Below are 54,700 nucleotides of genomic sequence, written 5' to 3'. Positions count from 1 at the left end.
CGCTCTAGTTGGGCGAGCAGCAAGGGAATGTCGTCTACTCGTTCAGTTGTAATGCTCACAGGTTGGTTCATTGCCCAACTTTAGCCCAATCTTACGACCTCGCTCAAAAATGGGCGAACCGGGAGTGAAAAGTTTAAGATGGCAGGATTGGCAGGACTCGCACTTTGGCTTTCGCAGCATCAATTGTCACAAGCGCACCCTCCTCAAGCTGCTGCTGAAATTGCTGCAACGCTGATAAGACGATCGTAGAAATTCTGGACGGAAGAGGATCTTGAGTCCTAACCTGAATTACACTTGGCGCATCCGCTTGAGTTGCAGCCAATAACGTTCCAAAATCCAAATCGTGAGTAAATACAATGTATTGACGAGCTTTCGCCCATGCTAAAATAACTTGATCAATTTCACCTGGATGACCCACAGTTGACCAGTGAACCGCTTCAATTCCATTCTGTTCAAAAACATCAACCCAATCAGGCGATAGATTCATATCAATCAAGATCCTCATGCAGTTTCCAGCGGAACTTCCATTTCTTCTACCCGCCACGCCGCATACATCAAAGCCTCATAAATGTCCGCTTCTTCCAAATACGGATAAGCTCTAAGAATTTCAGGAATTGAGCGCCCAGAAGCCACTAATCCAACTACCGTGCCGACTGTAACACGCATTCCTCGAATACAAGGCTTTCCACCCATGACTTGGGGATTAAATGTAATTCGCTTTAAAGATTGCATAATGAAGTGCGATCGAGTTCTATTCCTTGCATCGTAGTCTATGTGAACAAATCATCCACTCACTTCCTTTCTCAAAAACATCCGTCTCGGTCGTCCCAAAAACCAATCCCAACTCGGCTGAATTTCCTCTAACCGATACCCCAACTTAAAATAAAGCCGTTTCGCTGCTTCATTCGTTTCCAAGACGTGCAGATAAATATTGCGATAACCCCATTCCTGCACATACGGTTCACACGCCAGTAACAATTGCTGCGCGACTCCCTGCCGTCTCACATCTTCTCGCACCGCCAGATTCGATAAATACACATACTGATTATTTTTCGGTTGCCAAGGGTTCGAGGTACGTAACCCAATTTCAACCGTTCCGACAATTCGTTCAGAACGATCGCTCGTATCGATCGCAACCAAGCAAACATAATTCGGGGCTGGAAATCTCGTCCGACTCCGCAAATCTTCGTGAATCCCGACTCGAATAATCGGAGCCAGCCACGGCAAAAACGCCGGATACAGCGGAAAACTATCGACTAAAATTCCCGCAATTTCGTACAAATCCGAAGGCTGCACTTCCCGAATTCGATATCGAGTAGGACTCGAAAAATCTGTCTGACGCGAAGAAACGCTCACAAGCACCGATTAACCCAACATTCACATCCTAAATCAGCTTGTCTGAAACTGTCGCAGAAAATGAAGATGAGACACTGACTTTAGGGCGATCGACTTCAGCTTTTGAAATCGCCAATCTGTCGATCGAATCGTGGATGGCACTCCTTCAATGATTCGAGCCTCGTTTGCGGTTGCACCAAAAATAACAGTCAGACTTGCTCCAACCATCAGAACTAGACTCGCTCGTTTTTTCATCTCACACCAAAATTTAGTTAACGAGCATCATATCCTGAAGCGATCGCATAAAAAAGAACCCGCCTCGGAATGAAGCGGGTCTTATCGGAATCTTGAATTATTTACCAATTCTCGGCGGTTCGCGAAATGCGATCGCAAAAAACAGAACGCCGATCGCCAAAGCCAAAATCAGAATATATGCTACAGCTTCCATGATGGTGTCCCAAAATAAAGAGTTGGATTGGGTCTAGACCCTTGCCTAGACCCATAAAAGCCATTTACGCCTCGGTTCTTTGAAGCGTGGATTTGTCACCCACCTTCGCAAAGCGTCCCCATTCGACTTGTTCTTCTGACAGATCCGGGTCAACCCCAGCGAACACATCCCGGAAGATAGTTCTCGAACCGTGCCAGATATGACCAAAGAAGAACAACAGCGCAAACACTGCGTGACCGAACGTGAACCATCCACGTGGGCTGGTGCGGAATACACCATCCGAATTTAGAGTTTCACGATCGAATTCAAACGGTTCGCCCAATTGAGCCGCACGCGCATAGCGTTTGACCAATGCCGGATCGCTGATCACTTGACCATCTAACTTACCGCCGTAGAAGCTTGCCGTAACACCAGCTTGTTCAAAGCTGTATTTCGATTCAGCTTTACGGAACGGAATGTCAGCCCGAATCACGCCATCGCTATCTTGCAGAACCACTGGGAAGTTCTCGAAGAAGTTCGGCAAGCGACGGACAAACAATTCGCGACCTTCGCCATCCTTGAACACCGGATGACCGAGCCAAGTTTGAGCGATTCCATCACCCTTGTTCATCTGACCAGTACGGAACAAACCACCTTTTGCGGGGCTGTTGCCGACGTAATCATAGAACGCCAGTTTGTCAGGAATTTGGTTATACGCTTGTGACAGGCTTGCACCATCAGCCACCGCATTTTGCACTCGTCGATCGATTTCTTGACGGAAGTAGCTGCTATCCCACTGATAGCGGGTCGGTCCGAAAAGCTCGATCGGGGTGGTTGCGTTGCCGTACCACATGGTTCCTGCAACGATAAACGCCGCAAAGAACACGGCTGCAATACTGCTCGACAACACGGTTTCGATGTTCCCCATTCTCAGCGCACGATAGAGACGCTCAGGCGGACGAACACTGAGGTGGAACAAGCCCGCAATAATGCCGACAATTCCTGCTGCAATGTGGTGCGCGACGACTCCACCCGGATTGAATGGGTTAAATCCAGCCGGACCCCATTCTGGTGCAACAGGCTGAACGTGCCCTGTCACCCCATAGGCATCCGACACCCACATTCCCGGACCAAACAATCCAGTCAAGTGGAATGCACCAAATCCGAAACAAAGTAAACCAGACAAGAACAAGTGAATTCCAAACATTTTCGGCAAGTCGAGTGCAGGTTCTCCTGTACGCGGATCGCGGAAAAGTTCCAAATCCCAATAAACCCAATGCCAGCAAGCTGCTAAGAACAGCAAGCCCGATAAAACGATGTGGGCAGCCGCAACGCCCTCAAACGACCAGAAGCCCGGATCGGTCACGGTTTCACCCGTAACGCTCCAACCACCCCAGGAAGAAGTGACTCCGAGCCGCGCCATAAACGGCAGCACGAACATCCCTTGTCTCCACATGGGGTTTAAAACTGGATCGCTTGGATCAAAAATCGCAAGCTCATAAAGCGCCATTGATCCCGCCCAACCTGCGACGAGTGCGGTGTGCATCAGGTGGGTGGCGATCAACCGTCCCGGATCATTCACTAGGACTGTGTGTACGCGGTACCAGGGTAGTCCCATTTGACTACTCTCCTCCTCTAAATTACGTCTACTGCAACGCTTCTTTCAGCCTTTTGTTAAAGTGCCTAATACTGGTAACTTTACCAGACAAGGCATCCCGTAACCCCGCCGTTTCAACGATCCCGCCGCTGTTTAGAACGTTGAATCGTGACTGTGACAAGGGATTCATAAAAAATGAAAGTGTATAAAGAAGTGTAACCAGTGTTAGAAGCGATTGCAAGCGAATCGCGATCGTCTGAAATTCCGCCTCTTACTTACGTTTCACTTCTTAACGATTCTTAATTGTCTGACAAAATGAGGTACAACTAAAGAAAGGACTTTTATCACTCAATTCACTTCCGTGAGGCATGGACTATGCAACCCGCAGACACTGATCTCCAATCTGTTGAACCCCTTGAAGAAGTAGTCGTACAAGCGCCCAAACCCGCGTTCCAGTCTGCCTCGATCAATTTTGTGAAAGAAGGCAAAGAAGTGGTCGCGGCACAAGGGGCAAATTTGCGGATTAAAGCGATCGAGAATCAAGTCGATCTCTACACATTTGGCGGCAAATTAATGAATTGCGGCGGCTCTGGTCAGTGCGGCACTTGCATTGTAGAAGTCACGGAAGGCATGGAAAATCTTTCGCCCCGTACCGCCTTTGAAGAGCGGAAACTGAAGAAAAAACCTGCTTCCTATCGCCTCGCCTGTCAAGCATTAGTGAACGGCCCAGTCAGCGTTAAGACCAAACCTTAGTGGTATTCTAAAAGGGTTGATGCCGAGTTTAGAAGGGGACTGGCTCTATGCAAGTTAATGATTTGGGATTTATTGCGTCGATTTTGTTTGTGCTTGTGCCAAGCGTGTTTCTGCTGATTCTCTATATCCAAACTGCCAGCCGCCAAACCAAAGACGAGTAGTAAAACTTTACAATTTCGTTCAGAAAACGCTGAGGATTTTTGTCTTCGGCGTTTTTTGCTTGAGAAGCTATTGCTCAGGTTCCGAATGCGTGTCCTCCTGTTCAAGCATGTTTCTTAAAAACTCCTGAAGCCGCATTCGATGGATATAAGGCCATCCTCCCGTCGCTTCAATATCTCTTAACAGCGCATAAAGAGCTTGGCGATTGGTTGGAAGTGACTCTTGAAACAATCCTTCGCGGATTTCGCGATGCAGAATTTCGAGCACTCTCAACAACGCTAAAAGTGCCATTCCATCGCCTGTGGATTGTTGTGCGATCGCCCTTATGGATCGAGCCAACTCCTCTAGCTCTGGCGATTTCAGCGTAATTTCATCGGTTGCGCTCTTCGTATAGTCTCTCAGCATTGCATCATCATCCATACCACCGCTCCTCATACGCCCCAAAGCTTTAATACCGTATCGCGTTTTGGCAAACTCAACCGTTGCCGAACCTACTGTAAAAGAGTTCTCTAACCTCGATTCTTAAAATGTTTACTAATATCTGTAAAATGCTATGAGAGGTTCGATCAGAACCAAACCAGAATTTATAGAAACTCGACGAGATCTGTACAGCAGTGACAAAACACCCTGACAGAATTTTTACATTACTTTGAGGTTGACCATGAGGTATCGCGCATTCTTTGTGACACTGCTGGCGTTCTGCCTGAGTGTTTTAACTGCTTGTAGTGAACCCGCGCAGAGTGCGGAAGGACTCACGTATGAGCAGATTCGTGGGACAGGTTTAGCCAATAGCTGCCCCCAAATTGAGGAAACATCTCGCGGCTCGATCGCGATCGAAAACGGCAAAACCTATTCGATCACTGGATTGTGCCTCCAGCCGACCACTTACTTCGTGAAAGAAGAATCCGCGAACAAGCGTCGGGAAGCTGAATTCGTCCCCGCTAAAGTGATGACCCGCTACACATCGTCGATCGATGCGGTTTCGGGAACTTTGACGGCGAACAGCGATGGTAGCTTGACCTTCAAAGAAGAAGACGGTCTTGACTTCCAAGCAATCACCGTTCAATTACCAGGTGGCGAACGAGTTCCGTTCTTATTCACGATTAAAGGATTGGAGGCAACCACCGCTCCCGGTTCGACCAGCATCAACACTTCGACCGACTTCATCGGACAATTCCGCGTTCCGTCTTATCGGACTTCTAACTTCCTCGATCCGAAAGGTCGCGGTTTGACCACCGGGTATGATAATGCGGTTGCACTTCCAGCTTCGGCAGATTCAGAAGAACTGAAGAAAGAAAACGTCAAGCGATTCCAGCTTGATAAAGGAACGATCTCGCTGCAAGTCGCGAAGATTGACAGCACATCGGGTGAAATCGCAGGCACGTTTGAAAGTGAACAGCCTTCCGAAACCGATATGGGATCTCGTGAGGCAAGCGACGTGAAGATTCGCGGCTTGTTCTATGCGCGAGTTGCACCGAACGCTTAGTTTGAATTGAGCGATCGTAAAATCGATCAGTTCTCGAAATATTCACGATTTGGGGCGACATGCCCCTTTTTTATTGGAAAAAACTTTTTATTAAAATTCTTTGAAATCAGTCCTAAAAGTGACCGAAATCACCGCGAGTCAACGTTCCGTGGAAATGCAGTTGAATGCTTTCAGTACAGGAAATAAGTTTAATTTGTCACTAAGAAGTGAGCAGAAATTCTGTCTTTTGTTCTCCGAAGTCCGATCGCTTTCTGAGTGTGATTTCTACCATCACAGTTCTGTTCAGAAGCAGTCTAAAAATCGGGTTTGACATCTTCTTAAGCACTTACTGAACTTCGTCATGCCTAACCTTGTTTCCAGCGATTTAAAAAGCGAAACGTTGCAACTTCTCCGCGAATATCAAAAGTCGGGATCGGCTTCTGTCCGAAACCAACTGGTTGAATTGAATATCGGATTGGTGAGAAAAGAAGCTCATCACTGGGTGAATCAGTGTACGGAAAATTACGATGATCTGCTTCAGGTGGGATCGATCGGATTGATTCGTGCGATCGAGCGTTTTGATATGTCGAAAGGTCACGCTTTTAGCTCGTTTGCGATTCCGTATATCAGGGGCGAAATTCAACACTACCTCCGCGATAAAAGCCCGTCGGTACGAATTCCACGTCGTTGGCAAGCCCTTCAACGTCAAGCGGTTTGGATTATTCGGGAGTTTCAAGAGAAGAACCGCAGAGCACCGAGTGATGCAGAAATTGCAGCGGCGTTAGAAATCTCGATCGAGGAATGGCAAGAAATTCGGCTCTCGGCTCAGAATCGAGCGCTTCTCAGCTTGGATGCTCCGGTTGGCGACGAAGATGGAACTGCGTTTTTGGGTGATTTGGTTCCTGATTCTCGGTATCGCAGCTTTCAACTGGCACAGGAAGATCAGATTCGACTTCAGCAAGCTTTAGTGCAATTGGAACACCGAACTCGTGAAGTTTTGGAATTTGTCTTTCTATATGATCTGACTCAGAAAGAGACTGCTGAACGCCTAGGAATTAGTGCGGTTACAGTTTCTCGGCAAGTGAAAAAAGGACTGCAAAAACTTCAAGCGATCATGACCTGTAGCGAAGCTTGATCTGAAACGGCTCCGAAAATCCACCCAAAAATTTTCTCAGAGCGTCAAATCGATTTAACCGGGGCACACTAACCCTAGATCGTTCTCTGTTGTGGGTCATTTCAAACTTGGACTGTGAACAGCGATCGAGGCGAAGTCAAGAGTCGAATTTTTGGGAGTGATCATGAGCAAGCGGTTCACGAAGCGAATTTCGCAGAGTACAAAAGTGGTCTGTGCAGGGGCGTTAATGCTTTGGATGAGTGGCTGTACAGTCGGTGAAGAAACGGTTGTGACTGAAGCCAACCCTTCTCCAGCGGCAACCTCGTCAACCCCTGCTCAATCTTTCGCAAAACCGACGGTTCCTGCTAAAGACGCAACGAAAAAGGCTTCAGGCAATCGAATTGCGGGTTTGCTGCAATCGACCAATCCAGACGAACGAGCACGACAAGTTCAACGGGGAATCAGCGCTGGAAAAGATCCGTTCTCTAGTGTTCCCCCTCTCGTTTCGTTCAAGGTTCCGATCGTGCAGCCTGAAGGACAATCATCCTCACCTGCTCCACAAGCAAGACCTGAGACTCCAGAGCAACCCGTTCAACCGAGAACCACTCCAAAACCAGAACCGAAGTCACCAATTAAATCATTGCCACCGTTGCCCGATCCGACTTTAGCGAAAGCGGTTCAAGTCACAGGCGTGATCGTAGTGGGCGGTGTTCCTCAAGCGATCGTACAAGCTCCGAATGAATCTACTAGCCGCTATGTGCAAGTTGGACAACGGATTTCTAACGGACAAGTTTTGGTGAAGCGAATTGAGATGAATAGTGGGTCTGACCCGATCGTAATTCTGGAACAGAATGGAGTCGAAGTGGCTCGTGCGGTTGGTAGTCCAGCGGCTCCTTCTACTGCACCGGGCGCACCTCCCGCACCAACCGCAATGATGCCAAGTCTCAATTTCTTCGGCTAAGACTCGTCACAATTTGCAACAGCCTTCAGACAACTTCGGGAGACAGGCGCTAGAGTTGAAACACTATCCTTTAGCGCGGTTTCCCGAAGTTGCGTTGTTATGACTGCCAGTGTTTCTGAATTTGATACTTTTTTGAATTCTTTGTTGCCGATTCCTCAAGCTTCTCAGGATACGGAGTTGCTCCAGCAGATTGGCTTTATTCCGGGAGTGCGGGAAATGCTGACGGTGAGGCAGGTTCATGCACTCGAACACGCAACCGTTTGGATTCTGAGTGGATTGCCCGATCGTAGAATTGCGCCGCCTGAGTGGAAAGATAACAGCGGTTTGGGTGGACTCTCGACAGAACAAGGCTTCTATTTGTATGGGCAAGCGAATACGGCTGAAGTAAAACGGGCTGTGAATCAGGCTTTAGAACGGATTACGACTGGGGAATGGAATTTGGCAGTGCATCCGCGCTGTGGCACGAACCTGTCAGTCGGAATGTTGCTGACTGCCTCGATCGCGTTTGGAATTCATTTGATTTTGCCGCGGAACCCGATCGAACAATTGGTTGGATTGGGAGTTGCCGCAACCACGGCTTCTCAACTCGCACCCGAATTAGGACGATTCGTACAGCAGTATGTAACGACTTCGATTCCGTTTAATCTCAGAGTGCGAGACGTATCGATCGTTCAAGATTCTTGGGGTCGTCCCGCACATTTCGTTCAAACTGAATGGATCGATTAGCTTCCCACAATCATTCCAGCGAGTAAAAGAAATCCAATCCAAACGTTTTGCTTGAAGCTGAAAGCGTAGAAAGGAATTGGAATCGTAGGTTGAGCTAATTTATAAGATTGCCATGCCCAAACGATCGTACTTAACCCCAAAGCGCCCCAATACCAAATATTTAACTGCATGACGATTCCGAGTTTTGCCAGAATCAGAACCGTCCCGACATAGAAAGCAGCGATCGCATAAGGCGCATATCGTCCGAAGAATAATGCGCTCGATTTTACGCCGATCCGTTTATCATCTTCGCGATCTGACATGGCATAAACGGTGTCAAATCCTAATGTCCAGAGCAATGTTGCACCCCAGAGGAGCCACATTGCTTGAGGCAGACAAGAAGCATTTGAGGTCGTGTTACAACTGACGGCACTCCAACTAATTAGAACGGCGAACCCCCAAGCGATCGACAAAACTAATTGTGGTACAGGAAAAACTCGTTTCGCAGCGGGATATAGCAAAATTACTGGAACGGCTGCCACACAGAGCCAGAATGTGAGCGGATTCAAAAATAGCGCTAATCCTGCCGCACAGAGGAGCGAAACAATGCCAACCACGATTCCGACTTTGACAGAAAGCGCTCTCGATGCCAAAGGACGATCGCGGGTTCGTTCCACATGCGGGTCAATATTGCGATCCCATAAATCATTTGCTACACAACCCGCCGCACTCGTCGCTAACGTGCCTAAAATAATGATGACTACCAATAACCAAGGCGGCGTTCCTCCTGATGCCAGGAACACAGCCCACAGCGCTGGAATCATTAAAATGAGTCGTCCTTCGGGTTTATGCCAGCGCAACAATCGCGCAATGATGAGCCATGTCGGTTCTGAAGAGGGGTTCGGCTGAGTCCACATACACATTCGATCGCAAGTCTATAAGAAGAACTTAGCGCGGTTCTTGACCAAAAATCCGCTGAATTGCTCAGGAATTGCGGTAGAACCTTAGTTTAGAAACACTCTTGTTCGCTGTTCCCTCGCACTCGTCCATCTCTTCGATCGCAGTACGTCATGGTAAAGTCTCTTTCAAAACCGCCTGAAGAAAGCTCGGTTATGCTTCCCCCTGTTCCCACTGATCGCGATCGTATTCTTGCCGCGATCGATGTGGGAACGAATTCGATTCACATGGTAATCGCCCGAATTCAGCCGCACATTCCCGCATTTACGATCGTGGGACGCGAAAAGGCAACAGTCCGATTAGGCGATTTTTGTAAGAAAACGGGCGAATTGTCCGCTGAAGCGATGGATCGAGCGATGGTTGCTTTGAGGCGCTGTCAGGAAGTCGCGAAAAGTGTGAACGCGGAACAAACGATCGCAGTGGCGACCAGTGCGGTTCGTGAAGCTCCGAATGGACAGGCATTTTTGCAGCGGATCGAAGATGAACTGGGGCTGTGGGTGAATTTGATCTCTGGAGCCGAGGAAGCGCGTCGGATTTATCTCGGTGTGCTGTCGGGGATGAATTTTAACAATCAGCCGCACGTGATCGTCGATATTGGCGGCGGCTCGACGGAATTGATTTTAGGAGATGGACATGAGCCGCGAACTCTGAGCAGTACGAAAGTGGGAGCGGTTCGATTGACGGCTGAACAAGTCACGACTGATCCAATTAGCTCGATCGAGTTTGGCGGACTTCAGGCTTATATTCGCGGCATGATGGAGAGATCGATCGATGAACTTCAGACCCATTTGCAACCAGGAGAACAGCCGCGACTGGTGGGAACATCGGGAACGATCGAAACTTTGGTGGCGCTGAATGCTCGTGAAAAATTGGGAACGGTTCCAGTCCCGCTGAATGGCTGTGAACTGTCGCTGAAGGATCTAAAAGAATGGGTGAATCGTCTGCGGAGAATGAATTTAGCAGAGCGATTAGCGGTTCCGGGATTGTCAGAGCGACGAGCAGAAATTATTCTGGCGGGTGCGCTGATTTTGCAGGAAGTGATGACGCAATTGAAAGCGGAATCGATCGTCATCTGTGAACGATCGCTGCGTGAAGGCGTGATCGTCGATTGGATGGTTTCGCATGGATTGATCGAAGATCGATTGCGGTATCAAGGATCAGTGCGGGAACGCAATGTGATCAAAACGGCTCAAAAGTATCAAGTGAACTTAGAGCATAGTCAGCGAGTGGCAGAATTCGCGCTCAGTTTGTTTGACCAAACTCAAGGTAAATTACACGCTTGGGGAGATGAAGAGCGGATACTACTTTGGGCAGCAGCGATTTTGCATAACTCTGGGCATCATGTCGGACATTCTTCACATCACAAGCATTCTTACTATCTGATTCGACATGCGGAACTGCTTGGATTTACCGAGATGGAAATTGAAACGATCGCGAATCTAGCTCGCTATCATCGGAAAAATGCACCGAAGAAACGGCATGATACCTATCGGAATTTGACCAGCAAGCGGCATCGTCGAGTCGTGGAAGAACTTCATCCATTGTTACGGTTAGCCGTTGCGCTTGATCGTCGTCAAATCGGGGCAATTCAATCGATCGACTGTCAGTTCAGTTTGGAACCGAAAGAGATGCGATTGTTGATTCATCCCAAGCATCCAAATGATCCTTGTGAGTTAGAGCTTTGGAGTTTAGAAGTGAAAAAGGAGAGCTTTGAAGCGGGATATGGGGTAAAACTTACACCCGTTTTGGTTTGAGAAAGGTTTGCAAGTTTGTAGACTTTGCTCTGATAGATCAGGTCGATGATTAGTTCAGCCGAGCAATCAGCCATAACGCTAATCGCTCTAAACCAACCAATACAGCAGTAATTACAACTGCTAATGCAAATAAAATCAGATTATTATCATCGCCTGCTCTGAGGGCAAAGCTGAGTGAAGTGGCAACTGCGGGCGGGTGCATGATATCTAACACGATCATTAATACGATCGTGGCAATCATCGCACTGCCAGCCGCAACGTATCCTGCCCCAAACACCGTAAAGGTTAACCAGCCCAGGATGGCTGCCATCATTTGGGCGGACACTAAAGTTCGGACGGAATTCGTACCGTGTTGCGGATCAAGATAGATCAGAAAGGCACTCGCCGCGAGAGAAGCAAACAGTAACCGTTGCCGACTCAGAGCTTCCACTAGAGCCAGGACGCAGAGTACAACAAGCGTGGGAGCCGTTGCCAGTAAGAGTTCTCCTTTGAGTCCCAATCTGCGTCGAAGCGATCGATTCGCACCCTCGATCGGCTTTAAGCTTTTACGGTCCTGGCTCATTACATCCTCGGTTGTGGGGTTTGCTCTGCCATCCGACTTTGTTCGACTTGTTGAATCTCACGCTCAAGAAAGTAGTTCAACAAGGTTCGTAAAAGAACAAGCGCACCCAGATTTACAATGTCTTGGCGAGTTGGAGCGATTACCGTTCGCAGAATATCACTGGCAACAGTAAACTCTAATCCCAGTGCCAGCACTCGACCGAGTTGTAATCGGATCGACTCAGTGGAATCGATGTGATGTCTGCGGGAAAATAACTGTCGAGCATAATTAAGAATGCCGCGAACCACAGCCACACCAATGACGATCGCGGCTGCAATTTCCGCCGCTGCTGCTAAATAATCAACGATGACTTTCAGCCAGGTTTCCAGAGGCGTATTTTCCTGTACTGAGCCTTGTCCAGCACTCAGACTCAGCAAGAGCACCAACCCTAAAATCAGCGACAATGGTAAGAGCAGGTTCGCGATCGAGTCTGGAGCGGACTTTCTTTTTTCCCAGTTCATTGTGTTTTACCCGTCCACACGCTTCACAGTAGAAGGTGAGAAAACGGATTGCTTCTTTCTGTCGATTGATTAATTCGCCAGATCGCCACCTTTTGCGATCGCAAAAATTTGAGAAGCTCTAGGCGACACGACAAAGCGCCAGTGCCACGGTTCATTGCTCACTCCTTGCCAGTTATTTTTGGGGAATGATTGCTCAAACCCGTAGCGATAGGCATTCGCATTCAACCATTGATAGGCTTTGGTTTGTTCAAAACTGTATTTCAAATCCGCATCGGGCTGTTGTTGATCGGCAATATCGATCGCATATCCGGTGTGATGTTCACTGTGTCCAGGTGGCGCACTTAATCGTGCGGCTGCTTCTGCACTTCCACGCCGTTCAGTTTGTCGATCGAACAATTCTTTTTGATCTGCGATTGTCCGAAACCCTGAAATTGGCATTAACAGAACACCCTGAAATTGTGCGGCTGCGACCATTTGCTGAAAGGCGTTTGCTGCTTCAATATCTAGAGATTCAGCACGCTCATAAGAGCCACGCACATACTTCCCGATCGAGACTAATCGACTCGGATCATCTTCTTGATAGGGCAAGTGTCCATACAAAGTCTTTGCTACTGGAGATGATTTTGCGATCGGGGTAGCGGATGGACTGGGAGACGCGATCGGGGAAACCGAGGGAGAGGCAGAAATTGTAGGCAGCGGTTTCGGAGTGGTGAGCGTTGGAGTAGAAGAGGGAGAGGTCGAGACAGGCACTCCTGTAGACGATTGAGTGACAGAACTCTCTGGAAATTGCATTGCCCAGCCTAATCCAATCACGATCGTGGCAGTGACGATCGCGATTGCAATACTGCGGAGTTGAGCAGAACTAACTCTGATTTTCATGCACGGCTCCGATCGACATCAATCTATCTTAATCAACTGTGCTGCAATCCAACCGTCTGCACCGGATTTGGGGAAGTAGACCTTGTACCAGGTGAAGCCGCCAGAATCTTGCGCCGAATCTAGTACTCGAACGCGATCGCCTGGGTACGCCATGTGAACGGTTGCGAATTTTGTGCCCGGTCCATTGCGAATATTTTTGCTGCCAGCTTCACCGATTAAGATTGCATTGGTATCGTCGGTTTGAGTGGGTTGCGGCTTCTGGGGTTGAGGTGGATCGGGTTGAGCGATCGGATCAAGTTTGAGCAATTGAGAAGCAACCCAACCTGTCGCACCCGATTTCGCAAATCGCACGTTGTACCAGCGATAGCCACCGGAATCGAGAGCGCTGTCGGAAATCTGAACGCGATCGCCCGATCGAGCCGTATAAGTGACCGGATAGTTCGTGCCTGCACCCGATCGAACATTGGTTGAACTATCTTTGTCGATGACAGCCGCATTGCTATCTCCGTTTTGATTGCCGTCTGAAGCAGATGGAACTTGAGGCTGTACTGGTGCAGGAGTTGGATCGCTGGGTGGAGTCTGATTGGATTGAGTGGTTGGTGGAGTCGATGGACTATCTTTGGTTTGTGTGGTTGGGGGATTTGGAGAAGGAGAACTGGTAGGTGTAGGATTTGAGGCGATCGAGCTTCCGAAGGTTTGCGATCGCAACATGAACGCACCACCTAAGATACTTAATCCGATAATGCAGCCAATCATCACTGAGCGTTTCCATTCTCCAGAAGATGCTGCCGCAACGGAGACAGGTTGAGGAGGTAACGTCGATGGGGGCGCGACTGCCTGAGTGTGAATGTCTGAAGCAGTTTGTGGAATTGGAGGAGAAGTGATCTCTGGCGCGAAAGATGGAGGAATGGTTTCTGCGATCGCGGGAACTTGTAGAGCCGACAACATTTCTGCCGCAGTGCTAAATCTTAGATGAGCGCTCATCTGTACTGCTTTATTGAGAATTGCAGCAAATCCTGGGCTGATTGATGGTGCGTAGTGTTGCCAGCTTAGTTCTCCGCTCATTGGATTGGTGTCAAGCTGCTGTGGAATTCTGCCTGTAAGTAAGTAAATTGCAGTCATTCCTAAGCTGTAGATGTCACTGGAAAAGAGCGGACGACCTGCTAACTGTTCCGCAGGCATATATCCAGGTGTTCCAACGACGATCGAGTTTGTACTATTGCCTTGACTATTGACGATCGTACTCATCGATTCTTTCACAGCACCAAAGTCAATCAAGACAGGCTGACCATCTCGCCGCCGTAGAATCACATTGTCAGGCTTGATATCGCGGTGAACAATTTGCTGACGATGCACATACGCGATCGTGGGTAACAGGTGCATCAGAATTGATCTAACAGTTGCTTCGGATTGGACACCTTCGTTCTGAACTTTCTGAGTGAGCGTATCTCCTTCAACCCATTCTTCAACTAAATAGAATTGCTCATCTTCGGAGAAGTACGCATACAGCTTTGGAATTTGCTCATGACTTTCACCCAAGCGTTCCAAGATTGCGGCTTCGCGTTGAAAGCGGTCTTTGACGATTTGGTGAATTTGGGGATTCTCGTGAATCGGTTTGAGTTGTTTTACGACACAGCGACGATTCGAGGGAAGATGCGTATCTTCGACCAAAAAGGTTTTACCAAAGCCTCCGTCGCCTAAGAGACCAAGAACTTTGTAACGATGGTTGAGCAGGCTGGAGGGCGTTTGGTGAATCATCTCAGTGAATCAAGAGCAGGAGAATAGATGGTGTAGGGGGATCTACACAGTTCGATGCACTCATTTCTGAATCGATCGATAAATTTGAGACACGATCGATGTCTCCATTGTCCTCATGCTTGATTCGATTTCTGCAACTCTTCAGCTTTTCTCAACGATCGGAGAGTATTTCTTGCCAAGGAAGTTCGATTGTAAAAGTTGCACCTCGATCGCGTCCTAAGCTCTTCGCTTCGATCGTGCCACCGTGCAATTCCACCAGATAACGCACGATCGTTAAACCTAATCCCAATCCGCCATAGTTTCGAGTGCTCGACGAATCCGATTGACGGAATCGCTCGAAAATATAAGGCAAGACAGTGGTATCAATGCCTGCACCCGTATCACTGACTTGAAGACGGAGTGCGTGTTCGGTTCGATCTAACTGCACTGTTACCTTTCCACCTGCGGGCGTGAACTTGATTGCATTCGAGAGCAAATTCCATACAATCTGCTGTAGTCGAGCGGGATCACCTTGGAAGGCACGAAGATCTGGATCAATCGATCGCTGAATCTGAATACCTTTCGCTTGAGCCGTTGGTTTTATTGCCGCGATCGCACTTTCAATCAGAAGTGGGAGATCAACAAGTCCTGGTTTGAGTTGAATCGCACCATTGAGCAATTTCGCCATATCGATCAGATCATTCACAAGCTGCAACTGTCTTCGGGCACTGCGCTCGATCGTTGCGATCGCTTCAAGTGATTGCTCTTGGCTAAACTCGCGAGTTTGCAGCAAGCGACACCAGCCTAGAATTGGATTCAGCGGAGTTCGCAGTTCATGAGAAAGCGTCATTAACAGTTCATCTTTAGTTCGATTCGCTTTTTCGGCTTCAGTTCTTGCAGCATGCTCAAATTCTAAAGCGCGAAGACGTTCTAAAGCTAATTGTTTTTGATCTTCAATATCAGTTGCAGTTCCGTACCACTTTAGCACCTGACCGTCATCATCTCGAATCGGCATCGCTTTGATTAAGAACCAGCGATATTCTCCAGTTGTCGATCGCATTCGAGCTTCTGCTTGATAAAACGATTGTTGCTGCTGTGCGGTTTTCCACGCCTCTAGTAAAGCACCAACATCATCTGGGTGCAGTGTCTCTATCCATCCGGCTCCTTGAGCTTGTTCCAATGTTAATCCAGTGTAGTTTGACCAGCGTTGGTTGATATCGTTCAAGTTGCCATCAGTATCGGCTGTCCAAATGAGTTGAGGAATACACTCAGCTAAACAGCGATAGCGATCTTCAGAGTGGCGTAATTGCTCTTCGATACGTTTGCGATCGGTAATATCTTCAGTCGATCCTAACAGTTGCCAAAGTTGTCCATCTTCCGTTGTGCGAAACACCAGATCTCGGCAAAGAAACCATTGCCATTGTCCCGCCGCGTTTCGCAATCGGCACTCATATTCATGCACCGTACCAGGTTGTGAGACTGTGAACTTCGCGTAATGTTGGGGTAATCCTGCAAGATCGTCTGGGTGCATTAGATAGTTGAACAACTCTGATCCGAAGCTTTGAATCGTTGCAGGTGAATAGCCCAGAATATCTTCAACTCGCTGATTGATATAGACATTGCGACGCTCCAACACATCATACACATAGAGCATTCCAGGAACCGTATCGGCAATTTGTTGAATAAACTGTTGTGAATCTCGGAGTTGAGCCTCTGCCTGTCGCTGCTCTGTGATTTCAATGCCCATTCCACCGAGCAATCGTTTCCCATCTCTCATTGGCAGCGGAAACTTGACCACAAGCCACGATCGAGATTCTCCACTCACATCGGGAGCCGTTTCGATCACACGAATCGTTTCGCCTGTTTGCAACACTTGACGATCGTGCTCGTAAATTTCAGTCGCGATATCATTGGGCAGATAGTCAAAATCGGTTTTATTGAGCGGCAATTGATCAAACAATCGTTCACCGATCGCATTCATATACACTACGCGCCCGTCATCGTCTTTGATGAATGCAAGGGCTGGACTGTTATCCATAAAGGCTTCAAATTCAGCTTGGCTTTGAGCTAGATTCTGCTGTGTCCATTTCTGATGTGTAATGTCGATCGCGATTCCGACCATACGATGAGGCTGTCCGTCTGAGTTGCGATAGACATTACCTTTGAGCCGAATCCAGCGAGGTGCGTGATCAAGATCAGGGGCAGACTGCTGCAACCGAATTTCGAGATCGTAGTCGGTTGAACTTTGAATCACTTGGTGAATCTCTGCATTGATGCGATCGCGATCTTCTGAATGCACAGCTTCCAGGAATCGATCGTAGGACATCACCGCATTGAGGGGCACTCCGAACAAGACTTTGCAGCGATTTGACCAAACAAATTGTCGAGCTTCGAGATCATAGTCCCACAGTCCTAAATCTGCTCCTTCTAGTGCTAATCGCAATCGTTCTTCTCGATCGCGTAAGGCTTGATTTTCTGCTGCGAGTAAGCCCAGAGCCGATTGAACTTTGAAGGGAGGCGTTGAAGGTTTTGTAGCAGTTCCGTTTTGCGAAATTCGAGATTGATTGGGTCTGTCCGCTTGGGGAACTTCGGTTAATGTCGTTAGGACTGCATAAGGTTGGTTACTGTCACCTTGGAACAAAGGTTGGGAATTGAGTAGAAGCCATACTAAAGCTCCAGTGGGTTGATAAAAGCCCATAATTACATCGCGACAGGGCTTTCCGGTGGTGAGAGCGACCATTGCGGGATGCTCATGCCCAGGAAAAGGGGAGCCATCCTCGCGCACAACTCGCCAGTTTGGATTTGTCGATCGCCATCCCGTCATTTCTGCTGCGCTCATTCCCATCATGCGTTCGGCATTGGCATTACAGGCTGCGATCTGTCCGTCTGCAAGTTGTAGCACCATTCCTACAGCGGATACGGCTCCACTCTCGATCGAGTGAGGGTCAGCCAAATTGCTCTTTGGTGAACTATTTATCGAGGAATGACCATTGAGAGAGGGATGGATATGCTCAGACATAGCAGAAACAACCGAGGAAAGAACTGACCAGTTAACATCAGCAAACCGATTAACGGTTGAATAGAGAGGATGGGGTGAGCGATGAGGGATGAGCCTCGCACTCTAAAATTCAACTGAACCAAGACGAAAATAACTATAAGTTAGAGCTAGAGCTAGACTCCGAATAGTATTTGTCGAGCAATTCTTTTCCTTGTTCTCCCATTTGTGACAGGCGTTGTTTGATTAACTGCTCTGCCATTGCAGAGGGTTTAACCCGCTGATTTTCCCAACGGTTAATCGTTTGAAATGACACTCCAAGCTGTGCGGCGAGTTTTTCCTGAGAAATTCCCAATCGCTGTCGAAGGTCGATGATTAGCGCGGAAAGGTGCTCTTTTGCCACAAGAAGAATCACAAGAGGATTAAGAATACTTAACAAAATAGCTCAGGTGTTATAACACTCAGGTCTACCGATCGAGGGAGATCGTTTCAACCGAGCGAGGGATTTACTGATCAGGCGATAAATTTGATGTAATTAATATATATAGCAATCCTAAGTGAGTTGTGAAGTAGGGATAGTTGCGAAGAAGTGGGGAGTGGGGTGTTGCTCCCGTTTTGACTCCCTACTCCCTACCCCCCACTCTTTCTAATGTTTACGACTCAAATAGGATCGCTATAGCAGTACCTACTTTAGTTAGGACACCTCTAGAAAGCCCCCAGCTTAGGTCTGCTGTGTATACATAAGTCTCTTGCACTTCGTTGTTGTTAGAGCGCGAATCTAAAAGTATTCCTTGGGTGAAGGAATGATCCTGCACCAGGTCGCTACAATGGGATCTGTCTTCATTCCCACTCGATATTTTGAGCGCTAATTCTTCTCCCAAAATCGTTCTCGTAGACGGTCATTCATTGGCATTCCGCGCCTATTTTGCCTTTGCGAAAGGTCGCGATGGAGGCTTACGCACATCAACCGGAATTCCAACTAGCGTGTCCTATGGCTTCCTCAAGGCGTTACTCGAAACCGTGGAAGCTGAGAAACCGGATTATTTAGCGATCGCGTTTGATCTTGGTGGTGCAACCTATCGCCACGAAGCCGATGAAACGTACAAAGCAGGTCGCCCGGAAACGCCCGAAGATTTTATGCCGGATCTAGAGAATCTTCAGGAATTGTTAAAGGCGATGAATTTACCGATCGTCATTGCTCAGGGTTATGAAGCCGATGATGTGATTGGAACAATGGCGCGGAAAGCACTTCAGGAAGGGTTTACCGTTCGGATTTTGAGTGGCGATCGCGATTTGTTCCAACTCGTTGATCCGGATGGCAAAGTCAAAGTGCTCTACATGAGTACAACTTATGGAAAAGGTGCGCCACCTCCTAAAGAATTTGGAGTTGAGGAAGTTAAACAAAAGCTCGGAGTTCTTCCGTCTCAGGTGGTAGATTTCAAAGCGCTGTGCGGGGATGCCTCAGATAATATTCCAGGTGTGAAAGGAATTGGGGAAAAAACAGCGGTTCAATTGTTAAGCACGTATGGATCGCTGGAAAAGGTTTATGAATCGATCGACGAAATCAAAGGCGCGGTCAAAAAGAAATTAGAAGCAGGAATCGAAGATGCACGTCATTCACAATGGATGGCACAAATTCATTTAGATGTTCCGTTAGAAATTGATCCGCAAGCTTGTAAACTTCAGGGGTTTGACGAAGCTGCTGTTAAACCCGTGATTGAGCGATTGGAATTTCGATCGTTCTACAACAAGATCGAGAAGTGGAAAGCACAACTCAGCGGTGAAACGGAACTATCCGAAACTGAAGGGACGAAACAAGCGGCAAAACAAGCTCCGATCATTCCTCAATATTCTGATGATCTGTGGTTCTTTAGTGCGGAAGAAACCGAGAAAGCAGAAAAGTTCGAGCCAGTCTCGATCGCGCCTCACATTATTGATACCCAAGCCAAACTTGATGCTCTTGTAAAACAACTCAAAACCCATCAGAGCGAAAAAACTCCGGTTGCTTGGGACACAGAAACGAGCGATCTTGATCCAATCAAAGCTGACTTAGTTGGAATTGGTTGCTGTTGGGGTTCTGGATCGGATTCGTTAGCTTACATTCCGATCGGTCATACATCTGGCACGAACTTAGATAAAGCGATCGTACTTGAAGCGCTGCGTCCCATTCTCGAAGATGTCAACTATCCAAAATCATTCCAAAACGCAAAGTTCGATCGCTTAGTTTTCCGCTTCCAAGGTGTTGAAATTGCAGGCGTAGTGTTCGATACGATGTTAGCCAGCTATGTGCTCAATCCCGAAGCAAGTCATAAATTGAGCGATTTAAGCTATCGCTATCTTGGAATTCAAGCACAAGACTATACAGACTTAGTTCCGAAAGGAAAGCACATTGGTGAAGTAGACATTCCTGCGGTTGCGAACTACTGCGGCATGGATGTGTATGGAGTCTTTAACTTAGTGCCAAAAATGCGATCGGAACTCGAAGAACTTCCGAAGCTTCATGAATTGCTAATCGAGATTGAACAGCCGCTTGAACCTGTGTTGGCAGAGATGGAAGCAACTGGCGTGAGAATCGATCGACATTATCTGCAAGAGTTCTCTAAGAACTTGAAAGAAGATCTCGATCGAATTGAAATCGAAGCTTACGAAGCCGCAGGTGAAAAGTTCAGTCTCGGTTCTCCAAAGCAACTCAGCGAATTACTCTTTGATAAGTTGGCATTAGATAAGAAGAAATCTCGCAAGATCAAAACGGGCTATTCAACGGATGCAGCAACCTTAGAGAAACTGCAAGGTGATCATCCAGTCGTCGATAAGATCGTTGAACATCGTACTCTGACAAAGCTCAAATCAACGTATGTCGATGCGCTACCGACTCTGATCAATCCAAAGACCGATCGCGTTCACACCGACTTCAACCAAGCCGTAACTTCCACAGGTCGGCTCTCTTCCTCAAGTCCGAACTTACAAAACATTCCCATTCGGACTGCATTTAGTCGCCAAATCCGCAAAGCCTTCATTCCGAAAGAAGGTTGGCTGATGGTTGCAGCAGATTATTCTCAAATCGAACTACGAATCTTAGCTCATCTAAGCCAAGAGCCTGTTCTACTCGAAACTTACCGCAATAACGAAGATGTTCACGCGCTTACTGCTCGATTGCTACTAGAAAAAGAAGAGGTTACTTCCGAAGAACGACGATTGGGCAAGATCATTAACTTTGGTGTGATCTATGGGATGGGAGCACAGCGATTTGCTCGTGAATCAGGAGTACCAACCGCTCAAGCTCGAACCTTTATCGATCGATTTAACGATCGATACTCCCGTGTCTTCGACTATCTTCAACAAATGCAGCGAGAAGCGATCGCAAATGGATATGTGGAAACAATCAAAGGACGACGACGCTATTTCAACTTCTTAACCGATTCGGTGAAAAAACTGCGCGGAACTGATCCAGACGAGATTCAACTCGATAAGCTAAAGTTGCGCGATCAGTTCGAGGCGCAAGCCCTCCGAGCCGCCGCAAACGCTCCCATTCAAGGTTCGAGTGCTGACATCATTAAAATTGCCATGTCACAGCTACACGAAGTCTTGAAAGCTTACCCGGCTCATCTCTTGCTACAGGTGCATGATGAATTAGTGTTTGAAGTCGAACCGGATGCTTGGGAAGAATTGCAGCCCAAGATCAAGCGAGTGATGGAAAATGCTGTCTCGCTGAGTGTGCCGCTGATGGTCGATATTCACGCTGGAAACAACTGGATGGACACAAAATAATGGAACTCACCAATACTCTCCCCAAAACAATGACAGTCGAAGATCTGCCTCGAATGAAATGGTCGATCGAGGAATATCATGAGTTGATCAAATATGGTCTCCTGAATGATAAAAAGGTTGAGCTACTTTGTGGGGAGATTATTGAGATGGTTCCAGAAGGCGAAGATCACGTCGAGCAGAATGAAGATGGATATAAGTACATCGACAGACTGTTAGGCGATCGAGCGAGAGTCAGAAAGGCAGCACCCATCACTTTGCCAAATGGAAGCGAACCAGAGCCAGATATCGCAATCTGTCAGCCTTTGGGTCGAGAATATCGGCAACATCATCCTTATCCAGAGAACATCCTTTGGCTGATTGAGTATTCAAACTCTACGCTAAAAAAAGACTTAGAGATTAAGTCAAAAATCTACGCAGAAGTTGGAATTCAAGAGTATTGGATTGTTAAGATTCAGACGAATGAACTGATTGTGATGAGGAATCCAGAGAATGGTGAGTACCAGACTGAGTTGCTATTTAGAGACGGAGTGATTTGTCCGATCGCGTTTCCATCTGTAGAAGTTGAGGTCCTAAAAGTGATCAGTCCTTGAAGAGGGCAGAAACAGATCGTCACCTACCGTATTAACTGCGACCGATGCCTAAAATCGTCTTCCACAGACCCGCGATCGCTTCATGCGGTAAAACACGTGGAATCGCCGCCAGAACATGATTTGCCGGATTACCCGGAATCACGATCGATCGACGCTTTTCCAAGGCATCTAGCGTGTCACTCACTACGGTCGTTACGGTTGTATCGACGAAAGGCACTGCATCTACTAGCACCATTGGGAAGCCTGCTTGCTGAAAAAATGCTTGTCCTGTCGCTCCCGGACAGACTGCTAAAACGTGAACATTGTACTTTTGATTCTCTGCCCAAATTGCTTCACTGAAACTGAGAACAAATGCTTTCGTCGCGGCATAGATCGAAAAGTAAGGCATCGTTTGGAATGCGGCAACTGAGCAGAGATTAATAATGCTGCCAGAACGACGCTGCCGCATGGGTTGGAGAAACCGATGCGTCAGGTCTACGAGTGCCAGGATGTTGAGTTGAATGATTTTGAGTTGAAACTCACGATCGCTTTCCGCAAAGTCGCCGTAATCGCCAATTCCAGCATTATTAATCAGTAAATCAATCGTGATACCCTGCTGTTGAACTTGCTCAAATACGATCGCTCCTGCGGTCGGTTCAGTTAAATCTTGCACAATAATATCGACTTGAATTCGGTGTTGCGTTTTTAGAGCGTGAGCGAGTTGCTGAAGTTTGTCTTGCGATCGCGCGACTAACACCAAGTTATACCCCCGCACAGCGAGTTCTTCGGCGAAGGCAGCCCCAATTCCTGCTGATGCTCCTGTAATCAATGCGGTTGGCATAGGTTTAACCGAAAGCAGAGTACTCTAGCTAGGTTAAAGAAATCGATTGGGGAACGTAAGATGCCTCAGATAGATTCTGGCAAACTGAATCGACACGATACTTTCGATAGGCGTTGCGCTTTACTGAACTTGCTTATGCTGAAATTAACACATAGGTTCAGTAGCGAATGGAGCCATCATGAATCGACAAGAATTACTCGATCGATATCGCGCAGGGGAACGAGATTTTAGCGTGGCAGATTTGCGAGAGGAATCGCTCGAAGGCATTGACTTACGAGAAAGCGTCTTGCATGGTGCAATCCTAGATGGGGCAAATCTGCGGGGGGCGAACTTGAGTGGGGCTGATTTAAGTGGAGCAGCACTCAACTACACCGATTTGACGGGCGCAGATTTGTCTGGTGCAGACCTCCGAGATGCCATGCTAAATCATGCCATTTTAGAAGGCGCAAATTTAGAAGCGGCAATTCTCGAAGAAGCGGATTTAGAAGATGCTGATTTGAGCGAAGCCAACCTACGGGATGCTAATTTGCAAGCGGCAGATCTAAGTCGCTCTGAGCTAGATGCTGTTGATTTCCGAGATGCAAATTTGAGCGAAGCGGAACTCGATGATACGGACTTGAGCGGCGCGAATCTGACGAATGCTGACCTGACCGATACGTTGCTGAAGGGCGCGAATTTGGAAGGAACGATTCTTCCTGAAAAGCATCAGTAATGAGACGATCGCCCGTGATATTTGCGATCGCGGGCGTATAAAAAATCGTCTTCCGATCGCAAATTCTAAACCGCAAGATACTGATGAACGAGCGTGTCTGTTAACTGAGTTGTTTCGCCATTTGCCACGATCGCTCCTTTTTCCATAATGAAGAACTTCTGAGCAAGCTGCCGAGCGAAATCAATCTTTTGTTCAACAACAACGACAGTAATTCCCTTTTCGCGATTAATCCGCTTCAGGGTATCTTCAATTTCCTGCACGATCGACGGTTGAATTCCCTCGGTCGGTTCATCGAGCAGCATGATTTTAGGATTGCTCATCAGACCACGAGCGATCGCAAGTTGCTGCTGTTGTCCACCGCTTAACAGTCCACCTTGCCGATTGAGGTGCTGTTTCAACATTGGGAAAAACTCAAAGATCTCATCGGGAATTTTTCGCCGCTTCTTTTTCGCTGCCGATAGTCCAAGCTTGAGATTGTCGAGGACAGATAGATAGGGAATGATTTCTCGACCTTGAGGAATGTATGAGATACCGTAACGGGCGCGTTTGAAGGTGGGGATTTTAGTAATCTCGTCGGCATCGAACACAATGTTGCCGGACAGGACTTTGTTGAGTCCGATCACGCTTCTGAGCAAAGTAGTTTTGCCGACACCATTTCGACCTAAGATGCAGGCAATTTCACCTTGCTCGATCGACATATTGACTCCAAACAGAACTGGAGTTTGATCATACGAAACAGTGACATCTGTAAGTTCAAGCAGCTTTGTCGATTTGTTCACGACCTAAATACACCTCAATAACTTGACGGTTTGACTGAATTTCCTGAACTGATCCTTCGGCTAACTTCTCGCCTTGGTGTAGTACCACAATGCGTTGAGCAATTTGTTTGACAAATTCCATGTCGTGTTCGATGACAACGACTGAATGCGATCGAGCGATCGATTGAATAATTTCGCCTGTCTCAAACGTTTCGTCAGCGGTCATCCCTGCGGTTGGCTCGTCTAGAAGAACAACCGTTGGATCTTGAGCAATTACCATACCAATCTCAACCCATTGCTTCTGTCCGTGGGAGAGCGAAGAAACTTTGGCGTAAGCTTTATCGAGCAGTCCAATTCGATCGAGAACCTGCTCGATTTTGTCTCGTTTTGCGCGAGTTAACTTCGATCGGATTGATGCAAAAACTCCGTGTGATCCTTTGAGCGCGAGTAACAGATTCTCGAACACAGAGAGTTCATTGTAGACGTTGGGATTTTGGAATTTGCGACCGATGCCCATTCGAGCAATGTCATACGGACTGGAATTGGTGATGTCGCGTCCGTGATAGTAGACGTGTCCGGCTGCGACTGGAGATTTACCTACGATCGCATCAAGTAAAGTACTTTTCCCGGCTCCGTTCGGTCCAATAATCGTTACGATCTCTTGATCTCCGACTTCTAAATCAATGCCTTTGAGTGCTTTGAAGCCAGAAAATACGACTTTGAGATCTCTGACCGACAGAACGGATTCATCAGAGTTCATTGTTTTAACGACGTGCATAACATGAATTCCTGAGCTTTAACTACCGTTTGCTGCGAATGCTCTGAAGCAATCTGACTAAAGGACTGTACCAATCGAGCAAGTTCACTCGCACAAATCCAGCCGTGGTCGATCCTCTCGGAATCGGCATTCGATTGATTTCAGTAAAGCGGAATTTCTTCGGCAGCAAACTCATCAAACCGTTGGGCAGAAATAGCACGACAGTCAAAAGAATGATGCCAACAATTAATTGCCAATCTTGAGTAATGCGATCGACTGAATTCTGCAATTGTCCGAGTAAAATTGCCGCGATCACAGGTCCAAACAGTGTTCCTCGACCGCCAACCGCGACCCAGATTACAATCTGTGTGCCAAAAGCAACGGCAAGATAGACCGGAGAAATAAACCGATTCAGTGGCACAAATAAGCCGCCTGCGATGCCTGCAATTCCGGCTGATAATGTCCAGATAAAGATCTTGTAGTTTGCGACATCGTAGCCCAGATAGGAAATTCGCTGCTCGTTCTCTTTAATCGATCGTAGAATCAAGCCAAAGTTCGATCGCGTTAACCACCAACTCCCAGCAAGCACCAGTGCTGTGAATCCGAGAATGATGTAGTACAAACCAAGCTGAGGAACAACAATTCCAAAAAAGCTCAACTTCGAGACATCAGTAATTCCGTTCGTTCCACCTGTAAACGCTTGTTGACTCACAAAGAACGTCGTTAGGGCTGAAGAAATCGCCAGTGTAATAATCGTGATGTACACGCCACTCACTTTAGAGCGGAAAATAAACCAGCCGATGATATAAGCAAATCCCGCCGGAAGTGCGACCATCGCGATCGCAGCAATTGGAAAAATCTGCAAGGGTGCAATAAACCAGGGAAGTTCCTTGAGTCCATTCCACACCATAAAATCGGGCAAAGCGACCCCGTAAGTGTTTGCAGAGGCGGCTAAGTTCAGCTTGAGATAGTACGCCATTGCATACCCGCCCAGCGTGAAGAACACTCCGTGAGCAAAACTTAGAATTCCAGTAAATCCCCAAACGAGATCTAACGAAACCGCCAGAGTTCCAAATAGTAGCAACTTTGCCATCAAGTTCGTTTGAAAGCTACCTGCTACGAATGGAAAAATACACAGAACCAGCAGCAAAATTGCGCTAATCGCAACCAGCCGCTTTGGAACATTTGTTGCTTGTCGAATCCGCCCAATTACCTCCGTCATAGCTATTAGCTCCGCTTCTGAATCGTGAATAAACCTTCTGGGCGATAACGAATCAAGACAATCACCGCTGCCAATACAATTACTCTCGCAGTCGGATCATTGAGAAAATAAGCGATCGCTGCATTCGATTGCCCAATCAAAAACGCGCCCGCCAACACACCCACCAGCTTATCGACTCCTCCAGTTACAACGGTCATCCAGGCATCTACAAGATAGTCTTGTCCCATCGGTGGAGCGACACTCTTGAGCGAAGAGATCACAGTTCCCGCGATTCCTGCTAGACCACACCCATACGCAAAAGTTGCCATGTCCACGAGACTGGTATTCACTCCCAAACATTTCGCCATATCGCGGTTTTGGGTCACAGCCCGCACTTCTCGCCCCAAAGCTGTGCCATAGAGCAGATAGCCCGTCAACGCCAACAATGCCAGCGCCATGAAGATGATGAAGAGCCGATAGATTGAGATCTGAACGACCTGATCACCTCCTTGGAATAGCGTCCAGTTGCCTCGAATGTAAGAAGGTGCTCTCACGTACTTTAACTGAGCCGTAAAAATCAGCTTAACCACACCTTGAAGAACAATACTCAGTCCCCAAGTTGCTAAAAGCGTCTCCAGTGGTCGCCCATAAAGACGACGAATAATCGTCAGTTCTACGATCGCACCAATGAATGCAGTGAACAAAAACGAGAACGGAATTGTTAGCAGCAAATCCATCTTAAAGACGCTTTGCAGCACAAACGTGGTGTAAGCACCCAGCATGATAAATTCGCCATGTGCGAGATTGATAATCCGCATCACACCGAATGTAATCGCTAACCCCAAACCTGTAAGCAGTAGAATACCAACAATTCCTAAACCATTGAGGAGTTGATTGGTAAATGCGATCGTAGAAAATCCCTCTGCGGGAGAAGACTGTGCCAAATAGAAGATCGAAGCCAGTGTGTGAACTATCAAAGCGTTTCTGCCCTCCAAATGTAAGAACTGAGATGCTTCAGACTGATCTACAGCCTGAAGCACCACGACGACCTAGATTTTTAGCAACTCAACTGGAAGATCTTTCTTGGTTTCAACGATCGGATTTCCACGCTTGTCGGGAGTTGCATGAACACAAGTCCGACCTTTGTAGAGCGCCTGACTCCAAGGAATCGGCTTCACGGCTGCTTCAGTTGAAAAGACGATTTCCGCTTGTCCATCCGCTTTCCATTTGCCAATCCGAGAATAGAGGAACGTATGATAGTTCTCTGGATCAACCTTCACCGTTCCTTGAGGCGCTTTAAACACCTGTCCACGTGTGGCTTCTCTCAAGTTCGCTGTCGTCAATTCTTTTCCTTCTTTGAGGCACTTTTCCATCGCTTGCGCCATAAAGAAAGTCTGGAAATAAGCCGCTTCCATCACTCCGTTTGTCACTCGATCGGGACCAAATTTCGCTTTGAACTGTTCCACAAACGCTTTATTTTCTGCCGTATCCACCGTTTGGAAGTAGTTGAAGCTGGTGTAGTGTCCTTCAGCAAATTCTGGACCCATTGCCTGAATCTCTTCTTCGGTCGTCGGATACGCCATGATCGGAATATCTTTGGAAGTGATCCCGGAGTCTTTCAACTGCTTGTAAAACGCGGGAATACTATCACCGACAAGATTGCTGAGAATAAAATTGGGTTTTGCCTGCTTGATCTTGTTGATGATAGTAATGAATTCAGTTGTGCCCAGTGCAGCATACTCATCACCAACCACTTCGCCGCCTGCTTTCACCAATTCTGCTTTCGCAATCCGGTTACTTTCTTTCGGATAGATGTAGTCAGAACCAATGAAGAAACCGCGCTTACCAAAAGTCTTGGCACAGAACGGAATCGAATCAGTAATCTGCTGGTTCGGAGCAGCTCCCGTGTAGAACACATTGGAACTACATTCGTTTCCTTCATAGTAAACCGGATAGTACAGGAGTTTATCTTTCTCCTCAAACACAGGCAACACCGATTTACGGCTTGCAGAGGTGTAGCATCCTAGCACACAGGCAACTTTATCTTCATCAATCAATCGCTTTGCCATTTGGTTGTACAAATCCCAGTTAGAGTCGGGATTCACGACAACCATATCGATCTTTTTGCCATTGATCCCTTGCTTGCCCGACCAAGGACCTTTACCTTCATTGATTTGTTCAACCGCGAGGAATGTTGCATCTTGCAGCGACTTTTCAACGATCGCGATCGTACCTGTCGTGGAGTAAAGCACTCCGACTTTGATTCCATCACCAGAGGGAGAAGAAACCCCTACGGCACTACCAGCGCTTGTGGTAGCTGTTTCAGTCCCCCCATTCGAGCAAGCAGCAACAATACTACTGCCAACCGCTAAAGAGCCATACTGAATAAATCGACGGCGACTAATCCCACCTACAATTCGGGGCGACTTCATAACTTGAAATTCTCCTTGGAGCAATATTACAATCTCAAAAAATGATCCATTTAATGTCCGATCATCCAGGGACGACTACCAGAATGGTGCTGGACTTGGGGCGCTTTCGGCTCTCGATCGCGCTTGACTAACTGTGGCTCTCGAATCTCTTGCTTCAATCGCAGCGAACCAGAAAGCATCGGCAACGGTGTAAAAATTCGCTTTCCTGGCTCATTGCATTCTGGACAAGATGCAGCGTTGCTAGATTCAGACATCGATCGCCAAACATCAAAGACACCGCAATCATCACACTTGAACTCGTAGAGAGGCATAGGCGTACTAGGTAGGAAGAATGTTTTGATCAAAGATTGCCGTTGGAATCGCCAAGGTACAGCAAGCATTTGGAACATCAACAATGCCGCTAACTCTTCCTTCCACGGGCGCACAGCTTAAGAGTAGATAAGCTTGCTCTCCGGTCAGTCCGAACTTCTTGAGATATTCGATCGCATTCAAACAAGCTCGACGATAGGCAATATGCACATCCATAAAGTACTGTTTGCCTGTGAACTCATCGACGGAAATCCCTTCAAACACAAGGTACTCAGAGTAATGAGGTTCAACGGGACCTGGTTTGAAGATCGGATTGACCATGCCATATTTCTCCACGCCACCTTTGATGATGTCCACATGGAGATCAATAAAGCCGGACATCTCGATCGCGCCGCAGAATGAAATTTCACCATCTCCCTGTGAAAAGTGAATGTCCCCCATTGAGAGCTTCGCACCTTCCACATACACAGGGAAATAGATGCGCGTTCCTCTCGACAAATTCTTGATGTCACAGTTGCCGCCGTGTTCGCGTGGGGGAACAGTTCGAGCCGCTTCCGCTGCAACGCGATCGTACTCTGACTTATCCAACTTGCCCAAGATTGCATTCGTCGGATTAGGCAATGCTGCCAGCACCGGAACCCCATCCATGTTGATTCCAGCCCCATACGTTCGTCGATCGGGCTGACTGTTCATCAGTTCCGTTTCGCGCTTGTTCCACTTTGCTAAAAGCTCATGCGAAGGAGCGCAACCGATCAAACCTGGATGAGTAATCCCAGCAAATTTGACCCCAGGAATGTGACGCGAGGAAGTATAAATCCCTTGGAAATCCCAAATTGCTTTAGCAGCGGATGGGAAATGATCGGTTAAGAATCCTCCTCCGTTTTTCTTGTCGAAGATGCCTGTAAAGCCCCATTCATCCCCTTGCAGAGCACCAATATCAACCAGGTCAACCACTAAAATATCGCCTGGTTCCGCTCCATTGACCCAGATTGGTCCACTCAGCACGTGAACCACACTGAGATCGACATCTCGAATGTCATCAGGACTATCATTGTTCTTGATTTGTCCATCTGTCCAATCTTTGCACTCAATCCGAAAGACATCACCTGGATTTACCGATGCCACTGCTGGAATGTCTGGATGCCAGCGGTTATGTCCAGGGAGTTCTTGCTGATCCATTGGCTTCGTCAGATCAACTTTGAATAGAGTTTTGGGCATTAACCTCTCCTTCGTCTTGAAAGATATACTGCTATGCGAAAAAGACCTGAATGAATCAGGTAGTGAGTTTGCAGACGTGTGTTGCGAACCCGCCTTGTAGATTGAGTTGATAGATAACTTGAAGTGACTAACAAACAGTCAAGATCACACAGTAAAGCTTTGAATTGAGAAACCAAATGTCGATCGCTGTTACTGTTTGATTGCTCATCATTCTAGAGATAGAGCTAATAGCGTGTTGTACCTAACGATACCATTCAATTAAATGATTAACTATCAACTGATAAATGGTTAAGTATTTAACCAAATCGAAGAAAGAGCGATGTAGATTCTTCGCATCTTTCTTTGAAAGATTTCGTGGTCAAACATCCGCGAAACTCTTACGGTAAAAGAGTTTCCCGCTGGAGCACATGAAAAAAGGCGAAAGTCGATCGATACATCGATTAGTAGATGAAGAGCAACTTTCGCTGTCACTACACCTGCACTACGAAACGATTGCTCCTACCCTTTCGTAGTGCAAGACTTGATAGATAAAACTGAACAATGATTAGAGGCTAGTAGAAACTGGAACGGTTGCAGGTTGAGGCTTTTCAACCGAAACAGTGGGTGCTTTTTGAGTCGGCAAACCCTCGATCGGACATTCTGGAGTTCCAACTGTTGAGCGAGTTAAGGACTCTACCTTCTCCTTCGCTTTCTTCGGATCTAAGATCCATTCGCGGTAGAACTCATACGGACATTCCGCCATACCATCAGAGCCATCACCAGAGTTCAGCATTCCAGTGTAGCCACGGTGGAGCAGCTTGAAGATATGGTTCTGAGATTGAGCATTCTTGCGGAAGTCGCGAATTGCAAACTTAGACAAGGCTGCGTATTGAATGCCGTTTTCTTCTTCGCCACATTCACCTAAAGTTCGACCATCAAATCCAACCACTGCGGAATGTCCAAAGTAGCTATAAACGCCATCAAATCCAGCCGCATTTGCAACGGCAACATAGACATTGTTCATCCACGCCATTGCTTTAGACACCAGGATTTGCTGATCTTTAGCAGGATACATATATCCTTGGCAACGAATGATCAACTCTGCACCGCGCATCACACAGTCGCGCCAAATCTCAGGATAGTTGCCGTCATCACAGATGATCAAGCTAATTTTCAAGCCTTTCGGACCCTCTGAAACGTAGGTGCAGTTACCCGGATACCAACCTTCGATCGGTGTCCAAGGCATGATTTTGCGATACTTTTGCACAATCTCACCCTGATCATTCATCAAGATCAGCGTGTTGTAAGGCACTTTGTTGGGGTGGTCTTCATGCCTTTCGCCTGTGAGTGAAAACACGCCCCAGACCTTGTTTCTGATGCAAGCTTCGGCAAAAATTGCAGTTTCTTCGCCTGGAATCACTGCCGCAGTTTCCATCATTTCCTTGGAATCATACATAATTCCATGAGTGGAATACTCTGGAAAGATTACCAAATCCATCCCTGGTAGCCCAAGCTTCATGCCATCAATCATTGAAGCAATTTTCTTGCAGTTTTCAATGACTTCCGCTTTAGTGTGCAAGCGCGGCATTTTATAGTTAACAACTGCAACTCCAACAGAATCATCACTCGAAGAAATATCACCGTGATAAGACATTCTGAACCTCTAATTGCATTCAAAGGAGTACTAGATCGCCACAAATCTGAAAGACTAGCAAGTAATCTTTCCATGACCACATCACTTTTGAACTTTCGTAATTTTGACGATCGCTGTTCGTTGGTCAGAGCGATTCAACTTCGTGCCACCAATCCATAGATTTCTAGATGGCTCTTGGTGGTATGGAATGCATCATAAAGAATGCAACTCTTGAATTTTGTATCTAGTTTTACACTTAATAGTTAATCTCTTAACTATCTTCTGATATGACAGATTTCCCTGACTTATCAAGGGTTTCAGTCAGAAGAAGAACATTTCGCGCCCGTTGTATTCTTCAATTCGGCGATCGAGCTTCAAGAATCTTCAAGCATTTTTGAGCCAGTTGGATCATCTTTTGTCGCTCTGCACCATCTAACGTTTCGATCAATTCAGAAAATTGATAGTTACCTTGAGGAGCAATCCATTGCAGAAATTCTTGTCCTTTTGGAGTCAGTCTCACTTTTAATGCTCGTCGATCGGCTGGATTGTGATCCCGCTCGACATACGATTCCTGTTCTAATCCATCAAGCAGTCCGGTCATTGCTGCTCGTGACACTCCACAGTGTTTTGCTAACGAAGATGGACTTGCACAGAGTTCAGGGCTTTCATTCAAATACATCAAAACTGAGAGCTTTGTTTGTGAAAGTCCTAGTTTTGCAGATTGTTCGTCGGTGAGTCGCAGAACAAGACGAGCAATTTGATTGATCGTAGAGAGCATCGAAAATGTCGTTGCATTGGAATGATGCAAGATGTCGTTCGTGACTTCTGTAACTAATTGACCGAGCGTTTCAATCTTTTCTCGATGAGGAGAGGATTGGATCAGAGAATCAGTTTGTGAACCCGATCGAAGATCCGTTTCCGCTTGCTGATAGTCCGATAATTGCGATCGCAGTTTTTGACTCACTTCCAACATTTGCATAAAAGTCGAAAATGCTCTAAGTGCTGTGACAACAACAAGCAGAAGCTTTTCAGAAGTTAATTCGGTTTTCAGCTTGTAATCATCGATTCCATAGTTCAGCGCGACATCGGTTTCAGGAGCTTGTCCTGGCTGTCCCGTTCGCAGAATAATTCTTGCAGGTCGATTGCCTAATTCTTCGCGCACATAGTTTACTAACTGCAATCCCGCATCTTCCGTTTCCATTACCACATCTAAAAAGATGATCGCGATATCAGAGTGCGATCGCAAAATTTGCTTCGCTTCCTCAGCCGAATACGCACTAATAAAGCTGAGAGACTTATTCTCAAAGGTGACATCACTCAGAACAAGCTTCGTCACTTCATGCACTTCCCTATCATCATCAACAATCAAAATCTTCCAACTCTGCTCAGGTTGAGAAGATTCTATTTCTTCGGCAAACTGAATTTCTTCGTCTGCTTGAGCAAAAATTAGATCATCGTTGTCCGGGGCGTGATGAACATTCGGTGACATGGCAAACAAGGGTTATTCAAGAGTAGCTAGGTTTCGCGATCGCACAAAAGGCGACTCAGGGCTTTGGAAGTTCGATGATGAATTTTGTTCCTTGACAAAGCTGACTCTCGCATCGAATCGAGCCATTTAGCTTTTGAGTCACTAGATTGTAAACGATGTGCAATCCCAAACCGCTACCTCCTCGACCACGTTTCGTTGTGAAAAAAGGTTCAAAGATTTTTCCTAAGTTTTCAGGAGCAATCCCTTGACCGTCATCAGCATACTCAAAAACAATCTGATTCTCAACTGATTCAAAGCGTAATACGATACATCCTCGATCGCCGGATTGATAGGCGTGAAGCAGAGAATTCATCACAAAATTCGTTACAATCTGCGAGAACGCGCCTGGATAGCTATTTAGCATCAGATCAGAATCGCCTAAAACCTCGATCGTATGCGGTGTTGTTTTTAGCACCGGACTAAGCTGTAGCAAAACTTCTTCAAGATACGCCTTAAGGTTAAATACCCGTTTCGATTCGCTCGATTGATCGACAGCAACTTGCTTAAAGCTTTGAATCAACTGAGCAGCACGATTGAGATTGTTTAAAGTCATTTGACTACTCTGCTGCGCCAGATCGAGAAATTTTTCTAAGTCCGATCGCTTAATGGTATTTCGCTTAAACCCATCGGAAAACGCAGTCGTTTTCTCAACTAATAATGAAGCCGCAGTAACTCCAATTCCGATCGGCGTATTCACCTCATGAGCAATCCCCGCAACCAGTCCGCCCAAAGCTGCCAGTTTTTCAGTTTGAATCAGTTGAGCTTCTGCCTGTTTCAGATTTCGCAGTGTTTGTTCAAGCTGTTGCGCTTTTTCTTGTAGTTGAATTTCTGCAAGTTGGCGTTCTTCGACTTCTTGTTGAAGGAGTAAATTCTGTTTATCGAGTTCTTCTTGAGCTAACTGCCGACTTTCCTGAGTCAGAATCAACCACCAAGCACTGATTCCAATTACAACTAGGAGCACAGCGGAGACTTCGATTAATGTTGCGGTAAGTCGCTCTATAGTTTGTCGATCGATAGCAGGTTCGCTCAACACTTGTTGATAATAGACAACGCCTAAAATGATGCCTAACAGTGTTGACAGAGAAAAGAACAAAGCGAGATACTTCAGCAACCTCACTTTTGTCTGCGGTGACAATTTACCCTGCAAAAAGCTTTTATCTGTCAATTTATCTAGATTTGAATCAAGAATTTCAGTTGTTTTACAAGCATCGTGACAGTGCATATCCAGGCTACAACACAATGAGCAAATCGAGTCTGCATAGACTGGACAAAATGCCATATCTTGCGGCTCATATTCCTGCTCACAAATGCAGCAATCGATCGTATGAGTGCAATCAGAATAAGCATCTTCACGCGCAATGTAATATTTTCCCTGAGTTAAAAGCGCGATCGCGGGAACTAATACGATCGCTAATCCAAGCGCAATAAACGACGCAAACGCTTTGGCAACTGCTCCAAACAATCCAACAAATGCGATCATCGAAACAATCGAAGCAATCAACACTGAGCCACACCCAACCGGATTGAAGTTGTAGAGATGTGCCCGTTTAAACTCAATGTAAGACGGACTCAAACCCAGTGGCTTATTGATCACCAAGTCCGCGACTAATGCTCCCACCCAAGCGATCGCAACATTAGAATAAAGTCCCAGTACCGCTTCCAGTGTCGAAAAGACACCCAACTCCATTAATAACAGTGCGATTCCCACATTAAATACCAGCCAAACTACTCGCCCCGGATGACTATGAGTTAATCGAGAAAAAAAGTTCGACCAAGCCAACGATCCCGCATAAGCATTCGTGACATTGATTTTGACTTGAGAGAGAATCACGAAAAATACTGTCACTGCTAAAGCGATCGACGAACTCGAAAAAACTGATTCAAACCCAACAGAATACATCTGAGTCGGTTGTTTTGCGGCAATAAAACTGATGCCATGCTCGATCGCTAACGCCGCTAAAAATGATCCTCCTAACTGCTTCGCACATCCAAAAAAGATCCAACCCGGACCCGCCAACACCACTGCTAACCACCATTTCCCGCGATTTGTTTCTTGCTGATCCGGCAAAAATCGCAGATAGTCTACTTGCTCCCCAATCTGCACAATCAAAGAAAACGAAACCGTCGCCGCAGTTCCAAATAGCAATGGATCAAACGCAGAGCCACTGCTTGACTGTCCCCCAAATTGCACCCAATTCGACAGTGCATCCGGTTGCTTGTACAGAATGCAAACGTAAGGTAGAAAAAGCAACGTCAGCCAAATCGGTTGCGTCCAAAGATGCAATTGATTGATCAATGTCACCCCAAAAAACACGAGCGGGATGATTGCTAGAGAACAGACGATATAGCCGATCGCTAACGGCAACTGAAAATATAGCTCTAGCGCCTGCGCCATAATCACCGCTTCAAGCGCAAAAAAGATAAACGTAAACGAAGCATAGATTAAGGATGTAATCGTTGAGCCGATATATCCAAACCCTGCACCTCGCGTCAGCAAATCCATATCAATATTGTATTTGGCGGCATAATACGCGATCGGTAATCCGGTCAGAAAAATGATCAGTCCGACCGTCAAAATTGCCCAAAACGAATTTGCAAAACCATAGTTAATTGCAAGAGATCCCCCGATCGCTTCCAGTGCCAAAAATGACAGTCCCCCGGTCGCTGTATTCGTGACCAACCACTCTGACCATTTTCTAAAAGATTTTGGGGCAAATCTCAGGGCATAATCTTCGATCGTTTCTGCTGCAACCCAAGAATTGTAGTCACGTCGAACCTTAACGATCTTAAAATTTGACTGAATTGGCATAAACTAACGTTCTCAATTCAGATAGAACAAAGGTGCTGATTAGATGGAGAAACCAGCATCAGTTTAATTTGTATGGGCGGAGGGAGAATCGAACTCCCATACCTTTCGGTGCCACATTTTGAGTGTGGTGCGTCTACCAGTTTCGCCATCCGCCCGGATGTGTTTCTACTATACAGCATCGATCGCATTTCAATCAAGCATTAAATATTTTCCACGGAAGATCGAATCGGCAAATGATGGCACGATCGACGAAAGTTGCCCCCGATCGCCATGTTGCCTAAATACTCACTCATCATCCCGATCTACAACGAAGAAGCCACGATCGCGGCATTATACGATCGTGTTCGCACCGTCATCGATCAATTGGATGCACCGACTGAGGTGATTTTGATTAATGATGGCAGTCGAGATCGATCGCTTCAATTAATGCGCGAATTGCACCAGCACGATTCACGAGTGTGCTACCTCAGTTTGGCGAGAAATTTTGGGCATCAAGTCGCCGTGACCGCTGGATTGAACTATGTGCGGGGTCGAGTCGTGATTGTGATGGATGCAGATTTGCAAGATCCACCTGAACTGATTCCAGAAATGATTGAGCGATGGCGACAAGGCTATCAAGTGGTGTATGCCCAACGGATTCAGCGACGAGAAGAAGGCTGGTTTAAGCGAGTCACCGCTTATCTGTTCTATCGATTGCTCAAACAATTGGCAGATGTAGAGATTCCTACCGATACCGGGGATTTTTGCTTGATGGATCGGCAAGTCGTCGATGTTTTGAATGCAATGCCAGAGCGGAATCGGTATATTCGGGGACTACGATCGTGGGTGGGATTTCGGCAAACGGCGGTGAAGTTCGATCGCGATCCTCGATTTGCAGGCGAGGTAAAGTATACCTTCGGCAAGTCATTGGGATTGGCGATTAGTGGATTAGTGTCATTCTCGAAAGTTCCCTTGCGGATTTCGACTTATGTGGGTTTGTTTGCAGCGCTGGTTGCAATTGTGATGATGATTTTAGTGTTTTACTGGCGGATTGCTTATCCTGGATCGCCGTTGACAGGACTTACGACGATCGTGGTTGCTATCTTCTTTCTCGGTGCAGTACAACTCTTAAGTATTGGCATTTTAGGAGAGTACATTGGGCGAATCTACGAGGAAGTGAAAAATCGCCCGCTGTATACGGTTTCTGAGGTTGCAGGGTTTGAACGAGAACCAGGCATCACGATCGACGAAGACCGGACGCGATCGCGCTTTGGGTAAGGTACGATGACAACATCTGTATTGCTCCGACTTATGACGACAGAACAGCGACTTGATCAACTTGAAGACGAATTTGAAACGGTCAAACAAATTTTGGCTTCTGCGGCTCGATATGCGGAATCTGCAAATGAAAAACTCGATCGATTCATTGAGGAATCTCGCGCCTATCAAGCTCGCACGGATATCCGTATGGAACAAGTCGAACGCCAAATGCAACAAACTGAAGCTCGAATGCAACAGACTGAAGCTCGAATGCAACAGACTGAAGCTCGAATGCAACGAATCGAGGAACGGATGTTGGTGTTCGACGAGCGATTTGCTCAATTTATTGATCGTATCGAAGAGATCGAAGCGCAAGCCGCGATCGACCGAGCGAATTTTCAGGATCGAATGCAAGAATTGGCGGAGCAGGCAGAGCGCGATCGTAATCAAGCCAATCTTGATCGTGCAGAATTTAGAACGACTGTAGAAGGCATTCTGAATGCTTTAACTCAGCGATTTAATGGAAATGGCAATACTTAGACGAGTTGCAGCAGTTGTCGATCGAGATCATCCAAGACAGGTGCATCCGGAGTAAATTTCCGGGCAAAGTGAGCCGAAGATGCTTGGAACTTAGGTAAATCTGAGCGATCGAGAATCTTCGGGTGTGGTCCTCCAGCAGACCAGTCATGGTAACGCCAATCATTAGAATCAAGCTTCAAATGGGGAGCATTGCCGATGATTGTTTGGAAGTAAGATTCGTCTGCAAACATCACCCAGCGATAGTGTTCTGCCAGTTCAGGCTGCGTGTGATGGAAGTCGATAATGTAATCGATCGATCGTTGATTGGCACAAAACCAAGATTTACCTGCATAACAACGAAAGTCCGAAGTGAATGGCACAAAAGGCTTCATCAGCTTTTCCGGTTTTAATCGCAATTTTTGCCAGTTGAGCTTGAGTGGGTCTGCAATCCATTTCGGCATGGGAATCCAGCGAGTGTAGTAACGCGCATACATTTCACGATGCCAATCGGTTTTGAAGTTTGGCGGATCAATTAGATCGGTTTCCATGTGAAAGTCTGCCTGACTCGCTTTTAGATCAGCAATCACTTGAGCAGCAGGTTTGATCGGATAGTCTGAACCGCTGATTAGGATTGTCCATTCCGGTCGATCGAGCCTTTTCTGCATTTGCTCCATTGCTTTGATCACCGCTTCATTTGCTGAGAATTCACCCCAACGGGTTTGAACGTGCGGTGTTACGAAAGTCATGTTTTCGGGAAATAGCTCGATCGACATCGGACACTGTGAGAAATCGTGATGTGACACGATCGGAGGATGATCAAAGATGCGATTTAAGCGATCGACCAACCGCTGGATCTGTTTTGGGTTGGAATGGGTTAGCAAAATAAATCCAACAGTTGGAGACATAAGCAGCTACAAGTTTGCGATCTCGACAGGCTCGATCTTATCCGCTGGCTCGTATCCAAACACCTGCGAATAGAAATAAAATTCCCCGTCTAAAGCGCGTTTAATGTTCTCTGCTTTACGAAATCCATGTTGCTCCCCCTGAAATAAGACATACGCCACAGGGAGTCCTTTCTGTTTTAAAGCTTCGACCATCATTTCAGCCTGATTCGGTGGAACGATTCTATCTTCGTCGCCCTGGAAGAAAATAACGGGACAAGATAAGCGATCGACTGCACTAATCGGTGCTCGTTCTTCATACAAGTCGGCTCGTTCTGGATAAGGTCCGATTAATCCATCTAAGTAGCGCGATTCAAACTTATGAGTGTCTTCTGCTAGAGCTTTCAGACTGCTCACGCCATAGTAGCTTGCACCTGCTTTGAAGGTATCTCTAAAAGTTAATGCACACAGTGTAGTGTATCCACCTGCACTACCGCCCGCTATTACTAATCGATCGCCATCGGCTTTCCCTTGCTCTGCCAGGTACTTTGCACCATTCGCACAGTCATCCACATCAACAATGCCCCAAGTTCCTTTTAGTCGCTCTCGGTAAGCTCGTCCATATCCTGTACTGCCGCCATAGTTCACATCCAACACAGCAAACCCTCGACTCGTCCAGTACTGAATCCCTAAGTTAAAAGATGCAGAAGTTGAAGCGGTTGGACCTCCGTGACTTTTCACTAACATCGGAGGGCGTTCGCCTTCGGGTGCTGTATAGTCTTTGTTCTTCGGAGCATAGTAGAGCGCGTGAGCGGTGAGATTGTTCTCAGTCGGAAACTCGATCGCTTCTGGAACGGAGAGATAGCCTGGATCAATTTTCAATTCGCTGGCTCGTCGCAGGACTTCAAATTGCTGAGTGTTCAGATCGTATTTAACGATCACAGTTGGCTCCATTGATGATCCACCCACAAACACGGCATGATCTGAACAAACTTGCAATCCAGCAATGCTTGTATAAGGTGTTTCAATCGGTGATAGTTCGAGACTCTCTAAATCTAAGCTGGCAAATCGACTTAAGCCATTTTCGGTATAGCTACAAATGATTTTGTTTCCTGCAAATCCATAAGTAGACATCCCAAATACCCAAAGAGGTAAACCAAATTCTGCGGCTTTCTCACACAGAGATTCGATTGTTCCGCTGCTCGGATTCCAGCGATAGAAATTCCACCATCCAGTACGATCGCTAATAAAAATCAAGCTTCCATCTGGCGACCATTCCGGCTGAAAGATTGACTCTTCTAGACCACCTGCAATCCTTTCCGGTGTTCCCAATGTTCCATCAGCATTAATCTTTGCTGTCCATAGCTCGGTTCCATCCCAAGGCATATTCGGGTGATTCCAGCAAATCCAACTGAGTCGAGAACTATCCGGACTCAGACGCGGAAAAGCATAAAAATCAGCACCAGACACAAGAACAGTCTGGCTTTGATCAGAAAGGGAAATCGTAGCGATCGTATTCTCAACCGTTTCGCCATGTTCTTCCCGCACACAAATTAAGCGATTCCGAGTTTGGTCTAAAACAGCATCCGCATATCTGAAAGATGCTTCAGGAGTCAGTGCGATCGGGTCTTCTCCGATTCTCTGTTGATATAGCCTTTGATCCGCAAAATTCGAGAAATAAACCGTTTCCGCATCAATCATAAATGCCCCTCCCCCGTATTCATGCACCCGTGTTCGCGCATTAAACGGCATCGGTGTCACATCTAGGGTTTGCCCATTCGTAGAGCGCTGCACAACCACATTCCGCCCTCCCTCAGTAGGACGAGATTCTGTCCAATAAATTGTTTTGTCATCTAACTTAATCTGTCCCAGCCCGATCGTGCCTGCCACAATTAAATCCGAGCTAATCGGCGACTTCCAAGTTCCATACGATCCAACAACCATAGCTTTCTCCAGTTCACCTCATTTAAGCTATCGCAATTGTACAAATCTGCTCACTTTAGAGATTCGTGCTACAGTAAAACAAGAGAGGTGTTTAGCTCGGTTGGTTTGTTTTTTCTGACAGTGGCTCGTTCGTTTTCATCGAAACTAGCAAGTATGTTTGGCTTAAAGCAGGCACACTCCGATACGATTGCCTCGTTCATTTCTGGTTCTGGAGAATTCTTTCAATGTCGATTTATGTAGGTAACCTGTCCTATGAGGTTACACGTGAAGATTTAACCGAAATCTTTGCAGAATACGGATCTGTCAAGCGCGTTCAGCTTCCGGTTGATCGTGAAACGGGACGGATGCGTGGGTTCGGATTTGTGGAAATGGAAACCGATGCCGAAGAAGACAAAGCGATCGAAGCTTTGGACGGCGCGGAATGGATGGGACGCGATATGCGTGTCAACAAAGCGAAGCCTCGTGAAGAATCGCGCGGCGGCGGTGGCGGTGGTCGCAGTGGCGGCGGTCGCAGCGGTGGTTTTTCACAACGCTACTAATTTGATTCGCTAGAATTGATTCCCTCGTGGTGTGTACTGCGGGGGAATTTCTTTTTGATGTGAGAAAGATGAGAGCGAGAATCGATCAGGATATTTTGTATTTGCACCATGAGGATGTGCCGCCGTTTAAGAAGGGCGGATCGGTGGTGCGAAATAGTTATTTTTGGGCGTTGAAGTCGATCGCGGGTCGAGCAAAGCGCGATCGAGATTGGGAATATGAACCAGAGGTGTGGTTTGCGTTGCAGCGAATGTTGCTGTCGTTTGCAGAATCCGGATATTTGGGATTGTCGGAGACGATCTTAGAATTTTCCGAGGATGCAATGATACCGGACGAACTGCGATCGATTTCGACGCGGATTTAAATGAGTGATGAACCTCGATCGAATTTGAGGATTTTGGTGTGTTCGTTCATCCGCTATTCCACCCGGAGGTAAACCGTCCGGGCTAATCGAAGAAACCCCACTGAAGTGGGCTGAAATTACGGTCTGAGGGGGCTTCAGCCTCCTTTCCCTCATTAGCCCGGACGGTTTACCTCCGGGCGGACTCAATGGCAGCGACAGATGTAGAATTTCGCGTTAATAACCATTACCCCCGACCTTTCCCGCCTGATTGCTCCGGACAATACCGCACAATCTCAACCGTCTGTGGCAACACCCCAACCATCAGCGCAAACGCCTCACTCGGCAATCGTGCCACCAAATCCGAGCCAAAATAATTCTCAAACTGATTCAAAATCATCTGCGCTCGTTGGAACGGCAGAGCATTATCAGTAATTTGCTGAGTTAGTCGAATCCACTGGCGACGAATCAAATACGCCTTCTGTCGTTCCTCGTCCGCCTTTGGATGAACGAGCGACAAATCCCCTACAGGCAGAACACCCTTGCAATCTCGATCGAGCAAATTCCCAACCGCTGCTCCCGGACCTGCAAACTCAGCATGAAATTGCTTATAAATAATGAGTCCATTGCGTCTACGGCTATTGACCATCAGCAATTGCCCGTGGCTCAGTTCAGCCAAAATATCAGACACGTCCTTAACAGAATTCACTGGGAGATTGTGCCATTACACTCTAGTGGCTTTTGGGCGATCTGTCATGGGTGATGGACAGTTCTCAAGCAGGATAATGAATCGTTTTAGAGCGATTATTTTCGTCCCTGACTGGCAAGATTAATTCGATCCCCAAGCTGCCGTAATGTCTGCGCCATACTGGAATCTTTCTCTTTTAACTGCCCGATTTTCTCGCAGCTATACATAACAGTGGTGTGATCCTTTCCACCAAACACATCTCCAATTTTTGGCAGACTTAATTCGGTATGATGCCGCATCAGATACATTCCCACTTGCCGAGCAACGCTAATTTCCCGACGGCGAGAATTTCCTTTGAGATCGTCGATCGACACTCCGAATGCTTCGGAAACGGCATTGATCACAACCTCTGGAGAGGCTTCGACTTTTTCGACAGGCGGATTCAGCATCGGGGCAATGTTTTCCACCGTCATCGACAATCCGGAGATCGAAATATACGCAACTGCACGAATCAGCGCTCCTTCTAATTCCCGAATGTTCGAGGTATAGCTGGACGCAATGTACTCGATCACTTCCCGTGGCAGGCGCATATTTTCGTATTCGGCTTTTTTCTGCAAGATCGCCATTCGGGTTTCGAGATCGGGCGGTTGGATGTCTGCGATCAAGCCCATCGAAAATCGGGAGCAAAGCCGCTCTTGCAGCTTCGGAATTTGATTGGGCGGACGGTCAGAGGCAAGTACTACCTGCTTTCCAGCCTCATGCAAGGTGTTGAAAGTATGGAAAAATTCTTCTTGAGTATATTCTTTACCTTCAATGAACTGAATGTCATCAACTAATAACACGTCAGCGGCTCGATATCGATCGTGAAAACTTTGTAAGTCGTCTTTGCGAATCGCGGTGATTAAATCGTTCGTAAATTTCTCAGTCGAGACGTAAATGATTTTGGCATCTGCGGAAATTTCGAGGCGATAATGCCCGATCGCTTGCATCAGATGAGTTTTTCCCAATCCAACGCCGCCACATAAAAAGAGTGGATTGAACTCGCGACCTGGAGATTCCGCGACTGCCAGCGATGCCGCGTGTGCCATCCGATTGTTTGGACCGACGACCAGGCGCGAGAAAACATATTTTGAATTGAGATCAGTTGAATTGGGCGATCGAGGCGGCTGAATCGGTAACTCTGGGAGCGTGGGCGTTTCTGCCACAAACGGAAAAAACAACTCTGCATCGTCACTTTCGGCACTGGGCACGAAGCGAAATTGCACTTCGACAGGTCGCCCAACAATGTCGTGTACGGCATCCTGTACGGTTTTCATGTAGTGCTTCTGAATCCAATTTTGGGCGAACGGATTCGCCGTTCGGAGGATCAAGCAGGTATCCGTTAATTCTTCTGGAACGGCACTTTTTACCCAAGTGTCGAACGTGGGCGGACTGAATTTGAGTTTTAGGATCTCAAGCACATCCGACCACATCGCATCGATCGAGCTATCTACCGCCATATTTCCGCTCCGAACCCCAGACCAAAGCATAAGATAATTTACTCTACTTCAAGATGTCGAGAGGCGATCGAATGAACTTTTTCGATCGTCAATTCAATACATAGAGCGGCATGAATCGCGCTAGGATAAAAAAATCTTTACTTAGCAACCAGCTACTTTTTTGTGGTGAATATTTCCTCTACCAGAGTCGATCTTGCTGAACTTTACCCGTTTGAATTGGATGAATTTCAATTGCAAGCGATCGCTGCACTGGAAGCAGGAAAATCTGTCGTGGTCTGCGCTCCTACAGGTTCAGGTAAAACGCTGATCGGAGAATACGCGATCCATCGAGCGCTGGCTGCCAATCGTCGAGTTTTCTACACGACACCACTCAAAGCGCTGTCCAATCAGAAGTTGCGCGATTTTCGGGATCAGTTCGGAGCCGAAAACGTGGGGCTACTCACTGGAGACGTTTCGATTAACCGGGATGCCCCGATTTTGGTGATGACGACCGAGATTTTCCGAAATATGCTCTACGGAACGCCGATCGGGGAAGTGGGCACGTCTTTGATCGGGGTCGAAGCGGTGGTGCTGGATGAATGTCACTACATGAACGATCGACAACGCGGCACAGTTTGGGAAGAGTCGATCATTTACTGCCCTTCAGAAGTTCAACTGGTGGCACTCTCGGCAACGGTGGCAAATAGCGATCAACTCACAGATTGGATTGCTCAAGTTCATGGACCGACTGAGCTAATTTATTCGGATTTTCGTCCGGTTCCGCTTCAGTTCTCGTTCTGTAATACGAAAGGACTCTTTCCGCTGCTGGATGAGACAGGCAAGCGATTGAGTCCCCGTCTCAAGCCGAAACGCAGCGAGTACCGTCCGAGAGGAGCCAATCAGCGGGGCGCACCTCGTCCGGAGTGTCCAAGCCTTCCATTCGTTGTGAGCCAACTGGCAGCAAAAGATATGTTGCCTGCGATCTACTTTATTTTCAGTCGGCGCGGCTGTGATAAAGCAGTGACAGAATTGGCGAATTTGACATTGGTGAATGAAGCGGAAACGGCACTACTAAAAGAGCGGATTGATGCGTTTCTCGATCGTAATCCTGAAGCTGGACGGGCAGGACAAGTCGAACCTTTGTATCGCGGCATTGCAGCCCACCATGCGGGAATTCTCCCTGCCTGGAAAGGATTAGTCGAAGAACTGTTCCAAGACGGTTTGATCAAAGTCGTGTTCGCGACTGAAACGCTGGCAGCCGGGATCAATATGCCTGCTCGAACTACGGTCGTTTCGAGCCTGTCAAAGCGGACGGATGCAGGACATCGCTTACTGAATCCCTCTGAGTTTCTACAGATGTCGGGACGGGCAGGACGACGCGGAATGGACGATCGCGGTTATGTGGTCACAGTTCAAACCCCGTTTGAGGGATCGAAAGAAGCTGCATATTTGGCAACTTCTGGAGCCGATCCGCTGGTGAGTCAATTTACACCGAGTTACGGAATGGTGTTGAACCTGCTGCAAACGCATTCGATCGAAGAAGTTCGCGCTTTGATCGAACGCAGTTTTGGACAATACCTTTCTACACTTTATCTAAAGCCGCAACAGCAAGAACTCGAACGCTGTAAACATGAACTGAAGCAACTCGAATCGATCGTTTCTGAAGTCGATTGGAAACTGTTAGCGCAATACGAAAAGCTCCAAGAACGACTCAAAGAAGAGAAACGACTACTCAAAACCTTGCAACATCAAGCCGACGAAATGCAAGCGGGAGAAAGAGCGATCGCGCTTCAATTTGCGGTTGCAGGTACGAGTTTGACACTCAAAGGCGACGGATCTTCGGTCATTCCCGCTGTTCTCGTGTCGAAAATTCCTGGTTCGGGTCAATTCCCGTATCTCATTTGTTTAGGACAAAACAATCGTTGGTATGTCGCATCGGTGGCAGATGTCGCAGCTTTACGCGGTGAAATTCCTCGATTAAAAGAGGTTGATTATCTGAATCCGCCACCCGAACTCGTGTTCAAACCGGGACAAACTCGGAAAGGAACCGAGGAGAGTATTGCGATCGCGCAATTGATCCCTGATCCCCCCGGACTTCCAGATGAAGCGCCCGAAGTGTACGCCCAACATCAACGGATGAACGCGGTACAGGCACAAATGGAAGCGCATCCGGTTCACCAATGGGGCAATCGTCCTCAGACTTTGAAACGGCAGAGACGGATTGAAACCTTAAGAGAAGAAATCAACGATCGACAAGCCAAACTCGATGAAAAAACCCAACGTCACTGGGATGAATTCGTCGCGCTAATCGAAATTCTGCGGCGATTTGGTTGCTTAGATGACCTCACTCCAACGGTTCTGGGACAAGCGACCGCAGCGATCCGAGGCGACAACGAACTCTGGCTGGGTTTGGCACTCATGTCTGGCGAACTCGATCATCTCGATCCGCATCACTTTGCAACGGCTTGTGCTGCCCTTGTCACTGAAGTCTCTCGCCCTGATACTTGGACTCGCTACGATGTTTCCGATCCGGTTCTTGAAGCATTGAGCGAACTTCGCAGCATTCGCCGTCAATTGTTCCAACTCCAACGCCGCTATCAAGTCGCCTTTCCGGTCTGGCTCGAAGATGAAATGGTGGGATTAGTTGAACAGTGGGCGCTCGGAGTCGATTGGGTCGAACTGTGCAGAAATACCAGTTTAGATGAAGGCGATGTCGTCCGAATTTTGCGCCGGACTGTAGATTTACTGTCGCAAATTCCGCATACGCCAAATCTTTCTCAAGCGATTCGGACAAATGCGATTCGGGCAATTCAACTGCTCGATCGATTCCCGGTCAACGAAGCAGTTGAATAATTCAAAAGTTCGGCAACTCAGTGATTAATAGTCTGCGATCGTGATTTCAACGATCGTGAGACGAGTACATTTTGCTCTGTTGTTTTTGCGCGTCAGCCAGGGATTACTCAAGGTATTCTGAGCAGCAATGCCCCGGAAATACCAGTAATCATAAGCGCTCTAACTCCGATGATCCGTTCCAAGAAAACCTCGCTCCGCCTGATTCTCGTCGTCCCATTTGTACTGCAAATTACAGCAGCGGTCGGACTCACAGGCTATCTTTCCCTCCGTAACGGACAAAAAGCGGTGAACGATCTCGCTTCCCGATTGCGAACTGAGGTCAGCGATCGAGTGAATCAGCACCTCGATACTTATTTATCGACTCCTCAAAAGATTAATCAACTCAACGCAGATGCCGTTCGATCGGGACTGCTTGATCCACTAGATTTTAAAGCGAGTGGAAGAATCTTTCGGCGGCAAATTGAGGCTTTCGGATTCGGATATATCAACTATGGATTGGTTACGGGTGAATTCTCAGGATCGGGATACTTTGCAGCCGCCGGAATCCTCAAACCCGATGAAATTCATATTAGTGAGAAGTCCGATCGTACAAATGGAAAACTTTTTTACTATCAGTCAGATAGTGAAGGGAATCGGATCAGAAAAGGTGGAGAAGCAGAGTACGACTTTGAAAAAGAAGCTTGGTATTCAGGAACGCTAAAAGCAGGAAAACCCATTTGGAGCAAGGTTTATAGCTGGGATGATGTGCCAGAAGTGATGTCGATCGGAGCAAGTCAGCCGCTCTACGATAAAAACAATCAGGTAATCGGTGCAATCTCGATCGACTTACTGCTTTCTAAAATCGGTGACTTTCTTCGCAGCTTAAAAGCGAGTCCTTCAGGAAAAACATTCATCATTGAGCGCGACGGACTGTTGATTGCTAGTTCAAGCACTGAGAAACCATTCACTCTAATCAATGATAAAGCCGAGCGACTGAGTGCCTTAAAGAGTCGCGATCGACAAATTCAAGCTGCTGCTGATTACCTGAAAAAGCAGTTCGGAGACTTCAAAAATATTCAGTCGAGCCAAGAACTTGACTTTGTTCTAGAACACGATCGGCAGTTTCTTCGAGTGACTCCTTGGCGCGATGCAAACGGGTTAGATTGGCTCGTTGTGGTGATTGTGCCCGAATCGGACTTTATGGCGCAAATCAACGCCAACACGCGCACGACCATTTTGCTGTGTCTAGGTGCTCTGGCATTAGCAACCGTACTGGGAATCTACACATCTCGATGGATCACTCAGCCGATTTTGCGATTAAGTCGCGCTTCAGAAGCGATCGCAGCAGGCGAACTTGATCAGCACATTCAACCCTCAAGCGTCGATGAACTCGATCGCCTAGCACAGTCCTTTAACCGGATGGGACAACAGCTAAAAGAATCATTCACAAAGCTAGAGCAGTCAAATCAAGATCTCGAACATCGAGTCGCAGAACGCACCGTAGAACTGCAATTAGCTAAGGAAAACGCCGATGCTGCGAACCATGCAAAGAGTGACTTCTTAGCAAACATGAGCCATGAATTGAGAACGCCGCTAAACGGAGTACTGGGATATGCTCAAATTCTGGCGCGAACCGCTTTAACTGAACAGCAGCAACATGGAGTCAGCATCATTTATCAGTGCGGTTCTCATCTCTTGACGTTGATCAACGATGTTCTAGACCTTTCTAAAATCGAAGCTCGCAAAATGGAACTACATCTAACGGGCTTCCATCTTCCTTCGTTTCTCCAAGCCGTTGTCGAAATCTGTCGCATTAAAGCGGAGCAAAAAGGCATCGACTTTATCTATGAACCTCCCGCAAATTTACCAACCGGAATTATTGCGGACGAAAAACGCCTAAGACAAGTTCTGATTAACCTTTTGGGGAACGCAGTTAAATTCACAGATCGAGGTCACGTGACCTTTCAAGTGAGCGTTCATACGATCGCAGAGACTCATCAGCTTCACTTTGCGATTCAAGATACCGGAGTTGGCATGAGTGCTGATCAGTTGGAAACCATCTTTTTACCGTTTGAGCAAGTCGGCGAAACTAAACGACAAACCGAAGGCACAGGGCTAGGATTGGCAATCAGCCAAAAGATTGTCGAGATGATGGGCAGCCAAATTCGCGTCACCAGCGAGCTAGGACAGGGCAGCACATTCGAGTTTGAGATGGCTTGTCCGTCTGCTACAGATTGGATTGAAACGAGCGCGATGACGGGAACGGGCAAGATTCTCAAATACGCAGGCGAACCCAAACAGGTTCTAATCGTTGACGATCGCTGGGAAAATCGTGCGGTCATTGTCAATCTATTAGAATCAGTCGGATTCAAAGTAATCGAAGCGCAAAACGGGCAAGAAGGACTAGAAAAAGCTCGATTCTACCAGCCCGATCTGATTATTGCTGATTTAGCAATGCCTGTGATGGATGGCTGGACAATGGTTTCAGAGATGAGACAGTCTGAAGAGTTGAAAACTGCGATCGTGGTGATTTCTTCTGCCAGCGTGTATGAGATCGATCGCCAAAAGAGCATAGATGCAGGCGGAGACGACTTTTTATCTAAGCCTGTGCAAGCTGAAGAACTCTATCAGATGTTAGCGAAGTATCTACAGCTAGAGTGGATTTATGCAGAGCCAGAACTTGCTGCCGCTACGACAGCAGAACTGGTCATCCCCACAGCTTCAGAGCTATCTCAGCTTTTGAAATACAGCCAACAAGGTTATATCGCAGGCATCAAAGCAGAATTAGCAACTCTCGCTCAAATCAATCCAGCCTATGAACCTTTCGTCAATCAGTTCACCCCTCTGTTGAAAGAGTTCAACCTGAAGCAGATTCGCAAGCTTCTGCAAGACTCTGTTGGCTAATTCAAACCTGCAATTTCACAAAGATAGCTTATGCTAATGGACAGCGAAACCGTTTTGGTGATTGATGATAATCCAACGAATCTAGACGTTTTGTACACGGCGTTAGATAGTGCTGGATACAAAGTATTCGTTGCAACCGATGGTGAAAGTGGAATCGAGCAAGCCCTAGAGCATCCTCCTGATCTGATTCTGCTAGATGTCCAAATGCCCGGTATTGATGGTTTTGAAACTTGCTTACGCTTAAAATCAGTTCCCTCAACTCAAGACATTCCGATCGTCTTCATGACTGCCTTAGCCGACACTGAAGCGAAAGTAAAAGGGCTAAATGCAGGCGCGATCGACTATATTACAAAACCCTTTCAACATCAGGAAGTGATCGCCCGAATTCGAGTACATCTAAAAGTAAGACAACTGAGCTTAGAGCTAACCCGCGAAAAACAGCAGCTAGAACAGCGAGTCATCGAACGAACAACCCAACTTTCTCAAGCCTTCAACGAGCTAAAAAATGCTCAACTCCAGTTAGTCCAAAGTGAGAAAATGTCTGCTCTAGGCAATTTAGTTGCAGGAGTCGCCCACGAAATCAACAACCCGGTTGGCTCAGTTGCAGGCAATCTCAAACACGCTGAAGACTATCTTCAAGGCTTACTAGAGCATCTGCATCTTTATCAGCACTATTACCCTCAGCCCGTTTCAGCCATTCAAGATCATTCAGAGGAGATCGATCTCCCTTTCCTACTCGAAGATTTGCCCAGCTTGATCACTTCGATGAAAGCTGCAACAGAGCGGATTGCAGGCATTAGTACCAGTTTGCGAACGTTCTCTAGGGCTGATAGTCAGCATCCTGTGAAATGTAACATTCACGATGGCATCGAGAGTACCTTGCTTGTTCTAAAATATCGGCTCAAAGCAAATCAACAGCGTCCCGAAATTACGATCGTCAAACACTACGGAGACTTGCCAGAAGTCGAATGTTATCCAGGACAACTCAATCAGGTTTTCATGAACATTCTGGCAAACGCGATCGATGCGATCGACGAAATTACCCAAGATCCTTCCCGCGCAACTTCTCATGGCTATTCGATTGAGATTCACACCGAAGTTTTAACAGATCGATCGAGCATTGCAATCCACATCAAAGACAACGCACTAGGAATGCCCGAAGCGGTACGAGCTAAGATCTTTGACCATCTATTCACAACGAAATCAGCAGGCAAAGGAACTGGATTAGGACTCTCGATCGCCCGCCAAATCGTTGAAGAAACTCATCAAGGACTCCTAACTTGCCGCTCTACTCTTGGTGAAGGCACAGCATTTATGATTCAGATTCCTTTGTCTTAAGTTTTGGCTGAGTCATGCCAGGAGGAAGACTGATTCTTATTCCACCTGATTGTTTTGAGAATTGCTTTGCCCATACTGAGAAAGGGCAATTGGAAACGATTCCGTCTCTTGCTCCCTCATATTGTTCAGTGATGTAGGCGTTTTCCGTGTGAATGACCTGGACTTGGAACGACCCAGAATCTTAGTCGTCGATGATCATCCATCGAGTCGGATGACAGCGGTAGCATTGCTCTCTGTAGAAGGCTACGACGTGATAGAAGCAGACAGCGGTGTTGCAGCATTATCCCAACTGCAAGAGACGAATCCGGATCTGATTTTGCTCGATGTAATGATGCCAGGAATGGATGGCTACGAGGTCTGTCGTCGGCTCAAGGAAGATGAACACACGCGCCTCACTCCGATCGTATTTATTACAGCATTAGACGATCGACGATCGCGCCTCCGAGGAATCGAAGCAGGCGGCGATGATTTTCTCACGAAGCCGTTTGATCAGTTAGAACTTTCGGCGCGAGTCCGATCGCTGATTCGTCAGAAACGGCTGAATGAAGATTTAGACCATGCAGAGAAGGTTTTGTTTTCGATCGCCAGAACCGTTGAAAGTCGCGATCCGAATACGGGCGATCACTGTGAACGGCTCGTCATACGAGGGAAAGCGTTCGGAGAATTTTTGGGACTCACGCGATCGCAAATTCGCGATTTGATGTGGGGCGGCTATCTGCACGATATTGGCAAAGTCGGAATTCCAGACAGTGTATTGCTAAAACGCGGCAGATTCACTGAAGAAGAATTTCAGATTATGAAGCAGCATGTTCTAATTGGCGAGAAGATTTGTCAACCCTTGCGAACAATGCAGGGAGTTGTCCCGATTATTCGGCATCATCACGAGCGGTGGGATGGATCGGGATATCCGGACGGTTTACAGGGCGATCAAATTCCATTCTTGGCGCAAGTGTTTCAAGTGATCGATATTTATGATGCACTAACCAGCGAACGTCCTTATAAGAAAGCATTTCCACCCGAAGAGGCACTGCGAATTATTGCTGAAGAAATGAAACAGGGGTGGCGAAATCCGGACTTAATCGAGGCATTTGGGCAGTTTATTCATACGATCGAGATCAAAGCGGCAAATGAAAATACTTGGTTTCAGAAATATATCAAAACCGTAAATCGAGTTTAAGCTGTATCACAAGTCTCTTTGCTTTTCGGAACACTGCTCTAGAATTGGATTAGAGGAATTTTTGGGTGGATCAAAGGCGTTTCAGCGAAGCGTCGAGATAGAAATCAAAGTCGTAAAGTAAGCATAGTGGAGGCGCGATGTTAGTAGTTCTAGCGGGCGATCAACTCCTTTCAGTCCGGCAAGTGTGTCAAGGATGCTTGATGGCAGACCAAAGTGGACAACCACGCTGGCGACAGGGACAACTGCGCTGTGGGCAGGCAATTAGTCAGATGGAAGAGAAGCTTCCCGCCCAGTTTGAGTGCCAAATGGGATTTAGAATTGCCAATATCGAGTAGGAATCGTGCTGGGTGCGTTATTCTGGGCTTAATCTCTTTTACACGGATTTAGGAGAATTGAGTTATGGCGTGGCGCGGATCTACAACGGTGTCCGATCGCATTTTTGCTTCTCTGGTCTATCTTTTGCCGCTGATTGATGTCATTCGGTTGGTGGCTCCGATTCTGCGGGGTGACTCGTTTCTGAGTCCTCTGCTTTTGATCATTGCTCAACCGCTGATGCCGTTAATGTCAATCTATAGCGGCTTTATTCCACTGATTGTATTTTTTGCACTGTTCTTATTGGTAGTCAGAAACGAGAATATTTCTCACTTTATTCGCTTCAATACCATGCAGGCGATTCTATTTGGAATTGTCTTGAGCCTAGTCGCCATTATTTGGGACTTTGCACTCGGACCGATTTTCAGCGGGATTCCTTTGCTTGCACAAACTTTGTTTAATGCCGTGTTCTTAGGGACGATCGTGGCGATCGGATACTCGCTCGTCCAAACGGTACTCGGACGCTATGCGGAAATTCCCACGATTTCAGATGCAGTTTATATGCAGGTTCGCTAATCCTGAAGCTGCGTTTGGCGAGTTGGAATTTTCATTCTGACGGTATTTTCGAGATAGCCAATGCCTTCGATTTCAACTCGAACGCGATCGCCGATCTGCATTGCACCGACTCCTTCTGGTGTGCCTGTGAGAATCACATCACCCGGAAGCAGCGTCATTACTTGACTGATATAAGACACGAGCACATGGGGGAGAAATACCATATCCCCGATCGAGGCTGACTGTACCGAGACATCGTTGAGAAACGTTTGGATTCGGGCATCAGGACTGATCTCGCGCACAATCCAAGGACCTAATGGACAGAACGTATCAAAGCCTTTGGCTCGCGTCCACTGTCCATCTTTTTTTTGCAAATCCCGTGCGGTGACATCATTCGCGATCGTATACCCCCAAATTTTACTGTGAGCGTCTTGGGGCGGGCAATCTTTGACTCGATCGCCAATAATTAGCGCCAATTCGCCCTCATAATCCACTCGTACAGACTGAGGAGGATAAAAAATCTCCGAACCCATCGCGATCACGGTTGTCGTCGGTTTGAGAAACAAAAGCGGCTCTTCTGGCAGCGGAGTTCCCATTTCAGCCGCGTGGTTTGCGTAATTTTTGCCAACCGCGATGATTTTCGAGGGGGCGCAAGGGGCAAGGAGCCGATAATCGCTCAATCGCTGGTCAGTGGGTTGTCCTTTTAGCCAGGGGGGAGCGTCCAAGACCTGAACGGTACGATCGATTTGCAGCAATCCGTAGTGGATTTTGCCTTCAGGGGTTTGGACGCGGACGTAACGGTGTGCCATAAGAATAACCAGTTGGGATTTTATAGACCAGATAGATTGAGGGCAACGACTTCACAGGATGGTATAGAATTGTAATTCCTTGCCCTTTCATTATTGGGGTTTCTCTGTCTAAATCAAGTGCATTTCACTGGATTTCGGGAGACAAAAATAAGACGAAAGAGCCATTTAGTCCGTAAGGAGTTTGTTTGGATGAGTCAGTTGTACGAAACGATGTATATTTTGCGTCCTGACATCGGGGACGAAGCGGTTGACGGTGCGATCGATAAGTATCAATCGATCTTGAAAGATAACGGTGCAGAGATTATTGAGACTCAGCATCGGGGTAAGCGTCGGTTGGCTTACGAGATCGATAAGCAACGTGAAGGCATTTACGTGCAGATGAACTTCAAAGCCGATGGTAGCCAAATTGCACCGATGGAACGGGCGATGCGGTTGAGTAACGAAGTGATTCGTTATTTAACGGTCAAGCAGGACGAGCCGAAGGTCGAAGAAGCTGAAGAGGCTTAACGAAGTTTTGGTTTGAGGTTGGAATCTCCGGTTTCTCAGTGGAATCGGAGATTTTTTATTAGCGGACGAGGTTTGGAGATGAACGAACGATCCCAATACTTAGGGCTTGCTGAAAAAGTCATTCTGTAAAAACTGGATCACAGACTTCTCTGAATCTGCATCCTTTTATTTATGCGATCGCCAATTGCCATTGATTCGGTTGTCGCCGTGTTCGATGTAATTCAAA

51 protein-coding genes and 1 tRNA gene are annotated in these 54,700 nt (G+C 47.1%); 21 read left to right on the top strand and 31 right to left on the bottom strand.

Annotated elements, in window-relative coordinates; genetic code table 11:
* Positions 1-133 precede the first annotated feature (133 nt).
* The 6 genes from ACQ4M5_RS34980 to psbB form a co-directional block, all read right to left on the bottom strand.
* Positions 134-487, bottom strand: a complete 354-nt coding sequence (locus tag ACQ4M5_RS34980) for a DUF5615 family PIN-like protein (RefSeq protein WP_430680406.1) — start codon at positions 485-487, stop codon at positions 134-136.
* 14 nt (positions 488-501) lie between these two features.
* Complete coding sequence (locus tag ACQ4M5_RS34975) at positions 502-732, bottom strand: DUF433 domain-containing protein (protein WP_430680405.1); 231 nt, start codon at positions 730-732, stop codon at positions 502-504.
* Between the two features lie 51 nt (positions 733-783).
* Positions 784-1,356, bottom strand: a complete 573-nt coding sequence (locus ACQ4M5_RS34970) for an N-acetyltransferase family protein (RefSeq protein ID WP_430680404.1) — start codon at positions 1,354-1,356, stop codon at positions 784-786.
* Positions 1,357-1,389: 33 nt separating this feature from the next.
* A complete protein-coding gene (locus ACQ4M5_RS34965; protein WP_430680403.1) occupies positions 1,390-1,590 on the bottom strand; it encodes a hypothetical protein in 201 nt (66 codons plus the stop codon).
* A 97-nt stretch (positions 1,591-1,687) separates the two neighbouring features.
* Positions 1,688-1,783, bottom strand: coding sequence for a photosystem II reaction center protein T (locus tag ACQ4M5_RS34960; RefSeq protein ID WP_068383882.1), 96 nt, complete (start codon positions 1,781-1,783; stop codon positions 1,688-1,690).
* A 64-nt stretch (positions 1,784-1,847) separates the two neighbouring features.
* Positions 1,848-3,380, bottom strand: coding sequence for a photosystem II chlorophyll-binding protein CP47 (psbB, locus tag ACQ4M5_RS34955; protein WP_430680402.1), 1,533 nt, complete (start codon positions 3,378-3,380; stop codon positions 1,848-1,850).
* A gap of 354 nt (positions 3,381-3,734) precedes the next feature.
* Here psbB and ACQ4M5_RS34950 point away from each other — a divergent pair, with 354 nt between their 5' ends.
* Together ACQ4M5_RS34950 and psbM are read left to right on the top strand one after the other, a co-directional pair.
* Positions 3,735-4,112, top strand: coding sequence for a 2Fe-2S iron-sulfur cluster-binding protein (locus ACQ4M5_RS34950; protein ID WP_430680401.1), 378 nt, complete (start codon positions 3,735-3,737; stop codon positions 4,110-4,112).
* Positions 4,113-4,159: 47 nt separating this feature from the next.
* Positions 4,160-4,273: a photosystem II reaction center protein PsbM gene (gene psbM, locus ACQ4M5_RS34945; RefSeq protein ID WP_068383879.1), complete on the top strand. Its 114-nt coding sequence runs from the start codon at positions 4,160-4,162 to the stop codon at positions 4,271-4,273.
* Positions 4,274-4,340: 67 nt separating this feature from the next.
* Here psbM and ACQ4M5_RS34940 read toward each other — a convergent pair whose 3' ends face one another.
* Positions 4,341-4,691 carry a hypothetical protein gene (locus ACQ4M5_RS34940; RefSeq protein ID WP_430680400.1) on the bottom strand — a complete coding sequence of 117 codons (351 nt, stop codon included), beginning with the start codon at positions 4,689-4,691 and terminating at the stop codon, positions 4,341-4,343.
* Positions 4,692-4,932: 241 nt separating this feature from the next.
* On the opposite strand from ACQ4M5_RS34940, the gene ACQ4M5_RS34935 reads away from it, so the two are divergent.
* The 4 genes from ACQ4M5_RS34935 (at position 4,933) to ACQ4M5_RS34920 (ending at position 8,537) form a co-directional block, all read left to right on the top strand.
* On the top strand, positions 4,933-5,757 hold the full coding sequence (locus ACQ4M5_RS34935) for a photosystem II manganese-stabilizing polypeptide (protein ID WP_430680399.1): 825 nt from the start codon (positions 4,933-4,935) through the stop codon (positions 5,755-5,757).
* Positions 5,758-6,097: 340 nt separating this feature from the next.
* The gene (locus ACQ4M5_RS34930; RefSeq protein ID WP_430680398.1) at positions 6,098-6,871 is read left to right on the top strand and encodes an RNA polymerase sigma factor SigF; all 774 of its coding nucleotides are present in this window, start codon (positions 6,098-6,100) and stop codon (positions 6,869-6,871) included.
* Positions 6,872-7,034: 163 nt separating this feature from the next.
* Entirely contained in the window at positions 7,035-7,811 is a 777-nt protein-coding gene (locus ACQ4M5_RS34925; RefSeq protein WP_430680397.1) for a hypothetical protein, read from the top strand.
* Between the two features lie 99 nt (positions 7,812-7,910).
* Positions 7,911-8,537: a DUF6391 domain-containing protein gene (locus ACQ4M5_RS34920; protein ID WP_430680396.1), complete on the top strand. Its 627-nt coding sequence runs from the start codon at positions 7,911-7,913 to the stop codon at positions 8,535-8,537.
* On the opposite strand, the gene ACQ4M5_RS34915 is transcribed toward ACQ4M5_RS34920, so the two are convergent.
* A complete protein-coding gene (locus tag ACQ4M5_RS34915; RefSeq protein ID WP_430680395.1) occupies positions 8,534-9,433 on the bottom strand; it encodes a 4-hydroxybenzoate solanesyltransferase in 900 nt (299 codons plus the stop codon). The two genes, ACQ4M5_RS34920 and ACQ4M5_RS34915, sit on opposite strands and share 4 nt — an antisense overlap.
* Positions 9,434-9,586: 153 nt before the next feature.
* Between ACQ4M5_RS34915 and ACQ4M5_RS34910 the strand changes: the two genes are divergently transcribed.
* The gene (locus ACQ4M5_RS34910; RefSeq protein ID WP_430680394.1) at positions 9,587-11,227 is read left to right on the top strand and encodes an HD domain-containing protein; all 1,641 of its coding nucleotides are present in this window, start codon (positions 9,587-9,589) and stop codon (positions 11,225-11,227) included.
* A 49-nt stretch (positions 11,228-11,276) separates the two neighbouring features.
* Here ACQ4M5_RS34910 and ACQ4M5_RS34905 read toward each other — a convergent pair whose 3' ends face one another.
* The 6 genes from ACQ4M5_RS34905 to ACQ4M5_RS34880 all read right to left on the bottom strand — a co-directional run bounded on the left by ACQ4M5_RS34905 (position 11,277) and on the right by ACQ4M5_RS34880 (position 18,303).
* The gene (locus ACQ4M5_RS34905; protein ID WP_430680393.1) at positions 11,277-11,789 is read right to left on the bottom strand and encodes an HPP family protein; all 513 of its coding nucleotides are present in this window, start codon (positions 11,787-11,789) and stop codon (positions 11,277-11,279) included.
* On the bottom strand, positions 11,789-12,289 hold the full coding sequence (locus ACQ4M5_RS34900) for a DUF1622 domain-containing protein (protein WP_430680392.1): 501 nt from the start codon (positions 12,287-12,289) through the stop codon (positions 11,789-11,791). The genes ACQ4M5_RS34905 and ACQ4M5_RS34900 overlap by 1 nt, the downstream gene beginning before the upstream one ends.
* A 69-nt stretch (positions 12,290-12,358) precedes the next feature.
* The gene (locus ACQ4M5_RS34895; protein WP_430680391.1) at positions 12,359-13,168 is read right to left on the bottom strand and encodes a D-alanyl-D-alanine carboxypeptidase family protein; all 810 of its coding nucleotides are present in this window, start codon (positions 13,166-13,168) and stop codon (positions 12,359-12,361) included.
* 18 nt (positions 13,169-13,186) lie between these two features.
* The gene (locus ACQ4M5_RS34890) at positions 13,187-14,926 is read right to left on the bottom strand and encodes a protein kinase domain-containing protein (protein WP_430680390.1); all 1,740 of its coding nucleotides are present in this window, start codon (positions 14,924-14,926) and stop codon (positions 13,187-13,189) included.
* Positions 14,927-15,077: 151 nt separating this feature from the next.
* A complete protein-coding gene (locus tag ACQ4M5_RS34885) occupies positions 15,078-17,924 on the bottom strand; it encodes a PAS domain S-box protein (RefSeq protein WP_430680389.1) in 2,847 nt (948 codons plus the stop codon).
* A 133-nt stretch (positions 17,925-18,057) separates the two neighbouring features.
* Positions 18,058-18,303, bottom strand: coding sequence for a helix-turn-helix domain-containing protein (locus ACQ4M5_RS34880; protein ID WP_430680388.1), 246 nt, complete (start codon positions 18,301-18,303; stop codon positions 18,058-18,060).
* A 455-nt stretch (positions 18,304-18,758) separates the two neighbouring features.
* Here ACQ4M5_RS34880 and polA point away from each other — a divergent pair, with 455 nt between their 5' ends.
* Together polA and ACQ4M5_RS34870 are read left to right on the top strand one after the other, a co-directional pair.
* Positions 18,759-21,668 carry a DNA polymerase I gene (gene polA, locus ACQ4M5_RS34875; RefSeq protein WP_430680387.1) on the top strand — a complete coding sequence of 970 codons (2,910 nt, stop codon included), beginning with the start codon at positions 18,759-18,761 and terminating at the stop codon, positions 21,666-21,668.
* The gene (locus tag ACQ4M5_RS34870; RefSeq protein WP_430680386.1) at positions 21,668-22,258 is read left to right on the top strand and encodes a Uma2 family endonuclease; all 591 of its coding nucleotides are present in this window, start codon (positions 21,668-21,670) and stop codon (positions 22,256-22,258) included. Before polA ends, ACQ4M5_RS34870 begins: the two co-directional genes overlap by 1 nt.
* 31 nt (positions 22,259-22,289) lie before the next feature.
* Here ACQ4M5_RS34870 and ACQ4M5_RS34865 read toward each other — a convergent pair whose 3' ends face one another.
* The gene (locus tag ACQ4M5_RS34865; RefSeq protein WP_430680385.1) at positions 22,290-23,078 is read right to left on the bottom strand and encodes an SDR family NAD(P)-dependent oxidoreductase; all 789 of its coding nucleotides are present in this window, start codon (positions 23,076-23,078) and stop codon (positions 22,290-22,292) included.
* Positions 23,079-23,256: 178 nt separating this feature from the next.
* Here ACQ4M5_RS34865 and ACQ4M5_RS34860 point away from each other — a divergent pair, with 178 nt between their 5' ends.
* Complete coding sequence (locus ACQ4M5_RS34860; RefSeq protein ID WP_430680384.1) at positions 23,257-23,790, top strand: pentapeptide repeat-containing protein; 534 nt, start codon at positions 23,257-23,259, stop codon at positions 23,788-23,790.
* A gap of 65 nt (positions 23,791-23,855) precedes the next feature.
* Here ACQ4M5_RS34860 and urtE read toward each other — a convergent pair whose 3' ends face one another.
* From urtE to ACQ4M5_RS34805, 11 genes are all read right to left on the bottom strand, one after another.
* Complete coding sequence (urtE, locus tag ACQ4M5_RS34855) at positions 23,856-24,569, bottom strand: urea ABC transporter ATP-binding subunit UrtE (protein ID WP_430680383.1); 714 nt, start codon at positions 24,567-24,569, stop codon at positions 23,856-23,858.
* A complete protein-coding gene (gene urtD / locus ACQ4M5_RS34850; RefSeq protein WP_430680382.1) occupies positions 24,544-25,308 on the bottom strand; it encodes an urea ABC transporter ATP-binding protein UrtD in 765 nt (254 codons plus the stop codon). Before urtD ends, urtE begins: the two co-directional genes overlap by 26 nt.
* A gap of 40 nt (positions 25,309-25,348) precedes the next feature.
* A complete protein-coding gene (gene urtC, locus ACQ4M5_RS34845) occupies positions 25,349-26,527 on the bottom strand; it encodes an urea ABC transporter permease subunit UrtC (RefSeq protein WP_430680381.1) in 1,179 nt (392 codons plus the stop codon).
* A gap of 5 nt (positions 26,528-26,532) precedes the next feature.
* Positions 26,533-27,546 carry an urea ABC transporter permease subunit UrtB gene (urtB, locus tag ACQ4M5_RS34840; protein WP_430680380.1) on the bottom strand — a complete coding sequence of 338 codons (1,014 nt, stop codon included), beginning with the start codon at positions 27,544-27,546 and terminating at the stop codon, positions 26,533-26,535.
* A 9-nt stretch (positions 27,547-27,555) separates the two neighbouring features.
* The gene (locus ACQ4M5_RS34835) at positions 27,556-28,938 is read right to left on the bottom strand and encodes an ABC transporter substrate-binding protein (protein ID WP_430680379.1); all 1,383 of its coding nucleotides are present in this window, start codon (positions 28,936-28,938) and stop codon (positions 27,556-27,558) included.
* Between the two features lie 50 nt (positions 28,939-28,988).
* Positions 28,989-29,249 (bottom strand): FmdB family zinc ribbon protein, encoded by a 261-nt coding sequence (locus ACQ4M5_RS34830; RefSeq protein ID WP_430680378.1) that lies wholly within the window; start codon positions 29,247-29,249, stop codon positions 28,989-28,991.
* A gap of 7 nt (positions 29,250-29,256) precedes the next feature.
* Complete coding sequence (gene fmdA, locus ACQ4M5_RS34825) at positions 29,257-30,465, bottom strand: formamidase (protein ID WP_430680377.1); 1,209 nt, start codon at positions 30,463-30,465, stop codon at positions 29,257-29,259.
* 544 nt (positions 30,466-31,009) lie between these two features.
* Positions 31,010-32,098 carry an aliphatic amidase gene (locus tag ACQ4M5_RS34820; protein WP_430680376.1) on the bottom strand — a complete coding sequence of 363 codons (1,089 nt, stop codon included), beginning with the start codon at positions 32,096-32,098 and terminating at the stop codon, positions 31,010-31,012.
* A 334-nt stretch (positions 32,099-32,432) separates the two neighbouring features.
* Positions 32,433-33,566, bottom strand: a complete 1,134-nt coding sequence (locus tag ACQ4M5_RS34815) for a MarR family transcriptional regulator (RefSeq protein WP_430680375.1) — start codon at positions 33,564-33,566, stop codon at positions 32,433-32,435.
* A 55-nt stretch (positions 33,567-33,621) separates the two neighbouring features.
* Positions 33,622-36,414, bottom strand: coding sequence for an ATP-binding protein (locus tag ACQ4M5_RS34810; RefSeq protein WP_430680374.1), 2,793 nt, complete (start codon positions 36,412-36,414; stop codon positions 33,622-33,624).
* A gap of 73 nt (positions 36,415-36,487) precedes the next feature.
* Positions 36,488-36,569: transfer RNA gene (locus ACQ4M5_RS34805), tRNA-Leu, on the bottom strand.
* Between the two features lie 115 nt (positions 36,570-36,684).
* Here ACQ4M5_RS34805 and ACQ4M5_RS34800 point away from each other — a divergent pair.
* Positions 36,685-37,671 carry a glycosyltransferase family 2 protein gene (locus tag ACQ4M5_RS34800; protein ID WP_430680373.1) on the top strand — a complete coding sequence of 329 codons (987 nt, stop codon included), beginning with the start codon at positions 36,685-36,687 and terminating at the stop codon, positions 37,669-37,671.
* Between the two features lie 6 nt (positions 37,672-37,677).
* Entirely contained in the window at positions 37,678-38,193 is a 516-nt protein-coding gene (locus ACQ4M5_RS34795; RefSeq protein ID WP_430680372.1) for a hypothetical protein, read from the top strand.
* On the opposite strand, the gene ACQ4M5_RS34790 is transcribed toward ACQ4M5_RS34795, so the two are convergent.
* Positions 38,190-39,077 carry a beta-1,6-N-acetylglucosaminyltransferase gene (locus ACQ4M5_RS34790; protein ID WP_430680371.1) on the bottom strand — a complete coding sequence of 296 codons (888 nt, stop codon included), beginning with the start codon at positions 39,075-39,077 and terminating at the stop codon, positions 38,190-38,192. The genes ACQ4M5_RS34795 and ACQ4M5_RS34790 overlap by 4 nt on opposite strands.
* A 6-nt stretch (positions 39,078-39,083) precedes the next feature.
* Positions 39,084-40,997, bottom strand: coding sequence for a S9 family peptidase (locus tag ACQ4M5_RS34785; RefSeq protein WP_430680370.1), 1,914 nt, complete (start codon positions 40,995-40,997; stop codon positions 39,084-39,086).
* A 224-nt stretch (positions 40,998-41,221) separates the two neighbouring features.
* Between ACQ4M5_RS34785 and ACQ4M5_RS34780 the strand changes: the two genes are divergently transcribed.
* Both ACQ4M5_RS34780 and ACQ4M5_RS34775 read left to right on the top strand, forming a co-directional pair.
* Positions 41,222-41,536, top strand: a complete 315-nt coding sequence (locus ACQ4M5_RS34780) for an RNA recognition motif domain-containing protein (RefSeq protein WP_068379726.1) — start codon at positions 41,222-41,224, stop codon at positions 41,534-41,536.
* Between the two features lie 68 nt (positions 41,537-41,604).
* Positions 41,605-41,898, top strand: a complete 294-nt coding sequence (locus tag ACQ4M5_RS34775) for a hypothetical protein (RefSeq protein ID WP_430680369.1) — start codon at positions 41,605-41,607, stop codon at positions 41,896-41,898.
* Between the two features lie 223 nt (positions 41,899-42,121).
* On the opposite strand, the gene ACQ4M5_RS34770 is transcribed toward ACQ4M5_RS34775, so the two are convergent.
* The gene (locus ACQ4M5_RS34770; protein WP_430680368.1) at positions 42,122-42,583 is read right to left on the bottom strand and encodes a hypothetical protein; all 462 of its coding nucleotides are present in this window, start codon (positions 42,581-42,583) and stop codon (positions 42,122-42,124) included.
* Positions 42,584-42,678: 95 nt separating this feature from the next.
* On the bottom strand, positions 42,679-44,091 hold the full coding sequence (gene dnaA, locus ACQ4M5_RS34765; protein WP_430680367.1) for a chromosomal replication initiator protein DnaA: 1,413 nt from the start codon (positions 44,089-44,091) through the stop codon (positions 42,679-42,681).
* 135 nt (positions 44,092-44,226) lie between these two features.
* Here dnaA and ACQ4M5_RS34760 point away from each other — a divergent pair, with 135 nt between their 5' ends.
* The 6 genes from ACQ4M5_RS34760 (at position 44,227) to ACQ4M5_RS34735 (ending at position 53,179) form a co-directional block, all read left to right on the top strand.
* A complete protein-coding gene (locus ACQ4M5_RS34760; RefSeq protein ID WP_430680366.1) occupies positions 44,227-46,893 on the top strand; it encodes a DEAD/DEAH box helicase in 2,667 nt (888 codons plus the stop codon).
* Positions 46,894-47,061: 168 nt separating this feature from the next.
* A complete protein-coding gene (locus ACQ4M5_RS34755; protein WP_430680365.1) occupies positions 47,062-49,776 on the top strand; it encodes an ATP-binding protein in 2,715 nt (904 codons plus the stop codon).
* Positions 49,777-49,806: 30 nt separating this feature from the next.
* Positions 49,807-51,114 carry a hybrid sensor histidine kinase/response regulator gene (locus ACQ4M5_RS34750; protein ID WP_430680364.1) on the top strand — a complete coding sequence of 436 codons (1,308 nt, stop codon included), beginning with the start codon at positions 49,807-49,809 and terminating at the stop codon, positions 51,112-51,114.
* 148 nt (positions 51,115-51,262) lie between these two features.
* Positions 51,263-52,291, top strand: a complete 1,029-nt coding sequence (locus ACQ4M5_RS34745) for a response regulator (protein ID WP_430680363.1) — start codon at positions 51,263-51,265, stop codon at positions 52,289-52,291.
* A gap of 137 nt (positions 52,292-52,428) precedes the next feature.
* On the top strand, positions 52,429-52,626 hold the full coding sequence (locus tag ACQ4M5_RS34740) for a hypothetical protein (RefSeq protein WP_430680362.1): 198 nt from the start codon (positions 52,429-52,431) through the stop codon (positions 52,624-52,626).
* A 64-nt stretch (positions 52,627-52,690) separates the two neighbouring features.
* Positions 52,691-53,179: a Tic20 family protein gene (locus ACQ4M5_RS34735; protein WP_430680361.1), complete on the top strand. Its 489-nt coding sequence runs from the start codon at positions 52,691-52,693 to the stop codon at positions 53,177-53,179.
* On the opposite strand, the gene ACQ4M5_RS34730 is transcribed toward ACQ4M5_RS34735, so the two are convergent.
* On the bottom strand, positions 53,176-53,967 hold the full coding sequence (locus tag ACQ4M5_RS34730; RefSeq protein WP_430680360.1) for a fumarylacetoacetate hydrolase family protein: 792 nt from the start codon (positions 53,965-53,967) through the stop codon (positions 53,176-53,178). The genes ACQ4M5_RS34735 and ACQ4M5_RS34730 overlap by 4 nt on opposite strands.
* 189 nt (positions 53,968-54,156) lie before the next feature.
* Here ACQ4M5_RS34730 and rpsF point away from each other — a divergent pair, with 189 nt between their 5' ends.
* Complete coding sequence (gene rpsF / locus ACQ4M5_RS34725; protein WP_430680359.1) at positions 54,157-54,474, top strand: 30S ribosomal protein S6; 318 nt, start codon at positions 54,157-54,159, stop codon at positions 54,472-54,474.
* Positions 54,475-54,700 lie beyond the last annotated feature (226 nt).

Origin of the sequence: Leptolyngbya sp. AN10 (assembly GCF_050565645.1) — a bacterium.
In the GTDB taxonomy this organism is placed as follows: Bacteria; Cyanobacteriota; Cyanobacteriia; order Leptolyngbyales; family Leptolyngbyaceae; genus Leptolyngbya.
Note: the sequence above shows the minus strand (reverse complement) of the source record. Positions and strands in the feature narration are given on the sequence as shown.

What these genes read in the sequence shown, in the direction of transcription:
- ACQ4M5_RS34980 (WP_430680406.1), bottom strand. Translation starts at nt 487, where the DNA reads ATGAATCTATCGCCTGATTGGGTTGATGTTTTTGAACAGAATGGAATT.
- ACQ4M5_RS34975 (WP_430680405.1), bottom strand. Translation starts at nt 732, where the DNA reads ATGCAATCTTTAAAGCGAATTACATTTAATCCCCAAGTCATGGGTGGA.
- ACQ4M5_RS34965 (WP_430680403.1), bottom strand. Translation starts at nt 1,590, where the DNA reads ATGAAAAAACGAGCGAGTCTAGTTCTGATGGTTGGAGCAAGTCTGACT.
- ACQ4M5_RS34960 (WP_068383882.1), bottom strand. Translation starts at nt 1,783, where the DNA reads ATGGAAGCTGTAGCATATATTCTGATTTTGGCTTTGGCGATCGGCGTT.
- psbB (WP_430680402.1), bottom strand. Translation starts at nt 3,380, where the DNA reads ATGGGACTACCCTGGTACCGCGTACACACAGTCCTAGTGAATGATCCG.
- ACQ4M5_RS34950 (WP_430680401.1), top strand. Translation starts at nt 3,735, where the DNA reads ATGCAACCCGCAGACACTGATCTCCAATCTGTTGAACCCCTTGAAGAA.
- psbM (WP_068383879.1), top strand. Translation starts at nt 4,160, where the DNA reads ATGCAAGTTAATGATTTGGGATTTATTGCGTCGATTTTGTTTGTGCTT.
- ACQ4M5_RS34940 (WP_430680400.1), bottom strand. Translation starts at nt 4,691, where the DNA reads ATGGATGATGATGCAATGCTGAGAGACTATACGAAGAGCGCAACCGAT.
- ACQ4M5_RS34935 (WP_430680399.1), top strand. Translation starts at nt 4,933, where the DNA reads ATGAGGTATCGCGCATTCTTTGTGACACTGCTGGCGTTCTGCCTGAGT.
- ACQ4M5_RS34930 (WP_430680398.1), top strand. Translation starts at nt 6,098, where the DNA reads ATGCCTAACCTTGTTTCCAGCGATTTAAAAAGCGAAACGTTGCAACTT.
- ACQ4M5_RS34925 (WP_430680397.1), top strand. Translation starts at nt 7,035, where the DNA reads ATGAGCAAGCGGTTCACGAAGCGAATTTCGCAGAGTACAAAAGTGGTC.
- ACQ4M5_RS34920 (WP_430680396.1), top strand. Translation starts at nt 7,911, where the DNA reads ATGACTGCCAGTGTTTCTGAATTTGATACTTTTTTGAATTCTTTGTTG.
- ACQ4M5_RS34915 (WP_430680395.1), bottom strand. Translation starts at nt 9,433, where the DNA reads ATGTGGACTCAGCCGAACCCCTCTTCAGAACCGACATGGCTCATCATT.
- ACQ4M5_RS34910 (WP_430680394.1), top strand. Translation starts at nt 9,587, where the DNA reads ATGGTAAAGTCTCTTTCAAAACCGCCTGAAGAAAGCTCGGTTATGCTT.
- ACQ4M5_RS34905 (WP_430680393.1), bottom strand. Translation starts at nt 11,789, where the DNA reads ATGAGCCAGGACCGTAAAAGCTTAAAGCCGATCGAGGGTGCGAATCGA.
- ACQ4M5_RS34900 (WP_430680392.1), bottom strand. Translation starts at nt 12,289, where the DNA reads ATGAACTGGGAAAAAAGAAAGTCCGCTCCAGACTCGATCGCGAACCTG.
- ACQ4M5_RS34895 (WP_430680391.1), bottom strand. Translation starts at nt 13,168, where the DNA reads ATGAAAATCAGAGTTAGTTCTGCTCAACTCCGCAGTATTGCAATCGCG.
- ACQ4M5_RS34890 (WP_430680390.1), bottom strand. Translation starts at nt 14,926, where the DNA reads ATGATTCACCAAACGCCCTCCAGCCTGCTCAACCATCGTTACAAAGTT.
- ACQ4M5_RS34885 (WP_430680389.1), bottom strand. Translation starts at nt 17,924, where the DNA reads ATGTCTGAGCATATCCATCCCTCTCTCAATGGTCATTCCTCGATAAAT.
- ACQ4M5_RS34870 (WP_430680386.1), top strand. Translation starts at nt 21,668, where the DNA reads ATGGAACTCACCAATACTCTCCCCAAAACAATGACAGTCGAAGATCTG.
- ACQ4M5_RS34865 (WP_430680385.1), bottom strand. Translation starts at nt 23,078, where the DNA reads ATGCCAACCGCATTGATTACAGGAGCATCAGCAGGAATTGGGGCTGCC.
- ACQ4M5_RS34860 (WP_430680384.1), top strand. Translation starts at nt 23,257, where the DNA reads ATGAATCGACAAGAATTACTCGATCGATATCGCGCAGGGGAACGAGAT.
- urtD (WP_430680382.1), bottom strand. Translation starts at nt 25,308, where the DNA reads ATGAACTCTGATGAATCCGTTCTGTCGGTCAGAGATCTCAAAGTCGTA.
- urtC (WP_430680381.1), bottom strand. Translation starts at nt 26,527, where the DNA reads ATGACGGAGGTAATTGGGCGGATTCGACAAGCAACAAATGTTCCAAAG.
- ACQ4M5_RS34835 (WP_430680379.1), bottom strand. Translation starts at nt 28,938, where the DNA reads ATGAAGTCGCCCCGAATTGTAGGTGGGATTAGTCGCCGTCGATTTATT.
- ACQ4M5_RS34830 (WP_430680378.1), bottom strand. Translation starts at nt 29,249, where the DNA reads ATGCCTCTCTACGAGTTCAAGTGTGATGATTGCGGTGTCTTTGATGTT.
- fmdA (WP_430680377.1), bottom strand. Translation starts at nt 30,465, where the DNA reads ATGCCCAAAACTCTATTCAAAGTTGATCTGACGAAGCCAATGGATCAG.
- ACQ4M5_RS34820 (WP_430680376.1), bottom strand. Translation starts at nt 32,098, where the DNA reads ATGTCTTATCACGGTGATATTTCTTCGAGTGATGATTCTGTTGGAGTT.
- ACQ4M5_RS34815 (WP_430680375.1), bottom strand. Translation starts at nt 33,566, where the DNA reads ATGTCACCGAATGTTCATCACGCCCCGGACAACGATGATCTAATTTTT.
- ACQ4M5_RS34810 (WP_430680374.1), bottom strand. Translation starts at nt 36,414, where the DNA reads ATGCCAATTCAGTCAAATTTTAAGATCGTTAAGGTTCGACGTGACTAC.
- ACQ4M5_RS34800 (WP_430680373.1), top strand. Translation starts at nt 36,685, where the DNA reads ATGTTGCCTAAATACTCACTCATCATCCCGATCTACAACGAAGAAGCC.
- ACQ4M5_RS34795 (WP_430680372.1), top strand. Translation starts at nt 37,678, where the DNA reads ATGACAACATCTGTATTGCTCCGACTTATGACGACAGAACAGCGACTT.
- ACQ4M5_RS34790 (WP_430680371.1), bottom strand. Translation starts at nt 39,077, where the DNA reads ATGTCTCCAACTGTTGGATTTATTTTGCTAACCCATTCCAACCCAAAA.
- ACQ4M5_RS34785 (WP_430680370.1), bottom strand. Translation starts at nt 40,997, where the DNA reads ATGGTTGTTGGATCGTATGGAACTTGGAAGTCGCCGATTAGCTCGGAT.
- ACQ4M5_RS34780 (WP_068379726.1), top strand. Translation starts at nt 41,222, where the DNA reads ATGTCGATTTATGTAGGTAACCTGTCCTATGAGGTTACACGTGAAGAT.
- ACQ4M5_RS34775 (WP_430680369.1), top strand. Translation starts at nt 41,605, where the DNA reads ATGAGAGCGAGAATCGATCAGGATATTTTGTATTTGCACCATGAGGAT.
- dnaA (WP_430680367.1), bottom strand. Translation starts at nt 44,091, where the DNA reads ATGCTTTGGTCTGGGGTTCGGAGCGGAAATATGGCGGTAGATAGCTCG.
- ACQ4M5_RS34755 (WP_430680365.1), top strand. Translation starts at nt 47,062, where the DNA reads ATGATCCGTTCCAAGAAAACCTCGCTCCGCCTGATTCTCGTCGTCCCA.
- ACQ4M5_RS34750 (WP_430680364.1), top strand. Translation starts at nt 49,807, where the DNA reads ATGCTAATGGACAGCGAAACCGTTTTGGTGATTGATGATAATCCAACG.
- ACQ4M5_RS34740 (WP_430680362.1), top strand. Translation starts at nt 52,429, where the DNA reads ATGTTAGTAGTTCTAGCGGGCGATCAACTCCTTTCAGTCCGGCAAGTG.
- ACQ4M5_RS34735 (WP_430680361.1), top strand. Translation starts at nt 52,691, where the DNA reads ATGGCGTGGCGCGGATCTACAACGGTGTCCGATCGCATTTTTGCTTCT.
- ACQ4M5_RS34730 (WP_430680360.1), bottom strand. Translation starts at nt 53,967, where the DNA reads ATGGCACACCGTTACGTCCGCGTCCAAACCCCTGAAGGCAAAATCCAC.
- rpsF (WP_430680359.1), top strand. Translation starts at nt 54,157, where the DNA reads ATGAGTCAGTTGTACGAAACGATGTATATTTTGCGTCCTGACATCGGG.